Annotated in this window: 48 protein-coding genes (1 of these 48 running past the window's edge); 23 read left to right on the forward strand and 25 right to left on the reverse strand. The window is 68.8% G+C overall.

Annotated elements, in window-relative coordinates; translation table 11 throughout:
* The 7 genes from A5681_RS21540 to A5681_RS21570 form a co-directional block, all read right to left on the reverse strand.
* The coding region (locus A5681_RS21540) for a PPE family protein (RefSeq protein WP_197498678.1) at positions 1–914 on the reverse strand (914 nt) is incomplete at its 3' end.
* A 2-nt stretch (positions 915–916) separates the two neighbouring features.
* Positions 917–1,225, reverse strand: coding sequence for a PE family protein (locus A5681_RS21545; protein ID WP_067280098.1), 309 nt, complete (start codon positions 1,223–1,225; stop codon positions 917–919).
* The gene (eccCa, locus tag A5681_RS21550) at positions 1,222–5,208 is read right to left on the reverse strand and encodes a type VII secretion protein EccCa (protein WP_067280102.1); all 3,987 of its coding nucleotides are present in this window, start codon (positions 5,206–5,208) and stop codon (positions 1,222–1,224) included. The genes A5681_RS21545 and eccCa overlap by 4 nt, the downstream gene beginning before the upstream one ends.
* Positions 5,205–6,800 carry a type VII secretion protein EccB gene (eccB, locus tag A5681_RS21555; RefSeq protein WP_067280106.1) on the reverse strand — a complete coding sequence of 532 codons (1,596 nt, stop codon included), beginning with the start codon at positions 6,798–6,800 and terminating at the stop codon, positions 5,205–5,207. Before eccB ends, eccCa begins: the two co-directional genes overlap by 4 nt.
* On the reverse strand, positions 6,797–8,659 hold the full coding sequence (eccA, locus tag A5681_RS21560) for a type VII secretion AAA-ATPase EccA (protein WP_067280281.1): 1,863 nt from the start codon (positions 8,657–8,659) through the stop codon (positions 6,797–6,799). The genes eccB and eccA overlap by 4 nt, the downstream gene beginning before the upstream one ends.
* 305 nt (positions 8,660–8,964) lie before the next feature.
* Complete coding sequence (locus A5681_RS21565) at positions 8,965–10,443, reverse strand: PPE family protein (protein WP_067280112.1); 1,479 nt, start codon at positions 10,441–10,443, stop codon at positions 8,965–8,967.
* Positions 10,444–10,591: 148 nt separating this feature from the next.
* Positions 10,592–11,488, reverse strand: coding sequence for a class I SAM-dependent methyltransferase (locus A5681_RS21570; RefSeq protein ID WP_067280115.1), 897 nt, complete (start codon positions 11,486–11,488; stop codon positions 10,592–10,594).
* 135 nt (positions 11,489–11,623) lie between these two features.
* Here A5681_RS21570 and A5681_RS21575 point away from each other — a divergent pair, with 135 nt between their 5' ends.
* On the forward strand, positions 11,624–12,094 hold the full coding sequence (locus tag A5681_RS21575; protein ID WP_067280116.1) for a DIP1984 family protein: 471 nt from the start codon (positions 11,624–11,626) through the stop codon (positions 12,092–12,094).
* Between the two features lie 274 nt (positions 12,095–12,368).
* Here the strand turns inward: A5681_RS21575 and A5681_RS21580 are convergent, their stop codons facing one another.
* The 4 genes from A5681_RS21580 to A5681_RS21595 form a co-directional block, all read right to left on the reverse strand.
* Positions 12,369–14,393: a serine/threonine-protein kinase gene (locus A5681_RS21580; RefSeq protein ID WP_067280120.1), complete on the reverse strand. Its 2,025-nt coding sequence runs from the start codon at positions 14,391–14,393 to the stop codon at positions 12,369–12,371.
* A 7-nt stretch (positions 14,394–14,400) separates the two neighbouring features.
* Complete coding sequence (locus A5681_RS21585) at positions 14,401–15,609, reverse strand: DUF7373 family lipoprotein (RefSeq protein WP_067280126.1); 1,209 nt, start codon at positions 15,607–15,609, stop codon at positions 14,401–14,403.
* Positions 15,606–16,967, reverse strand: coding sequence for a DUF7373 family lipoprotein (locus A5681_RS21590; RefSeq protein ID WP_231996393.1), 1,362 nt, complete (start codon positions 16,965–16,967; stop codon positions 15,606–15,608). The genes A5681_RS21585 and A5681_RS21590 overlap by 4 nt, the downstream gene beginning before the upstream one ends.
* 151 nt (positions 16,968–17,118) lie before the next feature.
* Complete coding sequence (locus A5681_RS21595; protein WP_067280129.1) at positions 17,119–18,063, reverse strand: sensor domain-containing protein; 945 nt, start codon at positions 18,061–18,063, stop codon at positions 17,119–17,121.
* 160 nt (positions 18,064–18,223) lie between these two features.
* Between A5681_RS21595 and A5681_RS21600 the strand changes: the two genes are divergently transcribed.
* Positions 18,224–19,012, forward strand: coding sequence for a sensor domain-containing protein (locus A5681_RS21600; RefSeq protein ID WP_197498679.1), 789 nt, complete (start codon positions 18,224–18,226; stop codon positions 19,010–19,012).
* 428 nt (positions 19,013–19,440) lie between these two features.
* Here A5681_RS21600 and A5681_RS21605 read toward each other — a convergent pair whose 3' ends face one another.
* Positions 19,441–20,574, reverse strand: a complete 1,134-nt coding sequence (locus tag A5681_RS21605) for an FHA domain-containing protein (RefSeq protein WP_067280135.1) — start codon at positions 20,572–20,574, stop codon at positions 19,441–19,443.
* A 450-nt stretch (positions 20,575–21,024) separates the two neighbouring features.
* Here A5681_RS21605 and A5681_RS21610 point away from each other — a divergent pair, with 450 nt between their 5' ends.
* Entirely contained in the window at positions 21,025–21,444 is a 420-nt protein-coding gene (locus A5681_RS21610; protein ID WP_067280138.1) for a DUF4333 domain-containing protein, read from the forward strand.
* A gap of 14 nt (positions 21,445–21,458) precedes the next feature.
* Here the strand turns inward: A5681_RS21610 and A5681_RS21615 are convergent, their stop codons facing one another.
* The gene (locus tag A5681_RS21615) at positions 21,459–23,033 is read right to left on the reverse strand and encodes a PPE family protein (RefSeq protein WP_067280141.1); all 1,575 of its coding nucleotides are present in this window, start codon (positions 23,031–23,033) and stop codon (positions 21,459–21,461) included.
* A gap of 99 nt (positions 23,034–23,132) precedes the next feature.
* Complete coding sequence (locus tag A5681_RS21620) at positions 23,133–24,038, reverse strand: oxygenase MpaB family protein (protein WP_067280143.1); 906 nt, start codon at positions 24,036–24,038, stop codon at positions 23,133–23,135.
* A gap of 81 nt (positions 24,039–24,119) precedes the next feature.
* On the opposite strand from A5681_RS21620, the gene A5681_RS21625 reads away from it, so the two are divergent.
* A complete protein-coding gene (locus A5681_RS21625; RefSeq protein WP_067280147.1) occupies positions 24,120–24,782 on the forward strand; it encodes a TetR/AcrR family transcriptional regulator in 663 nt (220 codons plus the stop codon).
* A gap of 9 nt (positions 24,783–24,791) precedes the next feature.
* Here the strand turns inward: A5681_RS21625 and A5681_RS21630 are convergent, their stop codons facing one another.
* The 4 genes from A5681_RS21630 to A5681_RS21645 form a co-directional block, all read right to left on the reverse strand.
* Positions 24,792–26,141 carry a hypothetical protein gene (locus A5681_RS21630; RefSeq protein ID WP_067280150.1) on the reverse strand — a complete coding sequence of 450 codons (1,350 nt, stop codon included), beginning with the start codon at positions 26,139–26,141 and terminating at the stop codon, positions 24,792–24,794.
* 2 nt (positions 26,142–26,143) lie between these two features.
* Positions 26,144–27,580: a condensation domain-containing protein gene (locus A5681_RS21635; RefSeq protein WP_067280153.1), complete on the reverse strand. Its 1,437-nt coding sequence runs from the start codon at positions 27,578–27,580 to the stop codon at positions 26,144–26,146.
* 311 nt (positions 27,581–27,891) lie between these two features.
* Entirely contained in the window at positions 27,892–28,434 is a 543-nt protein-coding gene (locus A5681_RS21640) for a hypothetical protein (RefSeq protein WP_067280157.1), read from the reverse strand.
* The gene (locus A5681_RS21645) at positions 28,434–29,015 is read right to left on the reverse strand and encodes a VOC family protein (protein WP_067280162.1); all 582 of its coding nucleotides are present in this window, start codon (positions 29,013–29,015) and stop codon (positions 28,434–28,436) included. Before A5681_RS21645 ends, A5681_RS21640 begins: the two co-directional genes overlap by 1 nt.
* A 112-nt stretch (positions 29,016–29,127) precedes the next feature.
* On the opposite strand from A5681_RS21645, the gene A5681_RS21650 reads away from it, so the two are divergent.
* On the forward strand, positions 29,128–30,261 hold the full coding sequence (locus A5681_RS21650; protein WP_067280165.1) for an alpha/beta hydrolase: 1,134 nt from the start codon (positions 29,128–29,130) through the stop codon (positions 30,259–30,261).
* A 100-nt stretch (positions 30,262–30,361) separates the two neighbouring features.
* Complete coding sequence (locus A5681_RS21655; protein WP_067280169.1) at positions 30,362–32,563, forward strand: acyl-CoA dehydrogenase; 2,202 nt, start codon at positions 30,362–30,364, stop codon at positions 32,561–32,563.
* A gap of 146 nt (positions 32,564–32,709) precedes the next feature.
* Here the strand turns inward: A5681_RS21655 and A5681_RS26770 are convergent, their stop codons facing one another.
* Positions 32,710–33,024 carry a hypothetical protein gene (locus tag A5681_RS26770; protein ID WP_082968481.1) on the reverse strand — a complete coding sequence of 105 codons (315 nt, stop codon included), beginning with the start codon at positions 33,022–33,024 and terminating at the stop codon, positions 32,710–32,712.
* Between the two features lie 500 nt (positions 33,025–33,524).
* Between A5681_RS26770 and A5681_RS21660 the strand changes: the two genes are divergently transcribed.
* On the forward strand, positions 33,525–33,887 hold the full coding sequence (locus A5681_RS21660; RefSeq protein ID WP_067280171.1) for an ATPase: 363 nt from the start codon (positions 33,525–33,527) through the stop codon (positions 33,885–33,887).
* 6 nt (positions 33,888–33,893) lie between these two features.
* Here the strand turns inward: A5681_RS21660 and fadD2 are convergent, their stop codons facing one another.
* Positions 33,894–35,573 carry a long-chain-fatty-acid--CoA ligase FadD2 gene (gene fadD2 / locus A5681_RS21665; RefSeq protein ID WP_067280173.1) on the reverse strand — a complete coding sequence of 560 codons (1,680 nt, stop codon included), beginning with the start codon at positions 35,571–35,573 and terminating at the stop codon, positions 33,894–33,896.
* A 58-nt stretch (positions 35,574–35,631) separates the two neighbouring features.
* Between fadD2 and A5681_RS21670 the strand changes: the two genes are divergently transcribed.
* Positions 35,632–36,900 carry a DNA polymerase domain-containing protein gene (locus tag A5681_RS21670; RefSeq protein WP_067280175.1) on the forward strand — a complete coding sequence of 423 codons (1,269 nt, stop codon included), beginning with the start codon at positions 35,632–35,634 and terminating at the stop codon, positions 36,898–36,900.
* Positions 36,901–36,904: 4 nt separating this feature from the next.
* Here the strand turns inward: A5681_RS21670 and A5681_RS21675 are convergent, their stop codons facing one another.
* On the reverse strand, positions 36,905–38,308 hold the full coding sequence (locus tag A5681_RS21675; protein ID WP_067280177.1) for an MFS transporter: 1,404 nt from the start codon (positions 38,306–38,308) through the stop codon (positions 36,905–36,907).
* Between the two features lie 129 nt (positions 38,309–38,437).
* Between A5681_RS21675 and A5681_RS21680 the strand changes: the two genes are divergently transcribed.
* The 8 genes from A5681_RS21680 to A5681_RS21715 all read left to right on the forward strand — a co-directional run bounded on the left by A5681_RS21680 (position 38,438) and on the right by A5681_RS21715 (position 46,123).
* Positions 38,438–39,022, forward strand: coding sequence for a TetR family transcriptional regulator (locus A5681_RS21680; RefSeq protein WP_067280287.1), 585 nt, complete (start codon positions 38,438–38,440; stop codon positions 39,020–39,022).
* A 56-nt stretch (positions 39,023–39,078) separates the two neighbouring features.
* Positions 39,079–40,077, forward strand: coding sequence for an ABC transporter substrate-binding protein (locus A5681_RS21685; protein WP_067280179.1), 999 nt, complete (start codon positions 39,079–39,081; stop codon positions 40,075–40,077).
* A 112-nt stretch (positions 40,078–40,189) separates the two neighbouring features.
* On the forward strand, positions 40,190–40,864 hold the full coding sequence (locus A5681_RS21690; protein ID WP_067280183.1) for a 5-oxoprolinase subunit B family protein: 675 nt from the start codon (positions 40,190–40,192) through the stop codon (positions 40,862–40,864).
* 15 nt (positions 40,865–40,879) lie between these two features.
* Entirely contained in the window at positions 40,880–41,797 is a 918-nt protein-coding gene (locus A5681_RS21695) for a 5-oxoprolinase/urea amidolyase family protein (RefSeq protein WP_067280187.1), read from the forward strand.
* A 398-nt stretch (positions 41,798–42,195) separates the two neighbouring features.
* Entirely contained in the window at positions 42,196–43,590 is a 1,395-nt protein-coding gene (locus A5681_RS21700) for an MFS transporter (protein ID WP_067280190.1), read from the forward strand.
* Between the two features lie 77 nt (positions 43,591–43,667).
* Positions 43,668–44,819, forward strand: a complete 1,152-nt coding sequence (locus tag A5681_RS21705; RefSeq protein WP_067280204.1) for a uroporphyrinogen-III synthase — start codon at positions 43,668–43,670, stop codon at positions 44,817–44,819.
* Positions 44,810–45,586: a sirohydrochlorin chelatase gene (locus A5681_RS21710; RefSeq protein WP_067280208.1), complete on the forward strand. Its 777-nt coding sequence runs from the start codon at positions 44,810–44,812 to the stop codon at positions 45,584–45,586. Before A5681_RS21705 ends, A5681_RS21710 begins: the two co-directional genes overlap by 10 nt.
* Positions 45,587–45,670: 84 nt before the next feature.
* Positions 45,671–46,123, forward strand: a complete 453-nt coding sequence (locus A5681_RS21715; protein ID WP_067280213.1) for a hypothetical protein — start codon at positions 45,671–45,673, stop codon at positions 46,121–46,123.
* Here A5681_RS21715 and nirD read toward each other — a convergent pair.
* Together nirD and nirB are read right to left on the reverse strand one after the other, a co-directional pair.
* Positions 46,120–46,473 carry a nitrite reductase small subunit NirD gene (gene nirD / locus A5681_RS21720; protein ID WP_067280216.1) on the reverse strand — a complete coding sequence of 118 codons (354 nt, stop codon included), beginning with the start codon at positions 46,471–46,473 and terminating at the stop codon, positions 46,120–46,122. The genes A5681_RS21715 and nirD overlap by 4 nt on opposite strands.
* On the reverse strand, positions 46,470–49,049 hold the full coding sequence (gene nirB, locus A5681_RS21725) for a nitrite reductase large subunit NirB (RefSeq protein WP_082968482.1): 2,580 nt from the start codon (positions 49,047–49,049) through the stop codon (positions 46,470–46,472). Before nirB ends, nirD begins: the two co-directional genes overlap by 4 nt.
* Before the next feature lie 226 nt (positions 49,050–49,275).
* Here nirB and A5681_RS21730 point away from each other — a divergent pair, with 226 nt between their 5' ends.
* The 6 genes from A5681_RS21730 to A5681_RS27530 all read left to right on the forward strand — a co-directional run bounded on the left by A5681_RS21730 (position 49,276) and on the right by A5681_RS27530 (position 54,465).
* A complete protein-coding gene (locus A5681_RS21730) occupies positions 49,276–49,716 on the forward strand; it encodes an Hsp20/alpha crystallin family protein (RefSeq protein WP_067280220.1) in 441 nt (146 codons plus the stop codon).
* Positions 49,717–50,288: 572 nt separating this feature from the next.
* Positions 50,289–50,585, forward strand: coding sequence for a hypothetical protein (locus A5681_RS21735; protein WP_067280224.1), 297 nt, complete (start codon positions 50,289–50,291; stop codon positions 50,583–50,585).
* An 88-nt stretch (positions 50,586–50,673) separates the two neighbouring features.
* A complete protein-coding gene (locus A5681_RS21740; protein ID WP_067280227.1) occupies positions 50,674–51,501 on the forward strand; it encodes a hypothetical protein in 828 nt (275 codons plus the stop codon).
* A gap of 45 nt (positions 51,502–51,546) precedes the next feature.
* Positions 51,547–53,463 (forward strand): fumarate reductase/succinate dehydrogenase flavoprotein subunit, encoded by a 1,917-nt coding sequence (locus A5681_RS21745; protein WP_067280230.1) that lies wholly within the window; start codon positions 51,547–51,549, stop codon positions 53,461–53,463.
* Positions 53,463–54,209 (forward strand): succinate dehydrogenase/fumarate reductase iron-sulfur subunit, encoded by a 747-nt coding sequence (locus A5681_RS21750; RefSeq protein WP_067280232.1) that lies wholly within the window; start codon positions 53,463–53,465, stop codon positions 54,207–54,209. Before A5681_RS21745 ends, A5681_RS21750 begins: the two co-directional genes overlap by 1 nt.
* A gap of 100 nt (positions 54,210–54,309) precedes the next feature.
* Positions 54,310–54,465: a hypothetical protein gene (locus A5681_RS27530; RefSeq protein ID WP_197498680.1), complete on the forward strand. Its 156-nt coding sequence runs from the start codon at positions 54,310–54,312 to the stop codon at positions 54,463–54,465.
* Between the two features lie 2 nt (positions 54,466–54,467).
* On the opposite strand, the gene A5681_RS21755 is transcribed toward A5681_RS27530, so the two are convergent.
* Together A5681_RS21755 and A5681_RS21760 are read right to left on the reverse strand one after the other, a co-directional pair.
* Positions 54,468–54,956 carry a flavin reductase family protein gene (locus A5681_RS21755; protein ID WP_067280238.1) on the reverse strand — a complete coding sequence of 163 codons (489 nt, stop codon included), beginning with the start codon at positions 54,954–54,956 and terminating at the stop codon, positions 54,468–54,470.
* A gap of 6 nt (positions 54,957–54,962) precedes the next feature.
* Positions 54,963–55,988 carry an isopenicillin N synthase family dioxygenase gene (locus A5681_RS21760; protein ID WP_067280242.1) on the reverse strand — a complete coding sequence of 342 codons (1,026 nt, stop codon included), beginning with the start codon at positions 55,986–55,988 and terminating at the stop codon, positions 54,963–54,965.
* A gap of 202 nt (positions 55,989–56,190) precedes the next feature.
* Between A5681_RS21760 and A5681_RS21765 the strand changes: the two genes are divergently transcribed.
* Positions 56,191–57,671 carry the 5' portion of an acyl-CoA dehydrogenase gene (locus A5681_RS21765; RefSeq protein WP_067280245.1) on the forward strand. The gene runs 355 nt beyond the window's last position, so 1,481 of the gene's 1,836 nt are visible here — the first part of the coding sequence; the start codon lies at positions 56,191–56,193; its stop codon lies beyond the right edge, outside the window.

A 57,671-nucleotide genomic window follows, 5' to 3' on the forward strand; every position in this document is an offset into this window, starting at 1 on the left:
GCGGCGACCAGCGGTGTGGCGGCGGCCCCCGCCGCCACCGGGGCGATCTCGGCGGGCGCGGTGAGCAGTGAGCTCAGGCCGATGCCGAGCAGCAGGGGGATGAGGAAGGGCGCGGTCAGGATCGCGCCCCAGGTCGGCCAGCCGACGGCGTTGAAGAACACCTGGTAGGCGACGAAGAACAGCAGTGGGCCGTTGGCGGCCAGCAACGCCGGCAGGTTCGAGAAGAAGTTCTGCAGCATCTGCTGAATGTTCTGGAAGAAGTCCTGCAGGAACTTGGACAGCTGCTGGAAGAAGTCGGAGATCGCGTTGCCCGGGTTGGAGGAGCTCTGCGCGGCGTTGACCGCGGCATCGTTCGCCTCACCGCCCGGCCGCACGATGGCCGGCGCCGGGGTGCTGCGCGGCGCGGAGGCGAGCGCCGCACCCGAGGTGGCCTGATAGGCGCCCATCACGGTCGCGGCCTGGACCCACATCCGCGCGTAGTCGGCCTCGTTGAGCGCGATCGGAATCGTGTTGATGCCAAAGAAGTTCGTCGCCACCAACACCCCGTGGACGGTGTGATTGGCGGCCAGCTCGCCCAGCGTCGGCATGGCGGTCAGGGCAGCGGTGTAGGCCGCGGCCGCGATCTCGTGCTGCGCGGCCACGCCCGCGCTGTCGGCACTGGCCTGCTGCAGCCACGCCAGGTACGGGGCGTGCGCGGCGGCGTACTGCTCGGCCGTCGGGCCCTCCCAGGAGCCCGCCTGGGTCTGGCCGACCACGCCCGTGAGTTCGGCTGCCGCCGTTGCGTATTCGGTGCTCAGCGCGGTCCACGCGCCGGCGGCCGCCAACAGCGGCCCCGGTCCGGGACCGGCGCTGAGCAGCGCCGAATGCACCTCGGGTGGCGAAGCCATCCAGAGGGGCGCAACGGGGGACGTCATTGTCAGGCGCCCGCAATCCCGTACGTCGCCGCGGCCGAGGCGTCCCCGGCGAGATAGCTGGCGCCGGCTTCACCGACGCCCACGCCGGCGCGGCCGAGCTCTTCCACGCCCTGGGCGGCGACGGCGGCGTGCTCCTGACCCTGTGCGCTGAAACCGAGGGCGGTCTGCAGCGACACCGGATCCACCGCGGGCGGCACCACCGCGGTGATGGCCGGCGCGGCCGCCGCGTGCGCGGCCGCCAGCCGCGCCGTCAGCGCCTCCACCGCGGCGCTGGTCGCGGCCAGGCCCTCGGGAACCACTCGCAACGTCATGACTCTCCCCTTTCACCAAACATCGCGGCCTCACCCACCAGCGGGTTGACCAACTGCACGTACGTCGGACTGTCGCTGTCACCCAACAGAATCGCCCGCCCGGCGGGCAGCCGGCCGAAGCGCTGGCCCCGGATCTTGCCGCTGTCCTGCGGGTTGCCCGCCAGCATCAGCGTGGTGGCCTGCAGGTCGTTGAAGCGGCGCAGCAGCGAGTTGGTCATCAGGGCATGCCCGGATCCGGTCGCGCGCGCCGTGACGATCACCCGCAGCCCCAAATCGGCCGCCTGCGAGAGGATTCCGATCAGCGGCGTCCATGGCCGCTGCCCGACGTACGGGCCGCTCATCGCCGGCGTGTCCGGTACCTGGTCGACGTCGTCGATGATCAGGTAGTGGGTGTGGCCCGTGTACGTCCACCGGGCCAGCTCCCCGGGGGACAATCCAGCCGGGGGACGCCGCGACTCGATGATGTTGGCCAGGCCCAGCATCGCTGGGGTGATGCGGTCGACGTTGGCGGTGTATTCGTTGTCGGGGAACAACGGCTCGTCGACCAGGTGCAGCCGCCGATCCAGCACCGTGAAGGCCACCTGGTCGGGCGTGGAGTGCTCGCGGATGGTGCGAATGATGTGGCGCAGCAACGTGGTCTTGCCTGACTTGCTGTCGCCGAACACCATCAGCAGCGGCTCGTCGGCGAAGTTGACCACGACGGGCGCGAGGTCCTCCTCGCGCTGCCCGATGACCACCTGCTCCGGGCCGCGGTAGAGCGCGCCGAGCGCCTCGGGCGCGAGGTTGCTCGGCAGCAGCCGCACCGGCGGCGCGGCCATGCCCGGGTAGCGGGCGTTGATCGCGGCCACCTGGTCCAGCTCGGGGTTGGCGAACAGGAAGTGCTCGGCGGCCATCGTCAGCCCGCGGCCCGGCTGGTCGTGCGGCACGGACTCCGCGGGGCGGCGAAGCGCGCCGACGAGCCGCACGTTGCTGTCGCGGGGGTCGTGCAGCTTGAGCTCGAGCCGCAGGCCCAGGCCATCGCGCATCGCCAGGGGCACCTCGAGCCAGCTCGGGGTGGTGATGACGACGTGGATGCCGTAGGCGAGCCCGACGTTGACCAACTCACTCACCTTGGCCAGCAACGGGTTACGGGTGTTGAACTGGTCCGTGTTGTCCCGGCCGAAGGCGTATAGGTTGTCGATGACCAGGAAGACCTCGCCGTACCCGTCGTCGGGTGCGGCGCCGTGGCTCTCCCGGAACATCTCGCGCCGCTGGCGGGACAGCAGCAGCTGCTCCAGCTCGCCGAAGGTGCGCCGGATGCGTTCGGGTTCCAGCGCCGAGGCGACGCTGCCGACGTGCGCCAGGTCTTCGAGCGCCCTTAGCTTCCCGCCGCCATAGTCCAGGCAGTAGAACGTGACGTCGCGCGGGGAGTGCAGGCTGGCCGCCGAGAGGATGAACGTCTGCAGCGCGGTCGATTTCCCGGATTTGGGACCGCCTTGGATCACCATGTTCCCGGCGGACGACGTCGCGTCGAACACCAGCGGGTCCCGGCGCATCTCGAAGGGTTTGTCGATCTCGCCGAGCGGCCACTGCCACTGGCGTTGCGGCACGCCGGCGCGGGCCAGCACCGCGGTCAGCGGGATCGGCTCGTCCAGCGGCGGCAGCCACAGCTGCGGCGCCCGCGGCCCGTACTTCGCCAGCTGGTCGCCGATCGTGGCGATCAGCTTGCGCGGCGGCCCGGTGAATTCGTCGTCCTCGGCGGACGGGATCACCAGGTCCTGCTCCGGTTCCACCCGCCCGGCCGTGAACAGCTTGGGCTCCGGAACCGCCTGCACCACAAGGGCCTTCGCCTTCTGTGGCGGCTCGTAGATGCCGTCGACATAGGTGCTGCGGAACTTGATCGGGGTCGCGCCGGGGGCGGGCACCAAGAAGCCCACGCCCTTGTGCTCCTTGCCCGATTCGATGTGGTACGCGTCCTCCACGCCGATGATCTGGCGCGAAACGCTGGGGCTGGCCACCTTCAACCCGATCCGGTACGAGGTGTTCTTGTCGATGTCCTTGATCTTGCCCACGTCCAGCGTCTGCGATGCGAACAGGATGTGGATGCGGAACGAGCGGCCCTTGCGGGCAACGTAGTCGAACAGCTCCGCGTATTCCGGGTGATCGGCCAGCATCAGGGTGAACTCGTCGGCGACCACGAACAGCGTCGGGATCGGCGGCAGGTCGTGGCCCGCCGCGATCGCGCCCTCGTACTCCACCACCGAGTTGAACGCGCTGCCCTGCACACGGCGGCCGGCCTCGCGCAGCAGCGTTTCGCGGCGGGCCACCTCGCCGCGCAGCGTGTCGGCGAACCGGTCGGCCAGCGACTTCTTCTCGGCCATGTTGGAGATCACCGCCACCACCTGCGGGAAATGGCGGAAGCTGTCCGCGCCGGCCTCACCCTTGAAGTCGGCGTAGATCACGATCAGCCGGTCGGCCGAATGGGTCGTCAACAGCGACAACAGGATCGACATCAGCGTCTGCGACTTGCCGGATCCCGTCATACCGATCATCAGGCCGTGCGGTCCCATGCCGCCCTCGGCCTCGTCCTTCAGGTCGAAGAACAGCGGCTCGCCGGTCGCGGTCACGCCGATGGGCACGCGCAGCTCGTCCTCGCGGCGGCGCGGCGCCCACAGCGTCGGCACGTCCAGCCGCGAGGCGTCCGGGATGCCCAGCAGCGTGGTGAAGGTGGCGCCGCGCGTGGCCGCCGAGCGCAGCCCGGTGTGGGTCGGGTTGGAGTCCCAGCGCGACAGCTGGCGCGCCAGGTGGGCGGCCTCGTCGGTCCCGAGCAGGTCGGCGTGGTCGATGTAGGGCTGCCAGCCGCCGGTTTGCCAGCGCTCGATCGCGCCGACTCGGCGTCCCCCGCCGTCCCGCCCGCTGACGCGCAGGATCGGCTTCTCCGGGTCCGAATACTGCTCGCGGTGCGGCGGTGTGGCGGAGCGGTGCACGACGGTGACGCCCGCCCGGCCCAGCGCCAACGTCGAGGTGCTCAGGTCGAAGTCGGGGTCGTCGACCACGATCAGCAGGTGCCGCAGCGCGTCGGCGGGCTCGCCGGTGAACGCCGGCCGGTCGACGAACGCGGGGCCCAGCAGCAGAACCAGCTCGTCGGGGTTGGTCGACAGCAGGCGAGCCGGGCCCACACCGTCGAATTCGCCCGGAACATCCACGTGGGCAAGCCATTTGAGCCAGGACCAGTCGGGGCTCTCCAGGTCGCGGGTGACCAGCGCCACCCCCAGCACGGTTGGGTCGTGCCACGTCACGGCCTGGGCGATCCAGGCACGCATGGCGGCGCGCGCATCGTCGGGCTCACCGAGCACGGTGATCCGCGAGACCTTGGTCAGGTCGATCCCGGTCGGCACGTCGCGCACGATGCGGTGGGTGTCGAGCAGGCTGCGTAATGCGCTGTGCGACACCGGCTCCAGGTCGACCTCGTCCGCGGTGTCGTTCACCCGCAGCGCGGTGCTCAGGGGCACCTGGTGGCGGCCCGCGCGCAGCACCAGGAAGTCCGGATCGTGCGGGTCGCGCTCCCATTGCCGGCGCGACCCCGGCACGCCGGCCAGGGCCGTCGGCTCGGGGTGCGACCACTCGGCTGCCGCCCGCTGCTGGGCGGCCTGGGTGCGGATGTTGTCGCGGACCACCGACAGGTAGCGCAGGTAGTCGGCGCGTTCGGCGTCGACCTCTTCGGTGCGCGTCTTGTTGTCGCTGCCGCGGTACATCGCGGTGGCCGCCAGCAGCAGCACGAACGGGAAGAACAGCGTCTGCGGTGAGATCAGCCGCATCCCGGTGGCGAACAGGGCGACGACCATGCCGACGATCAGGATCACCAGCACGTACGGCATCGCCCGGCGCAGGAACGACGGCGGGATCACCCGCGGCAGCTCGGGCGGCGCCTCGATGTTGATGGTGCCCTTGCGGGTGACCGGCGGCGCCAGCCGGCGGCGGGCTTCGAAGATGAGTCGGCTCATCGGGGCGCTCCCTCTGCTGATGCCACGCGGCCGGGCTTGGAGTCGGGTGCCAGTCCGTCGTGTGCCAGCAGCGCGTCCGCGCGCGACAGCGTGGGGCCGCTGGCGAACAGCGAGAGCACCGACCACGGGACGGGCATCGCGGGCTCGCTCAGGCCCAGGGCCTCAACGGTTTTGCCGCGGCCGGCGGCTGAGTTCTCCGCCTCGTTGTCGATGCCGTACCGGACCCCGGTGTCGGACACCCAGAACAGCGAGCCGGTGCCGGGGGCGCCGGCGCCGCCGGTGACGGTCTGGGCGAAGTAGCCGGTGCCCGGCGCCAGCGCGACGCGCGTCGCGGTGGCCGGGGATGCGCCGCCGACCAGGTCGACGGTGCGGATGGATTCGGGTACCGGCAGGGCCGAGCCGGACAGCAGGCTCAGTGAGCTGGTGGCGGCGCCTGCGGGCTTGCTCCAATAGGCGCACGTGACAGGGTCTTTGGCCGCGTCGACGAGGGTGAGCTGCTGGTCGGGGTAGCGCGCGGTGTCGAGCATCCGGGACACCGGCAGCTTGGCCACCGCGTCCGCACCCAGCCGCGGCGGCTGGTCCAGGCCGTAGGAATTTGTGTTGCGCAGGATCGCCGCGAGCACCGGCGAGATGGGTTGCAGACCGTCCGGCAGCACCGCGTAGTAGTGCGCGGCGCCCGACGAGTTCTGGTCCAGCACGTAGGAAACCACCACCGCCCCGATGGGCGCAGGCACGCTGTAGCCGGCCGGGGCGCCGGCGTTCGGGATGGCGGGCGCCGTCAGCGGCGGGGCCTCCGGGATGGCGTTGAACAGTCCCAGCGCGATGGGCCGCGGCGCGGGGATCTCAATGTTGTTCAGTCCCAGGCCAAGCGCGTTGGTGACCGCGTGGTCGGCCAGGTTGATCTGGCTGCGCCTGCCGTCCCACAGGAGCCAGGTGCTGTTGCCGCTATCGACCAGGACGGCCTGTTTGACGTCGAGTTTGGCCGCGCGGGCGCCGCCGCTGTCGGGGCGGCCGGCGATCACCGTGACACCGGTGCTGTGGATGGCGTGGGCCGTCCCACCGATGCCGTCGCACACGGTCCAGTCGGCGTCGCGCGCGGTGCTTTGCACCATGCGTTCCGGCGCGCCGGGGATGCCGACCAGGTTGCCGCGCGGAAACCGGTCCAGCTCAGAGCTTTTCACCGTGGTCGGGTTGACGGGCTTGCCGACGATCAGCCGGGCCGACGTCAGGTTGAGCACCGGGTGCAGCTGATCACCCACCCGCACGTACAGGGCGGCCGTCGACCGGTCGGCGAGCACCGCGTTGGTGCCCACCGTCCCGTTGGGCCGGATCAGCGAGAACACGAAGCAGCCCGCCAGGCCGGTGACGAGCAGGACCACGCCCATCAGCACCGCGCGCGACTGGGTGCGCAACGGGTCGACGAGCATCCTGGTGTCGTGCAGGGCGATGCCGGAAGCGATGCGCCGCATCACGAATCGCCAGCCGCTGACCTGGTGGCGGGTGACGAATCCGCGGCGGTACTCCACCTTGTCGGGATTCTCGTTGACCGGGGTGCGTGACGCGAACGAACGCCGATCGTCGGGTTCGGTCATGCGGGCACCGACAGCCCGAGTCCGCGCAACAACGGCTCCACCGAGTTCTCGACGTCTTGGTCGGTGATCGTCATCAGCTCCTCGTCACTGAATTCCCCGGTGCCGGCGTGTTCCGAATGGTCGAGCCGGAATTCGCGCTCTTCCTCGGAGCGTTCGACGATGTTGCGGACGAATCGACCGTTACCGGCGATGTCCAGGTTGCGCCGCGAGATTCCGTTGGCGTCGGGCGTCGACTCGGTGGCCAGCTTGGTGAACAACGCCTCCATGTGGTCGAGCGCGGCCTTTTCGAAGACGCTGTCGCGCTGCTGGGCCATCTTGTTCGCGATCTCGACGAGTTCCGACGGTGCGTAGGAAGGAAAGTCGATGCTGCGGGTGAATCGGGAACGCAGGCCCTCGTTGGTGTCCAGGAACTTGTCGAGATCGGCGCGGTATCCGGCGATGATCACCACCAGCCGGTCGCGGTCGTTCTCCATTCGCGCCAGCAGGGTGTCGATGGCGACCAGGCCGAAGTCGTTCTTGGCGCCGGTGGCCACCAGGGCGTAGGCCTCGTCGAGGAACAACACGCCGTCGAGCGCGCTGTCGATGATCGCGTTGGTCTTGGCCTCGGTCTCGCCGATGTGCTGGCCGATCAGGTCGGCGCGATGCACCTCGCGGATGTTCTCCCGCTTCAAAAGCCCAAGGCCGCAATAGATCTTGGCGACCACCCGGGCGATGGTGGTCTTACCGGTGCCGGGCGGCCCGGCGAACACGAGGTGGTGAGCGCGCTGCGCGACGGCGAGGCCGCGCTGTTTGCGCACGAGCTCCATGGCGACCGAGCTCTTCAGCCGCGACACCTGGTTCTTGACCTCGTCGAGGCCGATGAATTCGGCCAGCTGGACCTCGGCCTCGTGCAGCAACACGGCCTTGCGCTCATGGGCGGCGGGATCGACGAAGTCCTCCGCGCTGGGCTCGGTGTCCGGGTCCCACGGGTCGGTGCGCGCTTCGATCCGCGCCGCGGTGGTGGTCACGATCCCAAAGCTGGTGTCGGACAGGGCCTGTTCGACCTGTTCGTTTTCCGGGTGGGCCGCGTACAGATCCTGGAGCACTTCGCTCGCGGACTCCTCGTCGACGTGCGCCCGCAGCACCAGCGCCTTGGCCAGCGCCCCGTCGACCGCCGCGACCGGCACGGGACCGTCGGGCTCCTCCAGGTACGACAGCGCCGGGGCAAACATGCCCAGTCGTGCCAGCGCGGTCCCCAGGGCGATCCTGGCCGCGTGCGCGAAAGCCTCGTCGAGCCCGGCGTCGTTCACGACCGGGGTCAGCAATTTGACGACGTCGGACCAGCGCTCGGCGCGGTAGTTGAGGACGACGGCGACCCAGCGGGCCTCGCGCCAGTTCGGGCGGCGCGCGGTCAGGCCGGTGACGATCTGGTCGGCTTCCGCGAGCCGCCCGGCGTCTTCGGTCGAGGCCAGCCCCGCCGCATAGGCGAGGTGGAAATCGTCGGGGGTGGTGGCGCGGAACTGCAGGTACAGCCCGGTGTCGTAGCGGAAGCCCAGTTCCCCCGGCGCCAGATCCACCTTGCGCTGCAACACCCCGGCCGTGCCGGCGGTGCGCGACACTTCCTGCAGCACCCGCAGGGACACATCGCCGGCGGCCGCGAGGCCCGTCCAGGCGTCGCACTGGTCGTGGGCGACCCGGGTCAGCGCGGTGAATCCGGACCGGGCGGCGACCAGGTCGGCCGGGCGCTGACGCTGGTAGACCGAGATGCCGAGCGCGCGGCAACACGTGGCGAAGCGGCTGACGACGTCGCCGTCAACCCTGGCATCCGCGCGCGAATTGACGGGCTGAGTTGCGAGCACGCCGGCGTCACCGAGTTCCACGGCCACGTCTCTCCATTTGTGTAGCCTCCCCTAACCTGACCCGCCTGAAGTTAGCATTGCATAAGCTAAGTGTCGAGGCGCGAGGGCCCGTCCGACTCACCACTCCACTCCCACTCCATCACCGCTATTGCGGGTGCTCAGACGCGTTATCGTCCGCATTTTCGGTCCGCTACCCGGCGCCATGGGGTCGGCAGGCCGCTGCCGGTCCCCTCTAAGCGGCCGAGCTTATCGAAAACCATTTTCATTAGCAATCCGAGAACGCAGCCAATAGTCGTCCGCCGCACCCGAAAAGTTCCGGCCCGCGGCTAGTCCCCCTCCCACGAGCCCGGCAGCAGGGGCAGCGAGGGCCCGCCACCGAAATCGTCGCCGGCCAGCGTCGTCAGCCCGGTCGCCTGGGCGGACCCCTTGCGCGCCGTTCCGGCGAACCCCAGGGCGCCCGCGCCCCGATCCGATGCCACCGAGGAGTCGGCCGGTACCCCCGGATCCTCGGCCGGCCCGGCGTCGGGGTCCAGATCCATGAACTCGTAGCCGCGGTAGTGGTCTTGCAGCCCCGCTCGCCGGCGGCGCCGCGCCCGCCGCTGCTCACGCGACGATGCCGCGGCCGCCGCCGCGGCCGCGGCGGAATCGGGCTCCGGCGCCTTCCGTTGTGCGCCGCTGCCCATGCCGGTGTTCGTCCCGATCGTGGGGCCGCCGACCAGGTATGGGAAGGCGGCTCCCTCGGCGCCGGTGGACGGCGGGGGCGGTGGGCTTGCGGTTGCCGGCGCCGAGGCTGGCGCGGGTGACGGCGCCGACGTCGGGGTGGAGGACGGCGCCGGCGCGGTGGCCGGGGCGGCGCTGGCGACGACTGGAGCACCGCCGGCGACAGGCGCATTGGGCGCCGGGGCCACCGGCGCCGGCACGGCGACGGGAGCAGGGGCCGGCTGGATTCCGGCCATCAGACTCAAACCTGCGATGCCCCCGGCAATTCCACCCGGCACGATGAGCGGAATGGCAGCAAGCTGCGGGAACGCCTGAAGGGCCTCCCCCAGGTGGGTGAACTCGTCGGCGATGAGTCCGGCGGGCCCGAAGATGTCTTGAATCAAATCCTCGATTGCGTCGACGGGGTCGGTGGGAAACTCGGCCAAATCCCGTTCTATCGTCTGGAACACCTCGGTGAATCGGTTGATCCACCAGCTCAGCTGGTACGGGTTGCCGCCGTCGTTGTCGACGATTCCGTCGTCGTCACTGTCGCCGCCACTGTCCGTGGCCTGCACGATTTGTGGCGCGGGGCCGGTCTGGGGGGCCGTGGCCACCGCCATGGTGGAGACCGTCTGGTAGGTGGACATCGTGGTGGCGGCCTGGACCCACATCCGCGCGTAATCGGCCTCGTTGACCGCGATCGGGATGGTGTTGATGCCGAAGAAGTTGGTCGCCACCAACACGCCGTGAATCGTGTGGTTGGCGGCCAGTTCGGGCAGCGTGGGCATGGCGGCCAGCGCCGCGGTGTAGGCCGTGGCCGCGGTCTCGTGGCGGGCGGCGGTCGCCGCGCTGTTGGCGCTGGCCTGCATCAGCCAGGCGAGGTAGGGCGCGTGGGCGGCCGCGTACTGCTCGGCGGTGGGCCCCTCCCAGACGCCGGCCTGCGCGGCGGCCAGCGTCGCCGACAGCTCGTCCGCCGTCGACGCGTACGTGGTGCTCAGGGAACTCCAGGCGGCCGCGGCGGCCAGCAATCCGGCCGGGCCCGGACCGCTGCTCAGCTGGGCCGAGTGAACCTCCGGGGGCAGCGCCATCCACACCGGTGCGGTCATCCCGCGACTCCTCGCCGGGCTGAGACCGTGCCGCCCGGGCTGTTGGACGGCACACCGATCAGCCCGGTATTAGTCGGGGGCGGACGCGCGAAAGTTCCCGCGCGGGATCAACTCATTGAAAACCCATGAAAAGCGCGGCCGCGACGAGTCAGTCTTTGACGGCGCTCATCAGGGTGTTTCGCGAGACCATCGACCCGGCATCCGTGTCGGGTCCGGGCACCGGTCTGCCGTTTTGGCGCAGGAAGTCGGCCAGCGGGGTGCCGACGGCCGTCCAGCCGCGGTCACCGAACCATTCGGTGGCCGGCGCGATCCGCTCGTTGTAGACCAGCTGATAGAACGGGCGCTCCGCACCGTCGGCCCGTTCCGCCTCGCGTTTCGTCTCGAAGTCGTCCTGATCGAGGGGGGCGCCGTCCTCGACGGCGACGTGGCTGCCGGGGGCGGCCAGGTTGTTGATGCCGGTGAACAGCTGCTCCTCCGCGGCGGCCGGGAGGTAGATGAGCAGGCCCTCGGCTATCCACGCCGACGGCTTGGCGGGATCAAAGCCGCTGTCGCGCAGCGCCTGCGGCCAGTCGTCGCGCAGGTCCACCGCGATCTCGCGGCGCTCGGCTTTGGGTTGGGCGCCGTGGCTGGAGAGCACCTCGCGCTTGAAGTCGAGGACCTGCGGTTGGTCCAGCTCGAAGATCGTCGTGCCGGCCGGCCAGTCCAGCCGGTAGGCCCGCGAGTCCAGTCCGGCCGCCAGGATGGCCACCTGGCGCACGCCCGCGCCGGCGGCGCGGCGGAAGTACTCGTCGAAGTATTTGGTGCGGGCGCCCTGGAAGTCGACGAAATGCACGCCCCAATCCGGCGTCTTGAGCTGGTGGTCGGGGAGCTTGCCGTCGAGCACGTCGGCCGCCCACCCGCCCACGGCGCGGCAGAACACCTCCGCATAGGGGTCGACGGCCAGCGGGTCGGGCTTTTGCGCCTCGAGCGCTCGCGCGGTCGCCACGAATAGGGCGGTCGAACCGACGCTTGTCGTGATGTCCCAGGTATCGCCTTCGCTACGCACGGAATCGACAGTACCGGCGCTCGGTGACGGGCGGCCGGCTGGTTGGTGGCCGCGGAAGGGCGGAAGCCGCTCAGCACGCCGCCGCCCGGACCTATCCTGTTCCAGGCAGTTGCGCCACCCAGGGGAGGGAACATCGTGAAGTTGGCCGAGGCATTGTCACTGCGGGCCGAAGCGCTGCGCCGCATCGAACAATTGCGCACGCGCATCGTCAGCAATGCCCGCTACCAGGAGGGCGAAGAACCCGCCGAAGACGCGGCGGCGCTGCTCGCCGAAGTCGATGGCGTGCTGGGCGAATACGAAGTGTTGATCAGGCGGATCAATCGCACGAACGCCGCGACGACGATCGGCACGGACGGGACGCTGACCGACGCGCTGGCCCGCCGGGATGCGCTGCGCTGGCGTCACCATGTTCTCAAGAGCGCAGCGGACGCGGCCGCCGGGAGCAATCAGCAGGGCTATTCTCGGCAACTACGTTCTGAGCTGAAGATGTTGTCCGCCTTGACTGTTGCGGATGTGCGCGCTCAGGCTGACGAGGTGGCTCGCGAACTTCGCGAGCTCGACGTGCGGATCCAGCGCTCGAACTGGGAGGTAGACCTGTTGGAGTAAGGGATCCGGGTGTAGCAGGTAGTCGTCGCGGAGGCGCGCACGAGCCCAGGCCGGCGGGCCAAGTCCGGTCACTCCTGGCGCACGAAGGGCAGTGCAGGGGGTTCGACTCCCCAACTCACACCGCAGCCCCGCATCGCGCACAGGTGACGGCTCACAGCGCACAGCACATCACCGCGTGCGGATCCGTGACGACGAGGGTGGGCACGGGGCATACACCGAGCGGATCCCACGCCCGATTTCCGTGGCGGCCACGATCTCGCAAAATCGTTGCGAATCAGTGGATCTGGTTGCCAAGCTTGGCGACCAACGCGGTGTTGAGGTAGCTGGTGGCGGCCGGGCCGCCGGAGTTGAGGGCGACGATGGTGGCGGGGTCGTCGATGATGACCAGGGTGCCGCCGAAACTGCTGTATCTGGCGGGCAGGCCGGCGTATCCGCCGCCGCCGGCAGCCGGGTCGGTGCGCAGCAGCAACATGACGTCGCTGCGCTGGGAGAGGTAATCGGTGTCGTTGATGTCGAACGGGACTTGCGCCGGACCGCCGGGACTGCGCTTGAAGTAGGAGTTGTAGGTGAAGCCGATGCTCTCCAGGTAGCCGCTCGGCGGTGACGGGGCCGCGGCGGCGGTCGTGGCGGTGCCGGTGTAGTTGACCACGAGGACGGACTTGCCGGAAAAGGCGCCGTGCTCGGAGCGAACGGTGTTCTGCTCGGATTGCGCCTTGTCGATCAGGGTTTTCGCCGAGTCGGTGCGGCCGAGGGCGGTGGCAATCCAATTCAGCTGCGCCTGCCAGGTCCAGTCCTGGGTGTTGTCGGCGGGCTGGGCGAGCGTCGGCGCGATCGCCGCCAGGGCGTTATAGGTGGGCTTGTCGAGGTCGCCGGTGTCGATGATGAGGTCGGGCTTGGCCGCGGCGATCGCCGCGGTGTCGGCGGCGGCGAACACCGGCGGGGACGAATGCATCAGGGGTTGCAGCCAATTGGGCACGGTCGCGTTGGCCGCGTTCATCAGGACGGGCTGGGCACCCAACGACAGGACGGCATCGGGATCGCCGGGTCCGAGCGCAGCGATGGCCATCGGGCGCTGCTGAAGCTTGATGGTGCCGAATTTCGTTGCGAGGGTTTGTGGTTCGTAGGGGCCCAGGCCGCCGCCGCTGCGGCCGAACAGATGGATCCCCACGACGGTGGCAATGGCCACCACCGCAACAACTACGGTCGCCGCTAGGGCCAGCCGAGCTCGCTTGCGCCGCTTGGCCTTCGGTGACAAGTCGGGCGTGCCGAACGCGGGGGGCACGCCGGTGAACTGTGGGGGCGCGCCGTGGTGCGGGGCGCCGGCCGCCCCGCGGGAGTCATACGCGGGCCAGCCGGGCACGGGCGGCGCGCCGGGGGGCACGGTCGGTGGATAGGTCACCGTTGGATTGGTGAGGTTGCTTGCCGGTGGGCCGCCGGGCCCGGGGAACGTCGCTGGCGCCGGGTTATCCGTCAACGCGGCGGCGGTGGCGGCCGCCAGCGCGCCGGCGGTTTGGAAACGCTCGGCGGGGTCTTTGGCCAGCGCGCGGGCGATCACCTCGTCGATCTCGCGGGGCAGCGCCGGGTTGATGTCGGTGGGGCGCGGGACGGGCCGCATCAGGTGTCCGGCCAGCATGGCCGACAACGAGTTGTCCTCGTAGGGGGTGCGGCTGGTCAGCAACCGGAACAAGGCGCAGCCCAGCGAATAGATGTCGCTGCGCGGATCGGCCGCCCGGCCCTCGATGGTTTCCGGTGCGGCGTAGGCGGCGGTGCCGACCATGGAGCCTGTCGCGGTCAGCGTGGTGGCGTCGTCCAGGGCGCGCGCAATGCCGAAGTCGGCCAACAAGACTCGTTCATGGCCGCTGCCCGGTGCCGAAACCAGGAAGTTCCCGGGTTTGATGTCGCGGTGCAGCACCCGCCGCGAATGCGCGTAGTCGAGCGCGGCGGCGACGTCGGTGACGATGCGCACGATGCGGGCCGGGGTGAGATTGGCGCGGTCCAGGTCGTTGGCGGCGGTTCCCTCGACGTACTCCATGGCGATCCACAGGTGTCCGTCGTCGGTCTCGCCGCGGTTGTAGACGCGCACGATGTTCGGGTGGTTCAAAGTGGCGGCCAGGTCGGCCTCGCGGGTGAAGCGGACCCTGAATTGGTGGTCCACCGACAGCTCGGCCGACAGGATCTTCAACGCATCGCTGCGGGGCAGCGTCGGGTGGCGGGCCAGGTACACCGTGCCCATCCCACCGGAGCCGAGCACACCTTCGATGCGGTAGCCGGCGATGACCGTTCCGACGGCGAGAGGCATCAGGCTCTCATTTCCCGGTGAGCATGCGATATTGGGCGGCCATCATCTGGTGCAGGGCATTCTCTTGTTCGTTTTGCATTTCGTAGGCGTAGCGGTCCGCGCGCGCCACACACCAGTAGCCCAGCGCCTCGTTGAAGCATTTCGCCTTGGGCATGCCGGTGATTCCGCCGACTTGGTGCGGCCCGGTCATATCGTTGACGATGCGCGCCGCCGCGCCGGCGTCGGGGGTTTGATAGACCCGGGTTTCCAGGACGTAGGCAACCTGCTGCACGTTGGCGGACTTGAACAATGCCTGGAGGTGCACCGGGTCGTCGGACTCCAGGTGCAGCGCTCCGTGGGCGTCATAGACGCCGTCGTTGATCGACTCGTTTTCCCGTCGGGGCGCCACGGTGTGCGCCATCAGTCCGTCGGGATCCAGCGGCAGCGCGGCCATCCGATCCGGCGGCGTCGGCTTGAAGGCATCGACCATGGGCTGCTGCAGATCCAGTGTGGTGGCCACCATTTGCGCTGCGAGATCGGCGGTGTCGGCCGACGTCGCCGTTTGGGCGAGCAGGTATTGGCCGTGGGCGCTCAGCGCGGTCACCGAAAAGCGTGGGCCCCCCGGGGCCGGATACTGTTCGGTCCATTGGAAGGCCAGCGCGGCCGTCCCGGGGTAACGCGGAATCGAAACGGGCTGGGTGGGAAGCGGTTTGCTGTCGAACGGCATCGTCAACGTGGTGCCTTTGGCGACCATGTCGGCGACCGCGGCGGTCGCGTCTGCCGGGCTGGTCAGCTCCAGCACGATGTTCAGCAGGCCCTTGTATGGACCTTTTCCGGTGTGACGCGAGCTGGAGAACCCGGCCAGTACGTTATGGCCGCGCAGCGCATCGCCCATTGGGATGCCCAGCAGCGCGTTGACGGCGTCGGTGTCTTTGACCACGCCGGTATCGATTTGGGCGTAGTCGGTCAGGTCGCGGTCGACTTCCCATGGGCCGACGACGGCGCTGGCCAGGCGGCGTCCTTCGGCCCAGCCGCCGCGCAGCACGTCGCCTGCGGTGCCCAGCGGGTCGCGCGGGGTGGTGGGGAAGTTCCCGGCGTCGAGCAGGGCGAGGTCGACGCCGTCGGAGCCGTCCGTCCCCGGGGCCTTGACGGCGGTTCCCGCGACGGTCGAACTACACGCGACCGTCAGCGCCGCGACCGCGACGGCGAGGGCCCACGAGCGGGCGCGGCGCGTCATGGCGCCGTCAACATCAGGTATTGGGCCGCGACGATCTGGTGCGCCTCGACCTCTTGGGCGGCAGTGACTTTGAACGCGTAGCGGTCGGCGGTGCCGAGGCACAGGAAGCGCACCGAGCCCAACTCGGAAGTATCGGGCCCGCGGTCGAAGCAGCGCGCCGAGGGCAGGCCGTTGACGCCGGGGGCGGAGCGGTAGCCCAGGAAGGGAACGTCGATGCGGGCGAGCCCGTCGGCGGCCCGCTGGGCGCCGGTGGTGTCGACGGCCTCGTAGACGGTGGTGCGGTCGGCCGCGACGTGACCGATGCCGGCGTCGGCGAACATCGCCTCGGTGGCCACGGGGTCGGGCCGGAATTGCAGCGCGCCGTGCGGTGGATAGACCGTGGTCTGGTTGACGCCGGGGTCGGTGGCGGGCACGGTGCGGGCCAGCAGTCCGGTCGGGTCGGCGGGCAGGGCGGCCAGCTGGTCCACCGGGGTCGCCTGGAAGTGGTCGGCCATCGGGCCTTGCAGGTCAAGGGTTTTGGCGATCAAATCGGCGACCGCGGCGGCGCTCTCCTTGGAGCCGGCGAACTGGAAGAGCACATAGGGACCGTGAGCGGTGAACGCTTCTGCCTCGAAGCCGCCCGACAACGGCGCCACGTTCGCCACCGTGTCGGGGTGGTGCGGGATTGGCAGCCGGGTGGCGGGGATGTTGCCCGGGCGTACGGTGGCCAGGTCGGCGGCGGCCATGGCCGCGGCCGCGTCGGTGGCGTCCTGGGGGCCCGGAAACCGGAAGACACCGTTGTCGAGGATCTTGGGTTTGCCGGTCGGGGGCTGGCCGGCCGGAAGTGGTGGCGTGACGCGCCCACTGACGAAGCCGGCCACGAAGTGATGGGCCGCGGCGATCGCGGCGATCGAGTCACCGCGCACCAGCGCCGAGAGCCGGCCCGCCTCGGGAAGCGCTGTGGTGGGTGCGATTTCGGCGCTCAGCGGGCTGATCAATGTCCCGTCGACCTGCCACGGGCCTGCCACCATGTCCGCCATCCGCTGGGCTTCGGCCCGGCGCCCGGCCGCGTCGTCGGCGACGGTGCCCAGCGGCGGGCGCGGCCGGCGCGGATAGTTGCCGGGATCGAGCAGCGCCACGTTGGCCGCCGGTGGCGCCGGGCCGCCCGACTTGACGGCGCTGCCGGTGACCACGGTCGAGCAGCCGACGCCCAGTACGCTCACCGCGGCGAGCGTGGCGATCAGCAACGCCGGCGATCGCAGCCCGGCGCGAATCCGTTTCTCGTCCTCGCGGATTCGGCGCCATTCGGCCCGGGCGGCAGTGCGGTGCAGCCGGCCGATCCGCGGGGAGCGGTTACCCGGCGCGTGCCGATCCCCCATCCCTGTCCCCTCGTTTCGGCGCCCACTGCGGGCCGCCCGCGGCGATCCCGACCAGACCAGCAGAATGGTAGTCGCTACCACCGGCGCGTCAGATTCGTTCGCCGATTTTGCCAGGGCTGATCATCATCCCTCCTGCGCGGTGAATTCGCGGTCAGCCGGCGGTGACGCGCTCGGCCATCCGCGTGGCGATCGTGATCGCTTGATCGGTGCGGTTCTCGCCGCAGCTGCGCACGTCGATGACGATGTTGTTGCGCGCCGCCAGGGCTCGCTGGCACTGCCAGCCTCCTGCGCCCTCCTGGGTGTTGGTGATGCTCAGCATTCCGTCACGGTTGGTGGCGGTCCCCGCTGTCCAGACGCTGGTCGGCTCTCGGCGGGTGGTCAGGCGCAGGCTGGCGCCGTTGCATTTCGGCCACGCCTGCGCCTGCTTGGCCGCAAAGTCGTTGGCCGCCTTCGCGGTGCCGAAGTAGATCGCGGCGCTGTGGTTGAGGTGCCGGGCGCCGTCGCGGTCCTGCAGCGACTGGGTTCGAACACCGATCCAGCCGCTGCCGTCGAGTTCCGACTCGAGTGCGGGCGCCTGGATTTCACCGCATTCGGGCCGGTCGGTCGTCAGGCCGCTGTAGGCGGTGTGGTCGTTGCCCGAGTCGGGTGCCGGTGCGATGTCGGTGGCGCCCTCGATGCTGTTGATCGTCGCGACGTCCAGCAACAGGCCGGGCAGCGCCGACAACGGCACCGTGGGCGCCTCCGGGGCCGGGCCCGGGTTGACCGGTGCCGCGGAAGTCGACGGCGCCGACAGCACCGTCGAGCTCGCCGTGTCGTCGGGGCTGGCCGCGACGTTGATCGCCAGGCCCGCGGCCGCCAGAGTGACCACGACCGCGGCCCCCACCGTGATTTGCGCCCAGGTGGGCCAGCGCCGCGATGGCACGGGGCCGAGCGCCGGCGGGTACCCGGGCGGGGGTCCCCAGACGGGCGCCCCCGGCGGCAGGGGCGGTCTCGGTGGGCCCGCGATCACGAACGGCCGGCGGGGCAGGACGGCGGTGACCTGCTCCGGGTTCGGCGGTGTCGGGTGGGTCATCGGCGGGTGCGGGTGGTTGGGCATGTGTGGTCCTTCGGAACGGGGTGTCGTGTGCGGCGCCTCCGCCGCCTTGCTCCGAATTGAAACACAGCGGTCTGCGGTGCGCAATGTTTTGAAACGTTGCACTGCTCCGTTTTTATTGCTAGCGTTCCGCCATGACCGGACGACCTGGCAGGAGGACCCCATGAGCGCTGCATCTCTGCAACACCACGCCGAACCGTCGAGCGGCGCACCCGGGCCAGGCACCGCGAGGCGCGGACCGCACCTGGCACCCGCCGTGCGCTGGGCGCTGGTTGCCACCATCGGCCTGGCCCTGCTGCTGACGGGGTGCACCGCGACCACGAATGGGCGCCCGGCGGCCGCCGCGGACCTGGGCCGCTGGCAACCGCCGGCGATCCTGCCCCAGCACCTTGCCGACCTGCTGCTCAAGGAGGACGACGTCAACACGATCGCGCACACCACCGGCATGACGGTGCGTAAGCCGGTCTCGCGGATGTGGCACGACGAGGAGATGCTGTCCAACCCCGCCTGCGTGGATACCTATTCACCCGCGGAAGCCGCCGCGTACAAAGGCAGCAACTGGACGGCGGTGCAGGGGCAGATACTCGACGACGCCACACCCGCCGTGCGCCAGCACGCGCTCATGCAAGTCCTGATCGGTTTCCGTGACGCCGATTCGGCCCGGCAATTCTTCGGCCAATCCAAGGCGCGCTGGTCCGGCTGCGCCGGCCGCTCCATGATCGTCACGGCCCCCGGCCACGCCCCCACCGTTTGGGATCTCGGCGAGCTGCAGGCCACCGACTCCACGTTGGCCATCCTGCAGAGCCAACCCAGCGGCCGCGGACCCACCTGCCAGCGGGCCCTCGGGCTGGTCAACAACGTCACCGTCGACACCCTGTGGTGCGGATTCGACACCACCACCCAAGCGACCGACATCGTCTCGAAAACGACGGCCGTGATCTCGCAAGCGTGACTCGCCCGTCGCCCCCCATCCCTACCCAGTACGGAGGAATCATGTCCGCACCGCACCCAGGCCACCCGCACGCTTACGGCTACCCCCAGCCGCATCCCTACCCGCCGGCACATCCCTACCCGCCGGCGCATCACGCCCCGCCGGCCGGCTATCCGCCGCCGCCAAGGGGCGCGGAACCGCTCTTCGCGGTTCGGATCAGGAAACACACCGGCGCGGTCGTTCTGATGTTCAACCAGGCCTACACGGTCACCGGGACGCTCGCGCAGTGCGAGGCCGCACTGGACAACGCCCTGCTCCACAACCTGCTGGCCGGGTGGTGGAGCCTGGCGTCCGTGCTGGTTTGGAATTGGGTTGCCCTGTTCGAAAACCACAATGCCCGAAAGCATTTGCGGCGCCAGGCCGCGTGGGCGCACAGCGCGCCCGCCGCGCTAACTGATCGTCAGCTGGGCGATGAGGTTCTCGATGGCGCGTGCGGCCTCCGGCGCGATGGGGCGCTCGGCCTCGGCGTCTTCGAGGACGGACACCGGCAGCCCGGCGCCGTTGGCCGCCTCCTCGAGACTCAACTCCGCCCGGTGGCGCGCGCCGTAGAGCCGCTGGCCCAGGGTGGCCCCCGGTGAGCGCGCCGCGCGCATCATCAAGTCGTTGTAACTGCGGCGCACGCCGCTCAACGCCAAAATGACCGAGGGGCTGCCCTTGGCATTGCGCGCGGCGCTCGATGCCAGCCGCTCCAGCCTGCGCAGGTCGGCCAGGGTCTTCGTGGCCTTGGGGCTGAAGTCGGGATGGGTGGGCTCGGGCAACTCGGAGATGGCGGTGAGCAGGGTGTGCATGGCCAGTTCCACCGTCTCGGCCATCAGCGGCGCCTGAACGGAGTCGGTGAACGACTCGGTGGCCTCCTCGCCGGCGCCCGCGACCGGCCCGCCGGTCCTGATGGGACCTCCGGTGGGCGGCGGAGTCGCGCCGCGACGGATTCGGGTGATGTGGCCGGTGGGCCAGTCCAGCACTCGCTCGAGCTTCTCCAGCGTGGCGCGGCGCGGCCAACTGCGACCCTTCTCGAAATTGATCAGGGCGCCCGCGTTGATGATTCCGTCGCGGTCCAAGCTGCGTTGGGAGATCCCCAGCTGCTGACGCCGCTCGGCGACCGCGTTGCCCGCGCGCACGACGCCGGGGTCGCTTTCGTCGTCCCACCACTGCTCGTCCTCGGCTTCGAACGGGCGCATGACCTGGGTCGACTCCTCGGGTGGCACGTTCGATCGGTGCTGCGGGGTCAGGGTCACCGTCACCCCGTCGGGCGCGCCGAGACAGATCGTCGTGGCTCCGGTGATCTGCACCGAACTGCGGCGTATTCCGTCGACGAACATTCCGTTGGTGCTGGTGTCGAAGGCCTGCCAGCCATCGCGGTGCGGCTCGAGCCGAACGTGTGACCGCGAGATCCGCTCGTCGTCCACCGCTACCGTGGCCCCGGCGTCTCGCCCGATGATGGCGACGCCGGCCGCGGGCGCCAGGGTGCGCGTCGCCTGGCCGATCCGCACCGTGAGCGCGGTCGTCGGTTGGTCGAATGTCACTGATCGCTCCTCAGTCGAGTGGGCGGGTCGATGCTGCTGCGGTAGGACTCGGTGCACCACTGCTGCATGCTACATCCGATGCGCGTGCACCGGTCCCGGGAAACCCCTCGCGTGGCGGCGGTGTCGTCGTCCCCTGGCCCGGCCCGAACGCCGCGCCGCGCCGCAACTAGGCACGTCTGAGCAGTTCAAAGCGGCGCCGCGCTGGACACTACCGCCGCGCTCGGCTCCGACATCCCGCACCGTTTAAAAACGTTGCGCCTGGCCGGTGCTTCGGTTACAGTTCAAGCAGCGGCGCGCTGATCCGCCGCGACGAACGGAAGAGAGGGCCCCTCGATGCAGCCACACTCGCCCATGGCGCCACGGCAAAACCCCCAACCGGTTGCACCGGGACGCTGCTACGAGCCGCCCACCGAGCCGCTGCCCCGCCCCCTCGCCTGGAGACCCCACCCCGTGCCCTATCCGCAGCCACCCATCGGTGCGAACGCCTGGGCACCGCCGCCCACCTTCCGTGCGGCCGGCGGCACACCCCGCCGCGGGCACCTGCCGCTTTATCTGGGCGCGGCGGCCGCCGTGGCCGCCGCGATCGCGGCCATCGCGGGTTTCTGGGTCCCCGGATTATTCGTCACCAGGCAGCTCGATGTCGCCGCCGTCCAGGCCGGCGTCGCGCACGTCTTGTCCGACCCGGCGGGTTACGGCGCCCGGGACGTCAGCGACGTCACCTGCAACGACGGGCAGAACCCGACCGTCACCAAGGGGGGCACCTTCACCTGCCAGGTGACCATCGATCACCTCAAACACCAGTTCGTGGTCACCTTCACCGACGACGCGGGCAGCTATGAAGTCAGCGCCCCGAAGGGCACCAAGGTCTAAAAGCGCCGCGTGCGCTAACCCGCCTCGCCGCCGTCGGCGTCCCAGGTGCCTGGGACCATGGGAATCCTTGGGCCGCTGCCGAACTCGTCGTCGTCCAGAGTGGCCAATCCCGTTGCCGCACCGGCCGCCTCCCGACGTTCGGTGCCCGCGAACCCCAGCTTTCCGGCGCCGTTGTCCGACGCGATCGCCGAAGCCTCGCCGCCCGGGGCACCCCAATCCGGATCGACGTCGACGTTCATGTCCGCGAACTCGTCGCCGTAGTCGCGCCGCGTCGCGCGCCTGCGCCGTCGCGCCCTGGCCTGTCCGCGTGCCGCCGCGGCCGCCGCGGCCGCCGCGCTATCCGGTTCCGGCGCCTTCCTTTTGGCGCTGGAGCTGGCCGCGGCGCCCATTCCCGACCCGAACCCGATGCCGGGCGGGGCGATGACGTAGGGCGGTGCGAAACCCGCGGCGTGCGGCGGCGGAGGAGCGGGTGGAGCAGAGCCGGCGACGGTGCTCGCGGTCGGAGCGGGTGCCGACGCCGTGGCCGGAGCGGGGGCCGGGGCGGGCGCGACGGTGGTCGGTGCGATCGCGACGACCGGCGGGGGGCCTGCCGGTGGGGCGGCCGCCGGCAACTGCGCCGGTGCGACCGCGGGCGGGGTCATGCCCGCCAGGCCCGCCAACCCGGCGAAGCCGGCGACGGCGCCGAACGGGGCGGCCGCGAGGAGGAGCGCAGGGGCCAGCAATTCCGGCTGGCTGGTGAAGATCTCGAGGATGTGCGTGGGCCAGTCGAACAGCATCAGTTGAACGATGTACTGGAAGGCCAGCGCCGGATTGTGCACCAGGTAATAGCCGAATTGCTGGAAATCCTCCAGCAATTCCAAGGCACGAACCACCCAGAACAGCGGGTCCCCAGCATTGGTATAGGCGTCGTAGGGCAGGCCGTTGACGGTGCCTTGCGCGGGGTCCCAGTTGATGCCGAGGTTCCTGAGGATGTTCGCGATGAAGTCGTCGAGCGGATTGTCGATCGTCGGGTCGTGTATGTCGCCGCCCGAATCTTGGCTGCTGGCGTCGGCTTTCACTATCGCCGGCGCGGGGTCGGTCTGCGGCGTGGACGCCACCGCCGCTGTGGAGACCGCTTGGTAGGTGGTCATCGTGGTGGCCGCCTGCACCCACATCCGCGCGTAGTCGGCCTCGTTGACCGCGATCGGAATAGTGTTGATGCCAAAGAAATTCGTCGCTACCAGGGCTCCGTGGACGACGTGGTTGGTGGCGAGTTCCGGCAGCGTCGGCATGGCCGCCAGCGCCGCGGTGTAGGCGACCGCCGCCGTCTCATGCTGGGCGGCCGCCGCCGCACTGTGCGCGCCGGCCTGCGTCAGCCAGGCAAGATACGGCGCGTGCGCGGCGACATACGAAGCCGCGCTTGGCCCCTCCCACGAGCCGCCCTGCGTCGCGGCCAGAACGCTGTCGAGTTGCGCTGCGGCCGAGACATATTCGGTGCTGAGTTCCGACCACGCCCCCGCCGCCGCCAGGAGCGAGGCCGGGCCGGGACCGCTGCTGAGCAAGGCGGAGTGCACTTCCGGTGGCGAGGCCATCCAGATGGGCGCCGTCATAGGTACTCCTCGAGCTGGAAGGCTTACCAGGCAGAGGAGAGCTTAATGAAAATGATTTCCGTTATCAACTCGGCAGATCGGTGGGCGCCGGGCCGCGCGCTAGACCAACGGGCGCCCCGTCCTGATCCGGCGGTCGACGTCGGCCAGCAACACGTTGAACGGAAACCGCCGAATGAACCGCGGCAAGCAGCGGTTCGCCAGCGCGAGGGCGCCGATCAGTCGGTCGAAGCGCCGTTGCCTGGCGGCGTCCCAGGGCAGCCGCATCTCGTCTCGGAACCGCTGCGGCAAGAAACCCGTGGTGATCAGGAGCGCCAGGCTGTCGGAGGCGCGCTGCAGGCGGCGCGGGAGCGTCAGCCCCGGCATCCGGCTGGCGGCGATCGGGTAGAGGTACTCACGCACGGCGTCATCGATGTGCACCTTGGCCAGTGACTCCTGCCAATACCGGTCGAACGCGGCGCGGTCCGGCGGCCACATCTCCGGAGGCACCTGCAACGTGGTGGCCAGCGCCATGCCTTCGCGGTAGTGGCGGTCGGCGTCCTCGCCCTCCAGCTCGCCGATGAACATCCGGTAGATGTCTACCCCGCCCTTATACAGGCAGGCCCCCACCCACAGCTGCAGGTCGGGATCGAAAGCGTTGTACTGCACCGGACTTTCGGGAGTGGAGTAAACCTGCGCGTGGGCCCGGTTCACCGCGCGGCGGAAGGCGTTCTTCTGGGCGTCGGTGCCGTTGGTCGCCACGGCCAGATAGGTGAACGTGGTCCGCGCCCGCTTGATCGGATGCAGGTCCACCCGGCCGCTTTCGACGCGGCTCTCCATGACGCCGTAGCCGACACCGGGCCGCGCCAACTGCATGATCACGTTCGCCGGGCCGGCCAACAGCGCGACGCCCATCAACCCCTCGTCGATACCGAGCGCCCGCCGCCGCCGGCGGCCGGGTGAGGGCCGGGGCGGATCGGTGATCGCACGCTCGACGTGTCGGGCCGCTTGGTGAACAGGAACTGCCATGGTCAGGCCCCCGTGCCTCTAATCTGCGAACGCTTGTTTCCTGATACTGTCCGGGCGGCGCGTTGGTGTCAAGATGGTTCCATGCACGAGCCCTCGCGCGCGCGGCCGTACGGCGGTGTCGAGGCCGCGCAGCGCCTGGCGACCCGCCGCAACCGGCTACTCGCCGCGGGCTTGGAGCTGCTCGGCGCCGAGCAGCGGGACATCTCCGGTGTCACCGTGCGCGCAGTCTGCCGCCAATCCGGCCTGGCCGCCCGGTACTTCTACGAAAGCTTCGCCGACAAGGACGAATTCGTCGGCGCGGTTTATGACTGGGCGGTCGCCGATCTGGCCGCCACCACGCAGGCTGCCGTCGCGGCCGTTCCCGCGCACGAGCAGACGCGCGCGGGAATAGCCAACATCGTGCGCACCATCAGCGGCAACGCCCGGCTGGGGCGCCTGCTGTTCAGCACGCAACTCGCCAACCCGGTGATCTCGCGCAAACGCGCCGAATCCAACGCCATGTTCGCCATGCTCTCGGGCCAGCACGTCGGAGACGCGCTTCGCGTGCCGGCGAATGATCGGATCAAGGCCGCGGCGCACTTCGTGGTCGGCGGCGTCGGGCAGACGATCAGCGCCTGGCTCGCCGGCGACGTCCGGCTCGAACCCGAGCAGCTCGTCGATCACCTGGCCGCACTGCTCGACGAGCTCGCCGAGCCCGACCTGTACCGGCTGGAGTCGGCCGCGGAGCCGCGCGCGGACTCCTGACGCGCCGTCTCAGACGCGGCTGGCGGTGCGCCACCCCGTGGTCGCGGTGAGCGAGAAGTCGCTCAGGGCGCTCGAAATATGGCGCCGCAGCTGGGCTTCCGAATTGTGCTGGCCCAGCTCGTAGGCCAGGAACGAGACGAAGACCCGGCCGTGCACCCGTCCCGACAGCAGCGCCAGCGCTCCGTTGGTGCGGCACATGGTGGCGGTGGTCACGCCCGGATACACGGTCTTCATCGCGAAGTGGTCGGCCTCGGTGCCGTCCGGCCGGTTGACCGCCGGGTCCATCGACCCGAGATTGGACGACACGACGGTGACGGCACTGCCGGTGACCACGCCGATCAGCCGCCGCATGACACGTTGCGGGATCAGCGGGACGAGCGGCAGCAACGCCCAGCGTTCGTCGGGCTCATCCTCGTGGCGGGACAGCACCTCCTTGATCCTGGCGCGGATCTCGCGGAGGTCGGTCGTTGCGGTCGTGGGATCGACGGTGACGTCGACGTTGACGACCGCGTTGGCCCGGGTGTCGCCCGGGGTGCGCTCGTTGACGGGCATCCCCACGTTGACCGTGCCGTCCACGGCGACCCGGCCCACGCGCTGGGCGAGGTGGGCCGCGAGCCCGGCGAGCAGCGCGTTGCTGGTTCCCCCCAACGCGGTTGCGCGGGCGTCCCATTCGTCGGCGTCGATGAAGATGGTCGCCATGGGCAGCCTGAGGGGCTGGTCGGGCCCGGCGGGCGGCGCGGGTCGTTTGTTGGCCGGGGCGGCCACCGTGGCGTCGCGCCCGGCCCGGGCCATGCGTGCCGCCGCAACGACGGCGCGGCCCACATCGGCTGTGTCGCGCGCGGTTTGGCGCGCGTCCTCCCGCAGCGCCCGCCACCGCCCCCGCGAAGCCGCTGCGGGCCAGTCGATCGCGTCGTCGCGGCCGCACGCCGCGTCCGCCAGCGCCTCGCACAGCCCGACTCCGTCGGTGAGGCAATGGGTCACCACCAGGCTCACCGCCGCGCCACCGTCGGTCAGTGGCAGCACCCCCAGGTGCCAGCCTGGGCCGTGCTCGGCGTCCGGCCGCTTTCCCGCCTGCTCGTCGAGCCAGGCATCGATGTCATCGCGCGGCCGGGGCGTCGCGACGATCTCGAGGTCCGACTGGTTGGTGGGTGCCACCCAGCGATGCCGGCCGAACGGCAAGGGGGACCGTTCGATGCGGCGGCGCAGGCGGCCCCGGCCGAGATGGCGGTGGAAGGAGCGCAGACCGTCGATGTCGATCGGGCGGTCGTATACCCAGATCGCCTGCACCACACTGGTGGTGGCGGTCGCCCGCTCGCCGAGAAAAAGGGTCTGATCGGCCAGGTCCAGCAGATTGCTCATCGCTAGGCCGCCTCGTCGTCGTTCTTGGTCGGCGCGATGATGCCCGGCTGGCCCCCGGTGGCATCGACGACGCGTGCGAACGTCTCGCCCAGCGTCGCGATGTAGCGGTCCACGGACTCGCGCGCCGTCGGGTTGTCGGGGAAGGACATCGTCACCGTGGTCTTCTCGGCGTGGCGGTTGATCCACATGTTGATACCGCCATGGGAGAGGCTGTCGCCGTAGGTGCCGAAATTCGTCTCCGCCCACAACCCGGCCAGCGGGATCTTCCGAAAGTCGAGGAAGGACAGCATCATCGGCAGGCGGGTGGGCAGCTTGATGCCGAGTTCGTCGGGTGCCGCCAACTCCAGCAGTCGCTCGACCGGGACGCCGGCAAGATCCTTGGCCGCATCGAAAGACTTCTGGGCGGCCCGGGCCGCCTCGGGAAAGGTCGTCCCCGCGGTCGGCACCGTCACCGGGACCAGGCTGGCGAACCAACCCACCGTCATGGTGTCGATGCCCGGCGTCCGGGTGTCCCTGGCCGTGAACCCGTGATAGACGGCGCCGCCGGTCAATTCCCGCTCGGCCAACGCCGTGCACGCGAGAACCCCGCCGATGAATCGGGCACCGGCCGCGCAGCACACGGCGTCGAAGGCCTCCGTGCCGGCCGCATCCAGCAGGTCGACGGTCACCAGGTCGCCCTTGCTGTTGGTCCACGTGTCGCCCAGCGGCAGCGGGAAGCTGGGCCATTCGCCGTCGGTGTCGCGCGCGAACGCGATCCAGTCCTTGATCTGCGAAGACGACAGGGTCAGCGCGGCGACTTTCTCGCGCTGCCGCGCGGTGTAGTCCTGATAGCTTCTGACCTCCGGAAGCGCGGCCGACCGCTGTCCCTGCGCGAGTTCTTGGTAGGCCAGGTGGATGTCGACGAAGATCACGCCCGCGGACAGGCCGTCGATGTGCAGATGGTCCACGCTCGCGTAGAAGGTGAAGTAGTCGTCGTGCTGGACGACGCCGTAGGTGAAGCAACCCCATTCGAGCGTTCCGGGGGTCGTGGTCAGCACGTGGGTGCGCACTTGGTCGACCGTCCTGTGCCCGAACGACATCGGCACGAAGTCGATGACGCCGGGCTCCTCGATCGCGCGGCGCACGATGACACCGTCATTGAATTCATACCAGCTGTGGTAGGTGTCGTGCCGGCGGACGTGCGCGTTCACCGCGGCCGTCATCGCCGGGATGTCACACGTACCGGGGATGTCCCAGGACACGATCATCAGGCGAGGCAGTGCCCGGTTCATCGCAATGCCATGGTAGGCGGCCCAGAGGTGTTGAGCCTGTTGGTAACTCGGAGCCAGATCGCTTCGGCGCGCGGCGCGAGCCGCGTCACACGCCGAGGGCGAAGCCGTCCACATGGTGAGCGGCCCCTCGGCCGGTTGCCATTCGTAGATGTTTCCGAGTGCGACCATCTCCCCCAGTCCCCGTTCTGCGGCGCCGATGTTGTGTGCGGCACGGGGAGGAGCCGAGAAGCCGTGCGGCGATGTACTTTCCGCGCAGCACGAATAAACCTTCGTGTTGGGATTCTTCGACGTGAGTCCGTAGGTCGGGCTGAACTTACGGCGTCGCTTGCACCCCCCTGTGTCGCTGCTATTGGACGTTAGTCCAGGAATGCGGTGATTCACCGGGTTTTGAGAAGATTCGCAATTGGAGTGTGTCGGCCCCGCCTTGCCAGTACTCTTTTTCATTTCCGTTGGAGTCGGCGGGCCAAACCCCTACCGCCTCAGGGGAAGAGCGGCAGCTGCCACAGCCGCATGCCGGGGTCCAGCAACCACAGCCGCATCATCGTGAGGCGCATCAGCCGCTGCGCGCTGAAGATCATGAACGCCGCCAGCGGCACCTCGATCAGCAGCGCGGTGGCCACCGAGAGCCAGACGTCCCTCGGCCCCGCCGTCATCAGATCGAACCAGGCGTCGCAGATCAGCAAAACCCCGGTGGTGAACGCCGCGGGAACCAGCAGCTGCCGGCGCAGGTATCCCAGTACGGCCGTCGCCACCATGAAGCCGACCAGCAGGATGTCGAAACCGACCCATGTCAGGGGCCAGTTGTGGGCGACGTAGTTCTCCGGCAGCGTCACCGACAGATACCCCAGCCAGGGCACCATCGCCATCGAGCCGCCGACCATCAAGCTCAACCGGATCCGCCGCACCCGGGCCAGCAGTGCCGGGTCGATCAGGTCACCCACCGGTTTCTCCAGTCGGGCGATGAGCTGCCGACGCTGTTCGGGCGTCAGGGCCGCGATCTGCGCGTCGGTCAGGATGGTCATCAGCGACCGGCGGCCACCGGGGGCCGGCGGTCCGCCGCAGTCCTGGGCACGGCCTGCGCATCGCTGGAATCGAATTCCTTGACCCAGCAGGCGAATTCGAGGGTGATGCCGTCGGGATCCTGGAAGTAGAACGACCGCACGTACACCCCGGGATGCACGGTTGCGGACACCTGCATGGGGCTCTCGTCGTGATTGAGCACCGGCCCGACCCGCACCCCCTTCTCCTTGAGCCGCTGGCGGTAGGCGTCGAACTTCTCGGCCGGCACGTGGAATGCCAGGTGGTTCATGGTGCTCACCGCGCTGGTGATGTCGCCGATGCCGGGGATGGCGCCCGGCGACGAGATGCCCGGCACCCGGTCGGGTGCGTCGGCGAACCAGAAGAAGGCCACGCAGTCACCGTTGCCGGCATCGAAGAAGAAGTGTTGGCCGGCGCCGCCCGGCAGGTCGAGCGACTTGATCAACGGCATGCCGAGGATGTTGGTGTAGAAGTCCACGGTGCGGGCCATGTCCGAGCAGACCAGCGCGACGTGGTTGATTCCGCCGAGTTCGAATTCCGTGTTGGTGTTCTGTGGCTTGATCATCGCGCGGCTCCCCTCGGTCCCCGGCTTGACATCCTGGCCAAGTTGTAATTCTGAATCTAACATCGGCTTGAGTTTTCTTTCGAGATGTCCGAAGCCATTAGGGCCCGCTGAAATGACTCTTCACACCGCCGCCGCAGGAGTTGTCCGCGAGTTCGTCGGCCTGCCGTCGCCCACCGCCGGGCGCGCCGGTGCGGGCGGACATCCCTGCCAGGGGCTGTACCACCGCGGAGTGGGCCGCAAGCCCAAGGTGGCGGTGATCGCCACGCATTATCAGATCGACTTCTCCGAGCACTACCTCGCCGACTACCTGGCCACCCGCGGTGTCGGCTTCCTCGGCTGGAACACCCGGTTTCGCGGCTTCGAAAGCAGTTTCCTGCTCGACCACGCGCTGGTCGACATCGGCGTCGGCGTGCGCTGGTTGCGCGAGGTTCAGGGTGTGGAAACAGTTGTGCTACTTGGCAATTCAGGCGGTGGCTCCTTGATGGCCGCATATCAGTCGCAGGCGGTGGAGCCGAACGTGACCCCGTTGGACGGGATGCGGCCCGCGGCGGGCCTGACCGAGTTGCCCCCCGCGGACGGCTACGTGGCCGCCGCCGCCCATCCCGGGCGACCCGACGTGTTGACCGCCTGGATGGACGCCGCCGTCGTCGACGAGAGCGATCCCGTCGCCACCGACGCCGACCTGGACCTGTTCAATGCCCGCAACGGCCCGCCGTATTCGCCGGAGTTCCTCGACCGCTACCGGCGCGCGCAGACCGCGCGCAACCACGCCATCACCGACTGGGCGGAGAAGGAACTCAAACGCGTTCGCGCGGCGGGGTTTTCCGACCGCCCGTTCAGCGTCATGCGCACGTGGGCCGATCCCCGCATGGTCGACCCCGGCATCGAGCCGACGCGGCGTCAACCGAACATGTGCTATGCGGGTATGCCGGCTAAGGCGAACCGGTCCGCGCATGGCATCGCCGCGGCGTGCACCCTGCGCAGTTGGCTGGGCATGTGGAGCCTGCGGGTGGCACAGACCCGCGCCGAACCGCACCTGGCGCGGATCACCTGCCCGGCGCTGGTGATCAACGCCGAGGCCGACACCGGTGTCTTCCCGTCCGATGCCCAACGGATTTTCACCGCGCTCGCCAGCCCCGACAAGACAATGACATCGATTGACACCGACCATTACTTCACTACGCCGGGCGCCCGCGGCGAGCAGGCCGACCTGATCAGCAAGTGGATCGCCAAGCGGTTTCGATGAGAGCCGCCCGCCGGTAACCCCTGTGGTCAACCAACCGACCGGTTGTTAGTTTGGAAGGTGCTTGGCCGAGACACGACTCGAAAGCATGGGAAGGCGACCAATGCCGATCGCTATCACTCCTGAGCATCAAGACCTGGCCGATTCGGTGCGGTCGCTGGTGACGCGCATAGCGCCATCCGAGGCGTTGCACGCGGCCATGGAATCGCCGATCGACAACCCGCCGCCGTACTGGCGGGCGGCGGCCGAACAGGGCCTGCAGGGTCTGCACCTCGCCGAGTCCGTGGGCGGGCAGGGTTTCGGCATCCTCGAATTGGCCGTCGTGCTGGCCGAGTTCGGCTACGGCGCGGTGCCCGGACCCTTTGTGCCGTCCGCGATCGCCAGCGCCCTGATCTCCGCCGACGACCCGAACGCGAAGGTGCTCTCCGAACTGGCCTCCGGCGCCGCGATCGCCGCCTACGCGATGGACTGCTGCGGGCTGACCGCGACGCGGCAGGGCGACACACTGGTGCTGCGCGGCGAGGTCCGCGCGGTCCCCGCGGCGGCGCAAGCGTCGGTGCTCGTGCTGCCGGTCGCGATCGACAGCGGCGAGGAATGGGTGGTGGTGCGCGCCGAGGAGCTCGAGATCGAGCCCGTGAAAAGCATTGACCCGCTGCGCCCCGTCGCCCACGTGCGGGCCAACGCCGTCGAGGTCGGCGCCGACGCCGCATTGTGCAACCTGAGCATGGCCACGGCGCACGCGCTGATGACGACGCTGCTTTCCGCCGAGGCGATCGGGGTGGCGCGCTGGGCCACCGACACGGCGTCGCAGTACGCCAAGATCCGCGAGCAGTTCGGCAGGCCGATCGGTCAGTTCCAGGCCATCAAGCACAAGTGCGCGGAGATGATCGCGGACACCGAGCGGGCCACCGCGGCGGTATGGGATGCCGCCCGCGCCATCGACGAAGCGTACGAAAACGGTTGGGACCTCACGGATTCGCACGTCGAATTCGCGGCCGCCGTCGCGGCGACGCTGGCGCCGGCCGCCGCGCAGCGGTGCGCGCAGGACTGCATCCAAGTCCACGGTGGGATCGGCTTCACCTGGGAGCACGACACGAACGTGTATTACCGCCGGGCACTGATCCTGGCGGCGTCCTTCGGCCGCGGTTCGGAGTACCCGCAGAAGGTGGTGCACACCGCCACCAGCACTGGCCTGCGCGCGGTCGACATCGACCTCGACCCCGACACCCAGAAATTGCGCGAGGAGATCCGGGCCGAAGTCGGCGCGCTGAAGGCGATGGAGCGCGACGAACGCAAGGTCGCCATCGCCGAGGGCGGCTGGACGCTGCCATATCTGCCGAAACCTTGGGGCCGCGCCGCGGGTCCGGTCGAGCAGATCATCATCGCCCAGGAGTTCACCGCCGGCCGGGTCAAGCGCCCGCAGATGGGCATCGCAACCTGGATCATCCCGTCGATCGTCGCCTTCGGGACCGAGGAGCAAAAGCAGCGGTTCCTGCCGCCGACGTTCCGCGGCGAGACGATCTGGTGCCAGCTGTTCTCCGAGCCGGGCGCCGGCTCGGACCTGGCGGGGCTGAGCACCAAGGCGACCCGGACGGACGGCGGCTGGCGGATCACCGGCCAGAAGATCTGGACCACGGCGGCGCAACTCTCGCACTGGGGAGCGCTGCTGGCGAGAACCGACCCCAGCGCCCCGAAGCACAACGGCATCACGTACTTCCTGCTGGACATGCGCAGCGAGGGTGTCGAGGTCAAGCCGCTGCGCGAGCTCACCGGGAACGCGATGTTCAATACCGTCTACATCGACGACGTGTTCGTGCCCGACGAGTGCGTGCTCGGCGAGGTGAACCGCGGCTGGGAGGTCAGCCGCAATACCCTTACCGCGGAACGGGTTTCGATCGGTAGCAGCGAGGCGAACTTTCTGGCCACGCTGGGCCAGTTCGTCGAGTTCGTTCGCGACGGACAGTTCGACCCGGTCGCCCAACACCGTGCCGGTCAGTTGATCGCCGAGGGCCACGCCGCCAAGGTGCTGAACCTGCGCTCGACGCTGTTGACGCTGGCCGGCGGGGATGCCATGCCGTCGGCTGCCATCTCCAAGCTGCTGTCGATGCGGACCGGCCAGGGGTACGCGGAGTTCGCGGTGTCCTCGTTCGGCACGGACGCCGCCATCGGGGACCCGGGCGAACTGCCCGGCAAATGGGGCGAGTACCTGCTGGCCAGCCGCGCCACCACGATCTACGGGGGCACCTCCGAGGTGCAGCTGAACATCATCGCCGAGCGGCTGCTCGGTCTTCCTCGCGATCCCTAACCGTCGATCGCGATCCGGCGCTGGAGAGGGGCCATGCCGACCTGAGGGGTGGTCAGGCCGGCATGGTTTCCCCCCCATCCCGTGGGCCGGTCAACCTAGAAATGGATCGGCACGTCGAGGTTGACCGGTTGCCGCGGGGAGGTGGTTCACCACCACCAGTTCCACCAGTGACCGGGGGCCCAGAATCCGCGGTTGCCCGAACCCCATCCGGGGTGGCCTCCCCCGCCCCATCCGTGGCCACCCCATCCATGGCCGCCATGACCCCCGCCTGGTCGGTCAGGGATGATGCCGGGCCCGCCGGGCGCACCGTGGGGGCCGGCGGTGGTGAAGCTGGTGTCGAAACTTGGTGCCGGGGCAGCCTGGGCCGCGGGGCTGGCGCCAACCAGCAGCGCTCCGGCCACCGCAGCGGCACCGACTGCGCCCACGGCCGAGCCGCGCAGCGATCGGGTGGAGAGCGTCATCGCAAGGGCTCCTTCCAGGACCTGGTGCCGACAAACAAAACGTTAGCTAGATGTTTCCCGGCAAACAACATCCGCACACCGAATATGTCCTGTGAATTATGTAACAAACAGCTTTCAAGCGTTTTAGGCCCACGGTAATCGAACGTATTTCATGATCTGCTAACCTCAGCATTTCTGCCCACACTGATCCACTGAGGCGTCATACATACTGTTCAGAGGGATTTACTGACATACTGCGTTCTGTGGTCGCGTATTGGCGGATTGCATGAGTTCCACATGTTTCGAGCGCCGCGACAATGCGCAATATGACGTGGCGCGGTCATTCGGACAGCGAGGAATCAGCTATTTTCGTCAATTTGCTGTGGCACCCCGGCCGGCGGCATCCCGCACCGGCCACGGCCCGGCGGCGCGACTTCCGCCGTCGTCGGTGGAAGAATCAGTATTGACACACTCGAGCGCTGATTTACTGATTGGCCACTCATCGGAGGACGACCGCCACAGTGAACTTCAACCCCAGCCACATCGGACCCGGCGCCGGAACGTTCCGCCCCGGTCCGTCGGCCAGCCCGGCGGGAGACGCCGCGCCGACCGAGCGCCTCACCGGGCTCGGGGGGCAGAGCCCCCAGCGGATGGTCGGCCAGCCGGCGGCGAACCAGGCGGGACGGGTTCAGCGGACGCGCCGTACCGTCGACCTCCCCGCGGCCACCCACCGCGCGCTCGACATCTGGCAGCGGGAGGCGGCCGACCGCCTGGGCGTCGCCCGGGTGACCGGGCAGGAGGTTCTCACCGCGCTCATCGACCAGCTGCTGGTCGACCCCAAGCTCGCGGCTCAGATCACCCGGGCCATCAAAGACCGGCGCTGAACCCGGCTAGTCGACTTCCATCTCACGCAGCTCGCGCTTGAGGATCTTGCCCGTCGGGTTGCGCGGCAGCTCCTCAAGGAAGACCACCTCGCGGGGCACCTTGTACCGGGCCAGGTGATCGCGCACGTAGTGCTTGATGGTGTCCTCGTCGACGTCGGAGCCGTCCTTCTTGACGACGAAGGCGCGCAGCCGGTGGCCCCATTCCTTGTCCTCGACGCCGATCGCGGTCGCCTCGACCACCTCCGGGTGACCGCTGATCAGGTCCTCGACCTCGGCGGGGAACACGTTCTCGCCGCCGGAGACGATCATCTCGTCGTCGCGGCCACTGACGTAAAGCAGGCCGTGCTCGTCGAAGTATCCGACGTCGCCGGACGACATCAGGCCGTCGATGATCTGCTTGTGGCCGCCGCCGGTGTAGCCCTCGAACGGGAACGCGTTGCCGACGAAGATCCGGCCCACCTCACCCTGCGGCTTCTCCTTGCCGTTGTCGTCCAGGATCTTGACCTTGACGCCTTTGACCACCGGTCCGACCGTGGCCGCGTTGCGCTCCAGGTCCTGCGGCCCGGCGATGGTGGCGAACGCGATCTCCGTCGAGCCGTACATGTTGTAGATCACCGGACCGAGGTCCTTCAGCGCGCGGCTGGCCAGCTCGGCGCCCAGCTGCGACCCGGAGATGAACACGATCTTCAGGGTGGACAGGTCCGGCTTCTTGTCCATCTTCTCGACCGCGTCGAGGATGCGCGACAGCATCACCGGCACGACGACCATCGCCGTCACCTTGTACTTTTCGATGTCCTCGAGCACGAGCGGCGGCTTGAACTTGCGCCGCAGCACCAGCGTCGATCCCAGGAACATGGCGATGGTGCCGTGCAGGAAACCCAGCGCGTGGAACATCGGGGCGGGCAGCGACGTCACCTCGTTGGCCTTGAACGGCACGTGCGACAGGATGCCCCCGATGGGCGCCAGCGTCGGCGGGGTGCTGCGGTTCGCCCCCTTGGGGGTGCCGGTCGTGCCGCTGGTCAGGATGATGATTGACGAGTGCTTGCTCGCCTTGGGGGCGGGGTCGGAGCTGCTGCGCTCGATCAGGTCGGCCAGCGTTTCGTCCTTGCTGCCCGACGGCTCGTCCGCGTCGGGGTTGGTGCCCAGCGCGCGCAGGAAGCCGAGTTCCGGCTCGGCCTTGCTGACGGCCTTGGTGTATTCGTCGTCGTAGATGATGAGCTTGGCGCCCTCGCGCTCCGACACCTCCTTGATCTGCGGGCCGGAGAATTCGCTGTTGAGCAGGATGATGCGGGCGCCGACCCGCGCGGCGCCGAAGTAAGCGATCAGGAACCAGCGGGTGTTGCGGGCGAGGATCGCGACGCCGTCACCGCCCTTGACGCCTATCTCGATCAGGCCGTTGGCCACCGCGTGCGACGCCTCGTCGAGCTGTTTGAACGAGAACTCCCCGTCCTCGTCGATGCACGCGGCCCGGTCGGGATGGCGCCGGGCATTCAGCGACGGGAGCATCCCGAACTCGCCCCACTTGTAGATGTCGTTGGCCATCGCGGCGTAGTTCTGCGGCGGCTCCAGCCGGAAGGCACCCGCTTCGAAGATCTTGCGCACGTAGTGCAATTCGGCTGAGCCGCGTTCCAGGTATTGCTGGACCTTGGCAACCGCCTGCCCGGGCAGGCCGATCAGATTAGGCATGGATCCACCCTATGTGACGTCCGTCGCATTCCGAGGGGTATGTACCCATCGACTTACGATGATGAACATGACCGGTCCGGCGTCACTGGAAGCGGCCGGCCGCCGGGTCACGATCACCCATCCCGACAAGGTCGTTTTCGACGCCTACGCCGGCCGGGGGCCGTTCACCAAGTCAGACCTGGTCCGCTACTACCTGGCGGTGGCCGACGGCGCACTACGCGGGGTGGCCGGCCGGCCGATGATCCTCAAGCGTTTCGTCAAGGGCATCGCGGAAGAGGCGGTGTTCCAGAAGCGGGCCCCGAAGAACCGGCCCGACTACGTCGACGTCGCCGAGCTGCACTACGCGCGCGGCACGTCGGCCGCGGAGGCCGTCATCCACGACGCCGCGGGCCTGGTGTGGGCGGTCAACCTGGGCTGCGTCGACCTCAACCCGCACCCGGTGCGGGCCGGCGACCTCGACCACCCCGACGAGTTGCGGGTCGATCTGGATCCGATGCCCGGGGTGACCTGGGAGCGGATCGTCGAGGTGGCGCTGGTGGCCCGCGAGGTGCTGGAGGATTACGGCCTGACCGCGTGGCCCAAGACGTCGGGGTCGCGCGGGTTTCACATCTACGCCCGGATCGCGCCGCGCTGGGAGTTCCGGCAGGTGCGGCTGGCCGCGCAGACCGTCGCCCGCGAGGTCGAGCGACGGGTGCCCGACGCCGCGACCAGCCGGTGGTGGAAGGAGGAGCGCGAGGGGGTGTTCGTCGACTTCAATCAGAACGCCAAGGACCGCACGGTCGCATCGGCATACTCGGTTCGCGCGACGCCGGATGCCCGGGTGTCGACGCCGCTGCTGTGGGAGGAAGTCGCCGGCTGCAAGCCCGAGGCGTTCACCATCGAGACCGTGCCCCGCCGGTTCGCCGAGATGGGCGATCCGTGGGAGGGGATGGACGACGCGGCCGGCGACCTGGATCGGCTGCTGATGCTGGCCGAGGAGCTGGGGCCGCCCGAGCGCGCGCCCAAGGGCTCGGGCACTCGCACCGAAGGCGGGCGGGTCTCCTCCAAGCCCCTCATCGAGATCGCCCGCACCAAGACCAAAGACGAGGCGCTCGCCGCGCTGGACACCTGGCGCGGTCGCCACCCCGCCGCGTCGCGCCTGCTAGAGCCCGCCGACGTCCTCGTCGACGGCATGCGCGGGCCGAGTTCGATCTGGTACCGCATCCGGATCAACCTGCAGCACGTGCCCGCCGACCAGCGGCCCCCGCAGGAGGAACTGATCGCCGACTACAGCCCTTGGAAAAAGGAGGGGCAGGGGTACGGCGGCAGGCAGAAGCCGTCGAGCTGAACCGCTACACCCCCACCCGCGCCACGGCGTTGCCCTTGCGCAGGTAGCAGTACCAGGTGACCACCAGCAGGGCCAGGAAGAACGCCACGTAGAACCGCAGCGCCGGCTCGATGCTGCCGAACTGCGACCTCGACCAGGCGTAGGCCAGTGGCACGACGAATCCGCCGAACGCGCCGACCGCCGAGATGACGCCCAGCGCGCCCGCGGCCTGGCGGCGCATATGCACCATGGTGTCGGGGTCACCACCGGCGAGCTGGCCCTTGATCACGAAGATCCGCGAGATCATCCGGTACGTCGAGCCGTTGCCGATGCCGGTCGCGACGAACAAGAACATGAAGCTGGCGAAGAACAGCGGCAGGTTCTTGGCGTTCACCGACCACAGCGCCGCCGTGGCGCCCGCCGCCAGCATGACGAAGCTGGCGGCGGTGATGCGCGCCCCGCCCACCCGGTCGGCCAGCTTGCCGCCCAGGGGCCGGATCACCGAGCCGATGCCGGCACCGACGAACGCCCAGGTCAAGGCGATATCACCCCGACCGAAGACCGTCTTGAGCAGGGTCGGGAAGGCCGCGGAGTAGCCGATGAACGATCCGAACGTGCCGATGTAGAGCAGCGACATGACCCAGGTGTCGGGGTGCCGCAGCGACTGCCACACCGGCTTCACGTCCGCCTTCGCCTCGGAGAGGTTGTTCATGAACAAGAACGCGCACACGGCGGCCACCACCGCCAGCGGGATGTAGAACAGGCCGGCGCGCGACAGCGCCACCCCACCGCCGGCGACGACGATCGGCGGAATGATCTTCTGCACCACCGCGACACCGATGTTGCCGCCGGCCGCGTTCAGGCCCAGCGCCCAGCCCTTGTCCTTCTCCGGATAGAAGAAGGAGATGTTGGCCATCGACGAGGCGAAGTTGCCGCCGCCGAAGCCGGCGGTCGCGGCGATCGCGACCAGGACGCCGAACGAGAGCCCGGGATGGCCGACGGCCCAGGTCAGCAGCGCACACGGGATCAGCAACAGGGCCGCCGAGATGGTGGTCCAGTTGCGGCCGCCGAAGATGGGGACCGCGAAGGTGTAGGGCAGGCGCAGAAACGCGCCGACCCCGCTGGGCACGGCGACCAGGCACAGCGCCTGGCTGGCGGTCAGCGCCCAGCCGGACGCGGAGGGGTGCCCGTGCGGCCCCGCGGTCATTTGGACCACCACGATGCTCCACAGCATCCACACGCTGAAGCCGACGTGCTCGGCGAAGATCGAGAAGATCAGGTTGCGGCGGGCGATCGGCTTGCCCGTCGTCTCCCAGAACGCGGGGTCCTCGGGCCGCCAGTCGTCGATCCAGTGCCCGCCCCGGTGCGGCGGTCGCGTGGGCGCGGGCGCAAGGACCGGAGCCGTCGGTTCGGCAGAAGTCGTAGTCACGCCCCGACGCTATGGAAGCTCTGTTACCGGTCTGCTTGGCCGCAGTTACGGCGGAGATACGTGGATCTCGCAACGGCGGTTCGCCGCTTGTCAGATCTTTTTGCCGGCCAAATGCGGAACAATTGCCGCATGCCGGCGAGTGAGCAGCCCCTGGGGCTGCGGGAACGCAAGAAGATCAAGACCCGCCATGCCCTGCGGCGCGAGGCGTTCCGCCTGTTCGAAACCAACGGCTACGCCGCCACCACGGTCGAGCAGATCGCCGAGGCCGCCGAGGTGTCGCCCAGCACGTTCTTCCGGTACTTCGGGTCCAAGGAGTCGCTGCTGCTGGCCGACGACCTCGATCCGCTGATCCTGGCCGCGTTCGACGCCCAGCCGCCCGAACTGTCGCCGAGCCAGGCCATCCGGCGGGCCTACGCGACCACGATGGCCGGCCTGTCAGCCGAGCAGCAGGAGTTCGAGAACACCCGGCAGCGGCTGATCTTCTCGATACCCGAGCTCAAAGCCGCCCTCTACGACGAATACCACCGCACCCTCAACGTCATGTCGGAGGCGATCGGGCGCCGGATCGGCCGCCCCGCAACCGATTTCGAGGTGCGAGTGTTCGTCGGCGCGATGGTCGGCGCCATGATGGCGGCCTACGACAGCGCACCGAAAACGGACGACACCATCTATCGGGCGCTGGACTTCCTGGACGCCGGCATGCCGCTGGACTGAGCGGGCAACCGCGCGGCGACGGGCGTTGCGGCCACCGGACGCGCTAATCTCACGCGATGCGACAGGGTTGGAATCGACGGGGATTCTTGCAGTTCGCAGGGGCTGCGACGGTCGCCGCGGTCGCCGGGGCTCCCGCCGCGTGCTCGTCACGCAAGCCGTCATCGGATACCTCCGGCGGCAAATCGGTGACCATCAACCACCTCTTCGGCCAGACCGTCATCAAGGAACCGCCCAAGCGGGTGGTCAGCGCCGGCTACACCGAACAGGACGACCTGCTCGCGGTCGGCGTGGTGCCCATCGCCGTCACCAACTGGTTCGGTGATCAGCCGTTCGCGGTGTGGCCGTGGGCGCAGCCCAAGCTCGGTGGGGCGCAGCCGGTGGTGCTGAACCTCGACAACGGTATTCCGGTCGACCAGATCGCCGGCCTGAAACCGGACCTGATCGTGGCGACCAACGCCGGGGTGGACGCCGACACCTATCAGAAGCTGTCCGCGATCGCCCCGACCGTGCCGCAGTCCGACGGCGACGCCTTCTTCGAGCCGTGGAAGGAGCAGGCCACCGCGATCGGCCAGGCCGTGTTCCAGGCCGACCAGATGAAATCGCTGATCGACGCCGTCGACCAAAGGTTCACCGCCGTCGGCAAGGAACACCCCGCCTGGACGGGCAAGAAGGCGCTGCTGATGCAGGGCACGCTGTTTCAGGGCACCGTCGTGGCAACCATGGCCGGCTGGCGAACGGACTTCCTGAACCAGATGGGGCTGGTGATCGCCGACAGCATCAGGCCTTTCGGCACGGACCACCGCGCCGTCATCCCGCGCGATCACGTCAAGGCGGTGCTCGACTCCGCCGACGTGATCATCTGGACCACCGAGAGCCCCGACGACCAGAAGGCGTTGCTCGCCGACCCGGACGTGGCGGCGTCACAGGCCACGGCGCAGAGCCGGCACATCTTCACCACCAAGGATCAGGCCGGCGCGATCGCCTTCTCCTCGCCGCTGAGCTACCCGCTGGTCGCCGATCAACTGCCGCCGCTGCTCGGCAAGATCCTCGGTTAGGCGCCGCCCCCGCCCGCGGGGTTTGAGCGTTTGCTAAGGCAGCTCTGGCAGTGTTCGAAAATCCCTCGCTCGCCCCTCGCCCGGCCCGAGTTTCGGGGGTTACCGTCGAGTAATGAGCGTGACGGACCTGACGGACAACGTGTCCAAGGACCTGCCGACTGAACTCGTCGGCAACACGGTGCTGGACTTCGGCGACAGTGCGCTGATGCTGCAATGCGGCAGCACCGCCGAGGTGTTGGCGTGGGCGGCGCAGCTGCGCGCCGCGGCGTTGCCGGGTGTGGTCGACATCGTCCCGGCCGCCCGGACGGTTCTGGTCAGGCTCGACGGCCCGAGGTTCCAGGGCGTGATCCGTCAGCGATTGCGCAAGATGCGGGTCAGCGCCGAAGAGGCCGCCGCGCCGGATCGGCGTGCCGACGTGGTCATCGACGTCGTCTACGACGGCCCCGACCTCACCGAGGTCGCCGGCCACACCGGGCTGACCGTCGAGCAGGTGATCGAGGCCCACACGGGTGGCCTGTGGCGCGTCGGATTCAGTGGATTCGCACCGGGTTTCGCCTACCTGGTCGACGGTGACGCGCGCCTGCGGGTGCCGCGCCGCCCGGAGCCCCGCACGTCGGTGCCCGCCGGCTCGGTCGGCCTGGCCGGGGAGTTCAGCGCGGTCTACCCGCGCCGGTCGCCGGGTGGCTGGCAACTCATCGGCCGCGCCGACGCGGTCCTGTGGGACCTCGAACGGCCCGATCCGGCGCTGCTGACGCAGGGCATGTGGGTTCAGTTCCGGGCCGTCTGAGACAAGGAGATCGCCGTGCCGACCCTGGAGATCCTTCGCACCGGACCGCTCGCCGTCGTCCAGGATCTGGGCCGGCCCGGACTGGCCCACCTGGGGGTGAGCCGGTCGGGGGCCGCCGACCGGCGTGCGCATCAGCTGGCCAACCGCCTGGTGGCCAACCCCGGTGATCGCGCCACCGTCGAGGTGACGTTCGGCGGTTTCGCCGCCCGGGTGCGCGGCGGTGACATCGACGTCGCGGTAACGGGTGCCGACACCGACCCGACCGTCGATGGAATCATGTTCGGCACCAACAGCATTCAGCACGTTCGCGACGGCCAGTTGATCACGCTCGGCACTCCGCGCGCGGGGCTGCGGACCTACCTCGCCGTGCGGGGCGGCATCGCCGTGGAGCCGGTGCTGGGATCGCGCAGCTACGACGTGATGTCGGCCATCGGCCCGGCGCCCCTGCGGGCGGGAGATCGGCTTCCCGTCGGCGAGCACACCCCCGACTACCCCGAACTCGACCAGGCCCCGGTGGCCGCGATCCCCCGAGACGTGGTCGAGCTGAGCGTGGTGCCCGGGCCGCGCGACGATTGGTTCGTCGACCCCGATGTCCTGGTGCACAACGATTGGGTGGCATCCGACCGCAGCGATCGGGTGGGCATGCGCCTGGTCGGCCGCCCCCTGCAGTATTGCTACCCGGACCGGCAGCTGCCCAGCGAGGGCACCACACGCGGCGCAATCCAGGTGCCGCCCAACGGTTTACCGGTGATCCTCGGACCCGACCACCCGGTGACCGGCGGTTATCCGGTGGTCGGCGTGGTGATCGACGAGGACATCGACAAGATCGCCCAGGTGCGGCCCGGGCAGTCGGTTCGCCTGCACTGGTCGCGTCCAAGGGTTCTGGTGGGCGCCCAACCGCGGTCCGCCGCCGCGGGCTGGCCGTTTTCCTGACCGAAATGTATTCCAGCTCACACCAAGCCGCTCACCAGAATCGAATCACGGTTAACCGGCGGTGATTTCGCCGCTCGGCGCCTACAGGTAGTTACCAGATAACTGGTAAACAACTAACAGGCGATTCCGGGTCGTTTGAGTTGACCCATTCCCGCCCCGAATGTGAGCATCGAAATGCACGGCGGGGCATGCCTCTTCATTCGGTCGCCCACATTTCCCCCCGCTGCGCGGGTGAGCCACGCGACACCTGGCGCGGGTGAAGCCGGATGCGCCGGTGAGTGGGTCCGACGAGAGGGAGTGTTATGCACGCCAGGTTGCGCGCCACCACGAGCCCGGGCCTTTCCCCGTCAACCCAACGCGCACAGTCGGATTCATCGTCGACGAAAGGTGAGGTTCGGATGGCCCGCAATCACCGCATCGCGGACTGGAATCCGGAAGACACGGCCGCCTGGGACGCCGGCAACTCCAAGATCGCCCGCCGCAACCTGTTGTGCACCGTCGCCGGCGACCACGTCGCCTTCTCGGTCTGGACGCTGTGGCCCGTCATGGCGCTGTTCATGCCCGAGCACGTCTACGGCTTCTCCGCGGGTGACAAGCTGCTGCTGGGCGCCGTCGCCACGCTGGTCGGCGGCCTGGCCCGGATTCCTTACACGCTGGGCATCGCCGCCTTCGGCGGCCGCAACTGGACCGCCTTCTCGGCGTTCGTGCTGCTGGTCCCGACGGCCGGCACGATCGTGTTGCTGGCCAATCCCGGCCTGCCGCTGTGGCCGTTTCTGGCGTGTGCCGCGCTGACCGGGCTGGGTGGTGGCAACTACGCGGCCTCGCTGGCCAACGTCAACGCGTTCTACCCCGAGCGGCTCAAGGGGTCGGCGCTGGCGGTCAACGCCGGCGTCGGCAACCTCGGGGTGGCCGTCATTCAGCTCGTCGGGCTGTTGGTGCTCGCCACGGCGGGACACGAGGCGCCGTACTGGGTGTGCGCGGTGTACCTGGTGATGCTGGCCGTGGTCGGCGTCGCCGCCGCGCTGCTGATGGACAACGTCGGCCACGGCACCGAGCTCAACACGATGCGCTCCATCCTCTTCGAGCGCGACACCTATGTGATCTCCCTGCTCTACATCTGCACGTTCGGCTCCTGGATCGGGTTCGCGTTCGCCTTCGGTCAGGTGATGCAGGTCAACTTCCTGGCCAACGGGGAGGGCGCCAAACATGCGGCGCTGCACGCCGCGCAGGTGGCCTTCATCGGGCCACTGCTGGGGTCGCTGGCCCGCATCTACGGCGGCCGGCTGGCCGACCGCAAGGGGGGCGGCCGGGTCACGCTCGGCGTGCTCGCCGGCATGACGCTCGCGGCCGGCTTGCTCGTCGTCATCAGCACGTTCGACGACCACGACGCCGGGGCTCGCTCGACGAGCATGGTCGGCTACGTCGTCGGCTTCATGGTGCTGTTCGTCCTGTCCGGGATGGGCAACGGTTCGGTGTTCAAGCTGATCCCGTCGGTGTACGAGGCGCGCAGCCGCGCGCTGGCGATGAGTGAGGCCGAGCGCCGGCATTGGGCGCGCGCCAAGGCGGGATCGTTGATCGGCATCTGCTCGGCGGTCGGCGCGCTCGGTGGCGTGGGCATCAACCTCGCGCTGCGCCAGTCCTATCTGGCGACCGGGACGGAGACGTCGGCGTATTGGGCGTTTCTCGCCTCCTACGTGGTCGCCGCGCTGATCACCTGGCTGGTGTACGCGCGCCGACCGGCGCTGCCCGCCGACGCGGACAGCGAGACGGCAGACGCGCTGGCCCGCGTGTGAGCGCAGCCTCATTGTGGGCAATGCGCAAGCAATTGCCGGGTAACGCAACGGAAATCTGACAGGCATACACAGGAAATATGGGCCAGCCCGACTCCCCACCGCTGACGGGTTACCGCATCGCGGTGACCTCCAGTCGGCGTTCCGAGGAGCTTTGCGCGCTGCTCAGCCGCCAGGGGGCGGAGGTGTGCAGCGCGCCGGCGATCAACATGATCGCGCTGCCCGACGACGACGAATTGCACCGCAACACCGAGGCGTTGATCGCCGAGCCGCCCGACATCTTGGTCGCCCACACCGGCATCGGGTTCCGCGGCTGGCTGGCCGCGGCCGAGGGGTGGGGGCTCGTCGGCCCCCTGCTGAACGCCCTGTCGTCAGCGCGGATCGTGTCGCGCGGCCCGAAGGCGACCGGCGCGCTGCGCGCCGCGGGCCTGCACGAGGAATGGTCACCGGATTCCGAATCCTCGCAGGAGGTACTGGAATACCTGCAAAAGTCCGGGGTGGCCGGGGCGCGGGTCGCGGTCCAACTGCACGGCGCCGCCGACGCCTGGGATCCCTTCCCGGAGTTTCTGGGCGGCCTGCGGCTGGCGGGGGCCGACGTGGTGCCCGTCCGGGTGTACCGCTGGAAGCCAACGCCGTTGGGCGGCACGTTCGATCAGCTCGTGATGGGGATCGCGGGCCGGCAGTTCGACGCGGTCACCTTCACGTCGGCACCCGCGGCCGCGGCGGTGCTGGAACGCAGCCGCGAGCTCGACGTCGAAAACCAACTGCTCGGGGCGCTGCGCAGCGACGTGCACGCGATGTGCGTCGGCCCGGTGACTTCCAAACCGTTGATCCGAAAAGGCGTCCCCACGTCATCTCCGGAGCGAATGCGATTGGGCGCCTTGGCCCGTCACGTCGCCGAGGAACTCCCGCTGCTGGGATCGTGCACCGTGCAAGCGGCCGGCCACACGGTCGACATCCGCGGCACCTGCGTGCTGGTCGACGGGTCGATCAAGGTGCTCTCGCCCTCCGGCATGGGGATATTGCGTGCACTGGCGAAACGCCCCGGCGACGTCGTCCCGCGGGCCGACCTGTTACGCGCGCTGCCGGGCAACAGCAACGACCCGCACGCCGTCGACACGGCGGTGCTGCGCCTGCGGACCGCCCTGGGCGACAAGAACATCATCGCGACGGTGGTCAAACGGGGCTACCGGCTCGCGACCGAACAACGGACGAACTCCGCATGGCACTGATCCTGGTCGCTCACGGCACTCGCAGGCCCGAGGGCGTGGCGATGATCGAAGACCTTGCCGCGCAATCGAGTTCGCTGATCGGGCGCCCGGTGGAGGTCGCGTTCGTCGACGTGCTGGGGCCCACCCCCAGCGAGGTGCTCTCGCGGGTGCGGGCCACGGGCCGGCCCGCCATCGTGCTGCCCGCGTTCTTGTCGCGCGGCTATCACGTGCGCGCCGACCTGCCGGCCCACGTTGAGCTCAGCGGGCATCCGAACGCGGTCGTCACGCCGGCCCTGGGCCCCAGCGGTCAGGTCGCCCGCATCGTGGGTGACCAATTGGTCAAATGTGGTTGGCGGCCCGGGGATTCGGTGATCCTTGCGGCGGCGGGCACATCGGACGTCCGGGCGCACGCCGACCTGCACACCACCGCGACGCTGGTTTCCGCGCTGACCGGCTCTCGCGTGAGCCTCGCGTTCGCGGCGACGGGAGATCCGCAGCTGCCCGAGGCGGTGGACGAGGCGCGGCGACGCGCGCGCACCGGGGCGCGCGTCGTGGTCGCCTCCTACCTGCTGGCCGATGGCCTCTTCCAGGAACGGCTGCACGCCTGCGGCGCCGACCTGGTCAGTCAGCCGCTGGGTACCCATCCCGGGCTCGCACGCCTGATCGCGCATCGATTCCGCCGGGCGATGCCACCCGTCCTCGCCCGCACGGCCCGGCACGCGTCGCGCCGATCCGGCGCGCAGCGCCTGGTTCACGACCGGTTCACCCGGCCGAGTTCGGTGGCCTGAGAAAGGCGTGTCGGCGCAGGCCGCAGGGCGCGCCGACGACCGGCCACGCTTGATCTTTGGTCACATACCGGCGATCCTGGCACCATGCCCCGTCGCGAAGAGCCGTCGCGTGGGCTCCTTGACCCGGTCGCCAAGATGCTGCGGTTGCCGTTCGGCACACCGGAATTCATCGACCGGATCGTCACCGGCGGGGTCAATCAGGTGGGCCGCCAAACGTTGCGGATGCTGATCACCACGTGGGACGCCGCCGGCGGCGGCCCGTTCGCCGCCAGCGCGATAGCGTCCACCGGGATGGCGAAAACCGCCGAAACGGTGCAAAGCATGTTCGTCGGCCCCGTCTTCGGGCCCCTGCTGAAACTGCTCGGGGCCGACAAGGCCGCCACGCGAGCTTCGTTGTGCGCCTCGCAGCTGGTTGGCCTTGGCATCATGCGTTACGGCATCCGCTCCGAGCCGCTGCATTCGATGTCGGTCGACGCGATCGTCGACGCCATCGGCCCGACGATGCAGCGCTACCTGGTCGGCGACATCACGCGCTAGGCGATCCGGCCGACCTGGACGAAGCCGTCGGCGGTGACGCGGGCCGGGTAAACCGGCACCGAGAAGTTCGGATCATCCAGGCAGGAACCGTCTTCCAGCGAGAAGGCCTGCTTGAGGATCGGCGATTGGACCGCCACGCGTCCCCCGCGGTCTCCGACGATTCCGCGCGAAAGCACCGCCGCCCCGGAGAACGGATCGACGTTGCCCACCGCGTACACCGAGCCGTCGTCCAGCCGGAACAACGCCGCCTGAGAGCCGTCGTCGAGCAGCACCCCGACCCCGCGACCCGGGATCAGGCGGTCGTACTCGCAAGCCGTGGTCCAGACCTGAATGTCGTTGAGAAGTGTCATGATTGCCCTCCAGCTCCCGTACGGATCTTCGGCATCCCAATGGACACAGGGATTTTGCGTCCGGCGTGCTCGGTGAATTCCACCGTCGAGTCGACAGCGTCCGGGGCGTTGACGAACGAGACGAACCGGGACAGCTTGTCCGGGTCGTCGAGCACGCCCTTCCATTCACACTTGTAGTTCTGGACGTGCCGCTCCATCGCGGCCTCGAACTCCTGCGCCAGCCCCAGCGAGTCCTCGCACACGACCTCGCGCACGTGGTCGAGTCCACCCTCGAGCGAATCGACCCAGGGCGCCGTGCGCTGCAGCCGGTCGGCCGTGCGGATGTAATACATCACGAACCGGTCGACGTAGCGAACCAGCGTCTCGGTGTCCAGGTCGCTGGCCAGCAGCTGGGCGTGCTTGGGTGTCATGCCGCCGTTGCCGCCGACGTAGAGGTTCCAGCCCTTTTCGGTGGCGATCACGCCGACGTCCTTCGAACGGGCTTCGGCGCACTCCCGCGCGCAACCCGAGACGCCCATCTTGATCTTGTGCGGCGCCCGCAGGCCCCGGTAGCGCAGCTCGAGGTCGATCGCGAGCTGCACCGAATCCTGCTGGCCGTAGCGGCACCAGTCGGTGCCGACGCAGCTCTTCACCGTGCGCAGCGCCTTACCGTAGGCGTGGCCGGACTCCATGCCACCGTCGACCAGCCGGCGCCAGATCTCCGGCAGCTGGTCCACCCGGGCGCCGAACATGTCGATCCGCTGACCGCCGGTGATCTTGGTGTAGAGCCCGAAGTCCTGGGCGATCTGGCCGATCAGGATCAGGTGCTCGGGCTTGATGTCACCGCCGGGAACCCGCGGGACCACCGAATAGCTGCCGTTCTTCTGGATGTTGGCCAGGAAGTGGTCGTTGGAGTCCTGCAGCGAGGCCTGCTCGCCCTCGAGGATGTGCTCCGAACCGGTGGACGCCAGGATGGACGCGACCACGGGTTTGCAGATGTCGCAACCCTTTCCGCGGCCGAAGCGCTGCAGCAGGCCGGAGAAGGTGCGGATCTCGGTGGCCGAGATGATCTCGAAGAGTTCCGCCCGCGACTGGCTGAAGTGCTCGCACAGCGCCTTGGACTGTTCCACGCCCTCGGCTTCCAGCAGCTGCTTGAGCAGCGGCACGCACGAGCCACACGACGTGCCGGCAGCGGTGCACGACTTGAGCGACGGCACGTCGGCGCAGCCGTCGGCGATCGCGCACTTCAGGTCGCCCTTGGTGACGTTGTTGCACGAGCAGATCTGCGCGGAATCGGGCAGCGCGCCGACGCCCAGCGCCGGCGCCTCGCCGGAAACCGGCGCGATCAGGGCGAGCGGATCCCCCGGCAGCTCGCTGCCGACCATCGGCCGCAGCACCCCGTACGACGAGGCGTCGCCGACCAGGACGCCGCCGAGCAGGGTCTTCGCGTCGTCGGACAACACCAGCTTGGCGTAGGTCCGCTTGACCGCGTCGTTGATGGTGACCTCGAGGCAATTCTCGGTAACCCCCATCGCGTCGCCGAAGCTGGCGACGTCGACGCCGAGCAGCTTGAGCTTGGTCGACAGGTCGGCCTCGCCGAACTCCGCCGCGCCGTCCAGCAGGCGGTCGGCCACCACCTCGGCGGAGGTGTAGCCGGGGCCGACCAACCCGTAGCACCGGCCCTCGATCGCGGCGACCTCACCGATGGCGTAAATGTCCGGATCGCTTGTGCGGCATGCCAAGTCGGTGAGCACACCGCCGCGTTCGGCGAGCGCCAGCCCCGCAGCCCTGGCCAGCTCGTCGCGCGGCCGGATGCCGGCCGCGAAGATGACCAGACCCGCGTCGATGACCTCGCCGTCGGTCAGGCGTACCCGCACCGACGAGACGCCGTCGGTGTGATCGATCGCTTCGATCGACTCCGTGCCGGTGCCCACATGGACCGCGATGCCCAGCTCACCGATCATCTTGGCCAGCAACGCGCCGCCGCCCTCGTCGATCTGCTGAGCCATCAAGCGCGGCATCATCTCGACGACGTGTGTCTGCAACCCGAACTGGCGCAGCGCATTAGCGGCTTCCAGACCAAGCAGGCCGCCGCCGATGACCACGCCCGCGGGGGCGCGACCGGCTTGGACCGTGCGCTGGGCGTCGGCCCGGATGGCGTCGAGATCGTCCAGGGTGCGGTACACGTGGCACGCCGGCAGGTCGTGGCCGGGCACCGGCGGAACGAACGCGTAGGACCCGGTGGCCAGCACCAGCGTGTCGTAGCCGTGCCGCTGTCCGTCGGCCGTCACCACCGCCTTCGCTTGCCGGTCGATTTCGGTAACGCGCGCGTTCAGTACCAATCGAACCTGTTCGTCACCCGCGTAGTCGTTGCCCGGCAGTGCCAGCAGCTTGCGGTCCCAGCTCTCGGTGTACGAGGTCAGCCCGACGCGGTCGTAGGCCGCGTCCGCCTCCTCGGCGAAAACCGTGATGCGCCACAATCCTTCGGCGTCGCGGGCGCGGAGCGCCTCGACCAGCCGGTGCCCCACCATGCCGTGCCCGACTACGACGATGTGACGGCCCGCACAGTGCGCGCGCGAAATCCCGTCTGCAGCCATGGCTTTGAGGTTAGCGGCCGGAAATTACCGCGATTTCGCCCAATGTGACGGTCCTATGACGAGGATCTCACAACTCACAGGGAGCCTTGTGAATATTCGTTCGCCCACGGCGAACGCCTAGGTGGAACTTTAGCGTGGTCGACTCAGGTTTCCTCTTGTAGCCGGCCGGAAGGGCGCCGGACACAGCAAATCCACAACAAAGCTCAAGGAAGCACGAGGAGACCCCATGAGTAACGTCGCATTGTGGTCGCGACCGGCCTGGAACACCGACCGGTGGTTGCGCGACTTCTTCGGTCCCGCCGCCGCGGCGGACTGGTACAAGCCCGCCACCAGCGGTTTCAATCCCGCCGCCGAGATCGTCAAGGACGGTGACGACGCGGTCGTACGGGTCGAACTGCCCGGTGTCGACGTCGAGAAGGACGTCAACGTCGAGGTCGACCGCGGCCGGCTCGTGATCCACGGCGAACGCCGTGACGAGCACGCCGAGGAGAAAGACGGGCGCACCCTGCGGGAGGTCCGGTACGGCTCCTTCCGTCGCTCGTTCCAGCTGCCGGCCCACGTCACCGGGGACGCCATCACGGCCTCCTACGACGCCGGCGTGCTGACCGTGCGGGTGGCCGGCGCGTACGCCGGAAACCAGGCGCAGCGCATCGAGATCACCAAGTAACAACTAGACACCGATCCGGCGGGGCATTCGCTCCGCCGGATTCGGTTGCGCCGCAGCGGTTTCCGCCTGGATCGTTCGGCGTCCTCGCGGGCAGATCCTGACCGCTTCCCCGCGGAGTGCACGATGCCTTCGATGCCGCGCCTTCGATGTTGGCGCCGACGGCGGCGTAACCGTAACCCGACTCGATGTTCCCGACAGCGGGGCGTCGACCGTGGCGGTGATCTGGGCCTTCTTTTTCCGGGCGCGCCAGCACGTCGTCGAACGACATGCCCTCGCCGTCGGGTTTGCCGATCGAATCCGCCAGCGGCTGGCTTGCCCATCGTCAGGGCGGTGAAGCCCGCTCATCTCTGTTAACACGGCCCGCCGCTGCCGACCACGCATCCCTTGGCAGGATCAGCGGTTCGCCGGGGCGCTGAGGGCAAGCAACCCGTCGCGCGCCCAACGAGGGCTGACCGCTCACCAGGTGTTTGCTCCTCGACCGCCCGACGTGTTCCGTCTGACATCCGCGCTGTGCGGTGGATAGTATGCGGAAGCGTACTGTGATCCGTAACACCGTCTGCCGAGGAGATCCGTTGAGCACCACGACTGAACTCGCCGAACTTCACGACCTCATCGGCGGCCTGCGGAGGTGCGTGGGCTCGTTGAAGAGTCGCTACGGTGACAGCCCGGCGATGCGGCGGATCGTGATCGACGCCGACCGAATCCTCTCCGACGTCGAACTGCTCGACACCGACGTGTCCGAGTTGGATCTGGCGCGCGCCACCGTGCAGCAGTCCGGCGACAAGATCGTCATTCCCGACACCCAGTACGACAGCGACTTCTGGCGCGATGTCGACGACGAGGGTGTCGGGGGTCACAACAGGTCCTGACAACCGCGAACAACCCAAGCCCCCCGGAATCCAGGGGGTGCTCTCTGTGTACCCTTCGACCAACAGCCCGTTCGAAGAGGAACACTAGATGAGCGCACCCACGGCGAACCGTCCTGCGTCAGGTGTCTTTTCACCCGCGCGCGCCCGCATCCCACAACGCACCCTACGCACCGACCGGTGGTGGATGTCGCCGCTGCGGATCGACCTGGGCTTCGCCGCGTTCCTGATCTACGCGACCGTGCGCGCGTTCCAGCAGGATTACTTCTTCGTCCCGAAGTACCACTACCTGACGCCGTTCTACTCACCCTGCGTCAGCAAGGCCTGCGGCGAGGCCGGCGACTTCTGGCCGCAGATCCTGCCCGACGTGTGGTGGTTGCCGTACGCGGCGCTGACACTGCCCTTCCTGCTGCTGTTCCGGCTCACCTGCTACTACTACCGCGGCGCCTACTACCGCACGGTGTGGCAGTCGCCCAGCGCCTGCGCCGTCGCCGAGCCGCGCGTCCACTACACCGGCGAGACCAGGTTCCCGCTGATCGTCCAGAACACCCACCGGTATTTCTTCTACATCGCCGGCATCATCTCGGTGATCAACACCTACGACGCGATCATCGGTTTCCACTCCGACTCCGGGCCGCACGGCTTCGGCTTCGGGGTGGGCAACGTGATCATGGTCGGCAACGTGATCATGCTGTGGGTCTACACGCTGTCCTGCCATTCCTGCCGGCACATCACCGGCGGCCGGCTCAAGCACTTTTCCAAGCACCCTGTGCGGTATTGGATCTGGACCCAGGTCAGCAAGATCAACACCCGGCACAAGCTGTACGCCTGGGTCACGCTGGGCACCCTGATGCTCACCGACTTCTACATCGCCCTGGTGGCCAGCAACACCATCCCTGACCTGAGATTTATTGGCTGAGAAGCCATTTGAACAACAATTCCGAACTTAGCTAGCGAGGGTTTCATGGTTGAGGTCGAGCGGCATGCCTACGACGTAGTCGTCATCGGCGCCGGCGGCGCGGGACTGCGTGCGGTCATCGAGGCGCGGGAACGCGGCCTCAAGGTCGCGGTCGTGTGCAAGTCGCTGTTCGGCAAGGCCCACACGGTGATGGCCGAGGGTGGTTGCGCGGCGGCGATGGGAAACACCAACCCCAAAGACAACTGGAAGACCCACTTCGGCGACACGATGCGCGGGGGGAAGTTCCTCAACAACTGGCGGATGGCCGAACTGCACGCCAAGGAGGCCCCGGACCGCGTCTGGGAGCTGGAAACCTATGGGGCGCTGTTCGATCGCCTCAAGGACGGCAAGATCAGCCAGCGCAACTTCGGCGGGCACACCTACCCGCGCCTGGCGCACGTCGGTGACCGCACCGGCCTGGAGCTGATCCGCACCATGCAGCAGAAGATCGTCTCGCTGCAGCAGGAGGACTTCGCCGAGCTCGGCGACTACGAGGCGCGCATCAGGGTGTTCGCCGAGTGCACCATCACCGAACTGGTCAAGGACGGTGACGCGATCGCCGGCGCGTTCGGCTACTGGCGCGAGACGGGCCAGTTCGTGCTGTTCGAGGCGCCCGCGGTGGTGCTCGCCACCGGCGGCATCGGCAAGTCGTTCAAGGTCACGTCGAACTCCTGGGAGTACACCGGCGACGGGCACGCGCTGGCGCTGCGGGCGGGTGCGTCGCTGATCAACATGGAGTTCGTCCAGTTCCACCCGACGGGCATGGTCTGGCCGCCCAGCGTGAAGGGGATCCTCGTCACCGAGGGTGTCCGCGGCGACGGTGGGGTGCTGAAGAACTCCGAGGGCAAGCGGTTCATGTTCGACTACATCCCGCCGGTGTTCAAGGGTCAGTACGCCGAGACCGAACAAGAGGCCGACCAGTGGCTCAAGGACAACGACTCGGCCCGCCGCACCCCCGACCTGCTCCCCCGCGATGAGGTCGCGCGCGCGATCAACTCGGAGGTCAAGGCCGGCCGCGGCAGCCCGCACGGCGGCGTGTTCCTCGACATCGCCTCCCGGTTGACGCCCGAGGAGATCAAGCGGCGCCTGCCCTCGATGTACCACCAGTTCAAGGAGCTGGCCGGCGTCGACATCACCAAGGAGCCGATGGAAGTCGGGCCGACCTGCCACTACGTGATGGGCGGTGTCGAGGTGGACGCCGACACGGGCGCGGCCACCGTCCCGGGCTTGTTCGCGGCGGGCGAGTGCTCCGGCGGCATGCACGGCTCCAACCGGCTGGGCGGCAACTCGCTGAGCGACCTGCTGGTCTTCGGCCGGCGCGCCGGCCTGGGCGCGGCCGACTACGTGCGGGCGCTGAGCAGCCGTCCGACCATCTCGGCAGAGGCCATCGAGACGGCGGCCAAGCGGGCGCTGTCCCCGTTCGAGACGCCGGCCGACGGCGCCCCGGCGGAGAACCCTTACACGCTGCAGCTGGAGCTGCAACAGTCGATGAACGACCTGGTGGGCATCATCCGCAAGGCGGACGAGATCTCCGAGGCGCTGGCCCGGCTGGACAAGCTGCGCGAGCGCTTCAAGCACCTGCACGTGGACGGCGGACGCCGGTACAACCCGGGCTGGAACCTGGCCATCGACCTGCGCAACATGCTGCTGGTCAGCGAGTGCGTCGCCAAGGCGGCCCTGGAGCGCACGGAGAGCCGCGGCGGCCACACCCGCGACGACCATCCGGCGATGGACTCGGGCTGGCGCAAGGTCCTGCTCGTCTGCGAGGCCGCCGGTGGCGACGAGGTGATCCCGGACATCAGGATCACCCGCAAAAACCAGGTGCCGATGCGACCCGATCTGCTGGAGCTCTTCGAGATCTCCGAGCTGGAGAAGTACTACACCGACGATGAGCTGGCCGAGCATCCAGGACGGAGAGGCTAATGACCTACAACGCGACCATGCGTGTGTGGCGCGGTGACGATGCCGACGGCGCGCTGCAGGACTTCACGGTGGAGGTCAACGAGGGCGAGGTGGTGCTCGACATCATCCATCGCCTGCAACAGACCCAGACGCCCGACCTCGCGGTGCGGTGGAACTGCAAGGCGGGCAAGTGCGGATCCTGCTCGGCGGAGATCAACGGCGTGCCGCGGCTGCTGTGCATGACCCGGATGTCCACGTTCGCCGAGGACGAGGTGGTGACCGTGACGCCGCTGCGGACGTTCCCGGTGATCCGCGACCTGGTCACCGACGTCTCCTTCAACTACGAGAAGGCCCGCGAGATCCCGGCCTTCGCCCCGCCGAAGGATCTGCAGCCGGGCGAGTACCGGATGGCGCAGGAGGACGTGCAGCGCTCGCAGGAGTTCCGTAAGTGCATCGAGTGCTTCCTGTGTCAGAACGTGTGCCACGTGATCCGCGACCACGAGGAGAACAAGAAGGCGTTCGCCGGGCCGCGCTTCCTGATGCGGATCGCCGAGCTCGAGATGCACCCGCTGGACACGATGGACCGGCGCGACCAGGCCCAGGAACAACACGGCCTGGGCTACTGCAACATCACCAAGTGCTGCACCGAGGTCTGCCCGGAGAACATCAAGATCACCGACAACGCGCTGATCCCGATGAAAGAGCGGGTCGCCGACCGCAAGTACGACCCCGTGGTGTGGCTGGGCAACAAGCTGTTCCGGCGCTGAGCAGGCGTTAGCCCGCCCGGTGCGCCGGGTACCCGCATATCAGCCCTGTTGGGCCGAAGCCCGACGGTCTGCCCCCAACCGAAAAGGCAGCGTGGGAGATATGCGAGAAACCACCAGCGTCAACGAAATTCGAACCGCGATCCGGGAGTTGTCGGTCCGCGCCGACCTTGCGCGCAAGGAGGGCCGTCCCGACGACGCCGCCGAGATCGAGCAGCGGATCGCGGGCTTTCGGGCCGAACTCAGCCGCCGCCCGTAGCGTCAGGCGCCGAGGCGCCGAAACACGCTGCGGTGGAACACGATAGGCGCGACGTCGGCGTCGATGGTGACTTCGTTCACCCGAAGCACCACGATCGTGTGATCCCCGGCGGGAATCAGCTGCTCGATCGCGCTCTCCAGCCACAGGCCGGTCCCTTTGATGAACACCGCGCCGCTCTCCCGGGACTCCGTCTCCAGGCCGGCGAACCGGTCCCCGGTCTTGGCGGCCAGCGCGCGCGCGGCCTCGTCGTGGGCCTCGCCGAGCACGCTGATGCCCAGCATGGGCAGGTCCTTGAGCTTGGGCCACGTCGTCGACGTGTTCTGCACGCAGAACGACACGAGCGGCGGATCCAGGGACACGGGGACAAAGGTGCTGGCCGCCAGGCCCTCCCGGGTGCCCTGGACTTCGGCGGCGATGGCCACCACTCCCGAGGGGAAGTGGCCGAAGGCCTCGCGGAGTGTGGACGGTGTCAGATGCTTGTTCGAGTTCACCGGAATTCATTCGCCCCTTGAGCCGAGAACGGGATTCTCGTTCCCGACCCTACCTGCCGAATACCCGTGCGCTGAAGCCACATCGGGGTGCGCGCGCAACCTGCTCTTCCAAGCGTTGCGACCGTAGACGGCGAAGATCGGATCGGCCGGGTCGACCACGCGGCCGGCGCGCGCCCGCAGTTCGGGGGGCAGCGTCAGCACGGGGATCTGCGCGTCCAGGCGCGGGTTGAAGAAGTACGGGACCGAGATGCGGTCCGCCGGCTGCCCGTCCAGGGTCACCCGGTGCTCGGTGGCACGCAGGTAGCCACCCGTCGCCACCTCCAGCAGCTCACCGATGTTGACGACGAAGGCGCCGTCAACTGGCGGCACGTCGATCCAGGCCTGGGAGCCCGGCCGGCTTACCTGCAGCCCGCGGCTGCCCGGTTCGGCCAGCAGCAGCGTCAGTACCCCGGAGTCCTTGTGCGGACCCACGCCCTGTGGTGAGGCCGCGCTGCGCGGGTAGCGCACGATCTTGATCAGGGTGGCGGGCGTCTCGGCGAAGGCGGGGTCGAACACGTCGGGCGGGCTGCCGAGGGAGGCCGCCCAGTGCCGGAGCAGGGCGCGGGCCACCCCGGACAGCGCGGCGTCCCAGTCGGCGATGATCCCCGGCAGCTCGGGCATCGAGGCCGGCCACTGGTTGGGTCCCTGCAACCACAGGTAGTCGGGCTTGCCGGGGCCCCCGACCGGGGCGCGTTCCGGCCCGATGTCGATCTGCTCCCGCCAGTCCACCTGGCCGCGGGTCAGCTCACCGCCCAGCCGGGTGTAGCCGCGGAAGTGCGGGCTGCGCACCATGGCGACGGCATCCTTCTCGGCTTCGGGCAGCTCGAACAGCCTGCGCGCCGCCTGCAGCACCCTGCGGGAGAGCTCCTGGGGCACGCCGTGGCCGGCCAGGTAGAAGAAGCCGACCTGGTGCGCGGCCTCGCGCAACGCCGGCCGCAGTTCGGCCGCCGACGAGCGCAGATCCACTACGGGCAGGGTGGTGATGCATCCCATAGTTTGAGATCCGTTTCGCTATCGTCGCAGCTCAGAGGCCCTGCAAGGGCTTCCCAACCGGTTGGTTAATTAGACGATGAAATTTAGCTCACATTGACTTGCGTTGAACTGTCCGAGAGCGATATTTTAGCGGTGTTACTGGTGGGTAACTTAGAAGTAGTACCCAACCACAAGTGGCATTCTCAACGAGGAGGAAACCGTAGTGAGCCACTACAAGAGCAACGTCCGTGACCAGGTATTCAACCTGTTCGAGGTCCTGGGCGTTGAGAAGGCTTTGGGCGCCGGCGACTACAGCGATCTGGACGTCGACACCGCGCGCGAAATGTTGTCAGAGATCAGCCGGCTGGCCGAGGGGCCCATCGCCGAGTCGTTCGTCGAGGGTGACCGCAACCCGCCGGTCTTCGACCCGAAGACCCACTCGGTGACGCTGCCGGAGTCCTTCAAGAAGTCGGTGCGCGCCGTCACCGAGGCCGGCTGGGACAAGGTCGGCATCGACGAGGTGCTGGGCGGCATGCCGATGCCCCGGGCCCTGGTGTGGGCCCTGCACGAGCACCTGCTCGGCGCCAACCCCGCCGTGTGGATGTACGGCGGTGGCGCCGGGTTCGCCAACATCCTCTACCACCTCGGCACCGAGGAGCAGAAGAAGTGGGCCGTGATCTGCGCCGAGCGCGGATGGGGCTCCACCATGGTGCTGACCGAGCCGGACGCCGGTTCCGACGTCGGCGCGGGCCGGACCAAGGCGATCAAGCAGGACGACGGCTCGTGGCACATCGAGGGCGTGAAGCGGTTCATCACCTCGGCCGACTCGGGCGACCTGTTCGAGAACATCTTCCACCTGGTGCTGGCCCGCCCCGAGGGCGCGGGTCCGGGCACCAAGGGCCTGTCGCTGTTCTTCGTGCCCAAGTTCCTGTTCGACTTCGAGACCGGCGAACTGGGCGAGCGCAACGGCGTCTTCGTGACCAACGTCGAGCACAAGATGGGCCTGAAGGTTTCGGCCACGTGTGAGCTGTCCTTCGGTCAGCACGACGTGCCCGCCAAGGGCTGGCTGGTCGGCGAGGTGCACAACGGCATCGCGCAGATGTTCGAGGTCATCGAGCAGGCCCGCATGATGGTCGGCACCAAGGCCATCGCGACCCTGTCGACCGGTTACCTGAACGCGCTGGAGTACGCCAAGTCCCGCGTGCAGGGCGCCGACATGACGCAGATGACCGACAAGACCGCCCCGCGGGTGACCATCACGCACCACCCCGACGTGCGCCGGTCGCTGATGACCCAGAAGGCGTACGCCGAGGGTCTGCGCGCGCTGTACCTCTACACCGCGACCTACCAGGACGCGGCGGTCGCCGAGGCGGTGCACGGCGTGGACGCCGACCTGGCGGTGAAGGTCAACGACCTGATGCTGCCGGTGGTCAAGGGTGTCGGTTCCGAGCAGGCTTACGCCAAGCTGACCGAGAGCCTGCAGACCTTCGGTGGGTCCGGCTTCCTGCAGGACTACCCGATCGAGCAGTACATCCGCGACGCCAAGATCGACTCCCTCTACGAGGGCACCACGGCCATCCAGGCGCAGGACTTCTTCTTCCGCAAGATCGTCCGCGACAAGGGTGTGGCGCTGGCCCACGTGTCGGGCGAGATCCAGAAGTTCGTGGACAGCGAGTCCGGCAACGGTCGGCTGAAGTCCGAGCG

The organism is Mycobacterium scrofulaceum (assembly GCF_001667885.1).
Taxonomy (GTDB): domain Bacteria; phylum Actinomycetota; class Actinomycetes; order Mycobacteriales; family Mycobacteriaceae; genus Mycobacterium; species Mycobacterium scrofulaceum_C.

Excerpts from the sequence above, each read along its gene's own strand:
- A5681_RS21615 (WP_067280141.1), bottom strand. The coding sequence starts at position 23,033 with ATGACGGCGCCCATCTGGATGGCCTCGCCACCGGAAGTGCACTCCGCC.
- eccCa (WP_067280102.1), bottom strand. The coding sequence starts at position 5,208 with ATGAGCCGACTCATCTTCGAAGCCCGCCGCCGGCTGGCGCCGCCGGTC.
- A5681_RS21715 (WP_067280213.1), top strand. The coding sequence starts at position 45,671 with ATGCCCCGTCGCGAAGAGCCGTCGCGTGGGCTCCTTGACCCGGTCGCC.
- A5681_RS21600 (WP_197498679.1), top strand. The coding sequence starts at position 18,224 with ATGAGCGCTGCATCTCTGCAACACCACGCCGAACCGTCGAGCGGCGCA.
- eccB (WP_067280106.1), bottom strand. The coding sequence starts at position 6,800 with ATGACCGAACCCGACGATCGGCGTTCGTTCGCGTCACGCACCCCGGTC.
- A5681_RS21595 (WP_067280129.1), bottom strand. The coding sequence starts at position 18,063 with ATGCCCAACCACCCGCACCCGCCGATGACCCACCCGACACCGCCGAAC.
- A5681_RS21750 (WP_067280232.1), top strand. The coding sequence starts at position 53,463 with ATGACCTACAACGCGACCATGCGTGTGTGGCGCGGTGACGATGCCGAC.
- A5681_RS21670 (WP_067280175.1), top strand. The coding sequence starts at position 35,632 with ATGATGAACATGACCGGTCCGGCGTCACTGGAAGCGGCCGGCCGCCGG.
- A5681_RS21630 (WP_067280150.1), bottom strand. The coding sequence starts at position 26,141 with ATGAGCAATCTGCTGGACCTGGCCGATCAGACCCTTTTTCTCGGCGAG.
- A5681_RS21705 (WP_067280204.1), top strand. The coding sequence starts at position 43,668 with ATGGGCCAGCCCGACTCCCCACCGCTGACGGGTTACCGCATCGCGGTG.
- A5681_RS21650 (WP_067280165.1), top strand. The coding sequence starts at position 29,128 with ATGACTCTTCACACCGCCGCCGCAGGAGTTGTCCGCGAGTTCGTCGGC.
- A5681_RS21760 (WP_067280242.1), bottom strand. The coding sequence starts at position 55,988 with ATGGGATGCATCACCACCCTGCCCGTAGTGGATCTGCGCTCGTCGGCG.
- A5681_RS21625 (WP_067280147.1), top strand. The coding sequence starts at position 24,120 with ATGCACGAGCCCTCGCGCGCGCGGCCGTACGGCGGTGTCGAGGCCGCG.
- A5681_RS26770 (WP_082968481.1), bottom strand. The coding sequence starts at position 33,024 with ATGACGCTCTCCACCCGATCGCTGCGCGGCTCGGCCGTGGGCGCAGTC.
- A5681_RS21640 (WP_067280157.1), bottom strand. The coding sequence starts at position 28,434 with ATGACCATCCTGACCGACGCGCAGATCGCGGCCCTGACGCCCGAACAG.
- A5681_RS21635 (WP_067280153.1), bottom strand. The coding sequence starts at position 27,580 with ATGGTCGCACTCGGAAACATCTACGAATGGCAACCGGCCGAGGGGCCG.
- A5681_RS21685 (WP_067280179.1), top strand. The coding sequence starts at position 39,079 with ATGCGACAGGGTTGGAATCGACGGGGATTCTTGCAGTTCGCAGGGGCT.
- A5681_RS21740 (WP_067280227.1), top strand. The coding sequence starts at position 50,674 with ATGAGCGCACCCACGGCGAACCGTCCTGCGTCAGGTGTCTTTTCACCC.
- A5681_RS21565 (WP_067280112.1), bottom strand. The coding sequence starts at position 10,443 with ATGACCGCACCGGTGTGGATGGCGCTGCCCCCGGAGGTTCACTCGGCC.
- A5681_RS21680 (WP_067280287.1), top strand. The coding sequence starts at position 38,438 with ATGCCGGCGAGTGAGCAGCCCCTGGGGCTGCGGGAACGCAAGAAGATC.
- A5681_RS21545 (WP_067280098.1), bottom strand. The coding sequence starts at position 1,225 with ATGACGTTGCGAGTGGTTCCCGAGGGCCTGGCCGCGACCAGCGCCGCG.
- A5681_RS27530 (WP_197498680.1), top strand. The coding sequence starts at position 54,310 with ATGCGAGAAACCACCAGCGTCAACGAAATTCGAACCGCGATCCGGGAG.
- A5681_RS21690 (WP_067280183.1), top strand. The coding sequence starts at position 40,190 with ATGAGCGTGACGGACCTGACGGACAACGTGTCCAAGGACCTGCCGACT.
- A5681_RS21700 (WP_067280190.1), top strand. The coding sequence starts at position 42,196 with ATGGCCCGCAATCACCGCATCGCGGACTGGAATCCGGAAGACACGGCC.
- fadD2 (WP_067280173.1), bottom strand. The coding sequence starts at position 35,573 with ATGCCTAATCTGATCGGCCTGCCCGGGCAGGCGGTTGCCAAGGTCCAG.
- A5681_RS21745 (WP_067280230.1), top strand. The coding sequence starts at position 51,547 with ATGGTTGAGGTCGAGCGGCATGCCTACGACGTAGTCGTCATCGGCGCC.
- A5681_RS21585 (WP_067280126.1), bottom strand. The coding sequence starts at position 15,609 with ATGACGCGCCGCGCCCGCTCGTGGGCCCTCGCCGTCGCGGTCGCGGCG.
- nirD (WP_067280216.1), bottom strand. The coding sequence starts at position 46,473 with ATGACACTTCTCAACGACATTCAGGTCTGGACCACGGCTTGCGAGTAC.
- A5681_RS21645 (WP_067280162.1), bottom strand. The coding sequence starts at position 29,015 with ATGATCAAGCCACAGAACACCAACACGGAATTCGAACTCGGCGGAATC.
- A5681_RS21580 (WP_067280120.1), bottom strand. The coding sequence starts at position 14,393 with ATGCCTCTCGCCGTCGGAACGGTCATCGCCGGCTACCGCATCGAAGGT.
- A5681_RS21655 (WP_067280169.1), top strand. The coding sequence starts at position 30,362 with ATGCCGATCGCTATCACTCCTGAGCATCAAGACCTGGCCGATTCGGTG.
- A5681_RS21730 (WP_067280220.1), top strand. The coding sequence starts at position 49,276 with ATGAGTAACGTCGCATTGTGGTCGCGACCGGCCTGGAACACCGACCGG.
- A5681_RS21710 (WP_067280208.1), top strand. The coding sequence starts at position 44,810 with ATGGCACTGATCCTGGTCGCTCACGGCACTCGCAGGCCCGAGGGCGTG.
- A5681_RS21590 (WP_231996393.1), bottom strand. The coding sequence starts at position 16,967 with ATGGGGGATCGGCACGCGCCGGGTAACCGCTCCCCGCGGATCGGCCGG.
- nirB (WP_082968482.1), bottom strand. The coding sequence starts at position 49,049 with ATGGCTGCAGACGGGATTTCGCGCGCGCACTGTGCGGGCCGTCACATC.
- A5681_RS21620 (WP_067280143.1), bottom strand. The coding sequence starts at position 24,038 with ATGGCAGTTCCTGTTCACCAAGCGGCCCGACACGTCGAGCGTGCGATC.